The sequence below is a fragment of the Pedobacter psychrodurus genome, assembly GCF_032678585.1.
GTDB classification, from domain to species: Bacteria; Bacteroidota; Bacteroidia; order Sphingobacteriales; family Sphingobacteriaceae; genus Pedobacter; species Pedobacter psychrodurus_A.
Genome location: NZ_JAVTSN010000056.1, coordinates 1 through 42,817 on the forward strand (window position 1 = coordinate 1; position 42,817 = coordinate 42,817).

At 40.4% G+C, this 42,817-nt stretch carries 27 protein-coding genes and 1 tRNA gene; 16 read left to right on the forward strand and 12 right to left on the reverse strand.

The window, feature by feature from the left end; all coding sequences use genetic code 11:
* Positions 1-796 precede the first annotated feature (796 nt).
* Both R2S57_RS26235 and R2S57_RS26240 read left to right on the forward strand, forming a co-directional pair.
* Positions 797-872: transfer RNA gene (locus tag R2S57_RS26235), tRNA-Lys, on the forward strand.
* Between the two features lie 127 nt (positions 873-999).
* Positions 1,000-3,084: an FUSC family protein gene (locus R2S57_RS26240; protein WP_316847883.1), complete on the forward strand. Its 2,085-nt coding sequence runs from the start codon at positions 1,000-1,002 to the stop codon at positions 3,082-3,084.
* A gap of 799 nt (positions 3,085-3,883) precedes the next feature.
* Here R2S57_RS26240 and R2S57_RS26245 read toward each other — a convergent pair.
* Positions 3,884-4,564, reverse strand: a complete 681-nt coding sequence (locus tag R2S57_RS26245) for a LytTR family DNA-binding domain-containing protein (RefSeq protein ID WP_316847884.1) — start codon at positions 4,562-4,564, stop codon at positions 3,884-3,886.
* Complete coding sequence (locus R2S57_RS26250; RefSeq protein WP_316847885.1) at positions 4,561-5,643, reverse strand: sensor histidine kinase; 1,083 nt, start codon at positions 5,641-5,643, stop codon at positions 4,561-4,563. The genes R2S57_RS26245 and R2S57_RS26250 overlap by 4 nt, the downstream gene beginning before the upstream one ends.
* Positions 5,644-6,316: 673 nt before the next feature.
* Here R2S57_RS26250 and R2S57_RS26255 point away from each other — a divergent pair.
* From R2S57_RS26255 to R2S57_RS26300, 10 genes are all read left to right on the forward strand, one after another.
* Positions 6,317-6,976 carry a GDSL-type esterase/lipase family protein gene (locus tag R2S57_RS26255; protein ID WP_316847886.1) on the forward strand — a complete coding sequence of 220 codons (660 nt, stop codon included), beginning with the start codon at positions 6,317-6,319 and terminating at the stop codon, positions 6,974-6,976.
* 660 nt (positions 6,977-7,636) lie between these two features.
* Complete coding sequence (locus tag R2S57_RS26260) at positions 7,637-10,555, forward strand: triple tyrosine motif-containing protein (RefSeq protein ID WP_316847887.1); 2,919 nt, start codon at positions 7,637-7,639, stop codon at positions 10,553-10,555.
* A gap of 260 nt (positions 10,556-10,815) precedes the next feature.
* The gene (locus R2S57_RS26265; protein WP_316847888.1) at positions 10,816-13,980 is read left to right on the forward strand and encodes a TonB-dependent receptor; all 3,165 of its coding nucleotides are present in this window, start codon (positions 10,816-10,818) and stop codon (positions 13,978-13,980) included.
* A 10-nt stretch (positions 13,981-13,990) separates the two neighbouring features.
* Positions 13,991-15,520 carry a RagB/SusD family nutrient uptake outer membrane protein gene (locus R2S57_RS26270; RefSeq protein ID WP_316847889.1) on the forward strand — a complete coding sequence of 510 codons (1,530 nt, stop codon included), beginning with the start codon at positions 13,991-13,993 and terminating at the stop codon, positions 15,518-15,520.
* Positions 15,521-15,615: 95 nt separating this feature from the next.
* Complete coding sequence (locus tag R2S57_RS26275) at positions 15,616-17,022, forward strand: glycoside hydrolase family 30 protein (protein ID WP_316847890.1); 1,407 nt, start codon at positions 15,616-15,618, stop codon at positions 17,020-17,022.
* A gap of 25 nt (positions 17,023-17,047) precedes the next feature.
* On the forward strand, positions 17,048-18,799 hold the full coding sequence (locus R2S57_RS26280) for a cellulase family glycosylhydrolase (protein ID WP_316847891.1): 1,752 nt from the start codon (positions 17,048-17,050) through the stop codon (positions 18,797-18,799).
* 16 nt (positions 18,800-18,815) lie between these two features.
* Positions 18,816-20,015: a multiheme c-type cytochrome gene (locus R2S57_RS26285; protein WP_316847892.1), complete on the forward strand. Its 1,200-nt coding sequence runs from the start codon at positions 18,816-18,818 to the stop codon at positions 20,013-20,015.
* Positions 20,016-20,107: 92 nt separating this feature from the next.
* A complete protein-coding gene (locus R2S57_RS26290; protein WP_316847893.1) occupies positions 20,108-22,432 on the forward strand; it encodes a TonB-dependent receptor in 2,325 nt (774 codons plus the stop codon).
* Positions 22,433-22,436: 4 nt separating this feature from the next.
* Entirely contained in the window at positions 22,437-23,246 is an 810-nt protein-coding gene (locus tag R2S57_RS26295; RefSeq protein ID WP_316847894.1) for a DUF4249 domain-containing protein, read from the forward strand.
* Positions 23,247-23,306: 60 nt separating this feature from the next.
* Entirely contained in the window at positions 23,307-24,266 is a 960-nt protein-coding gene (locus R2S57_RS26300) for a D-glycerate dehydrogenase (protein ID WP_316847895.1), read from the forward strand.
* 84 nt (positions 24,267-24,350) lie between these two features.
* Here the strand turns inward: R2S57_RS26300 and R2S57_RS26305 are convergent, their stop codons facing one another.
* The 6 genes from R2S57_RS26305 to mutL form a co-directional block, all read right to left on the reverse strand.
* The gene (locus R2S57_RS26305) at positions 24,351-27,077 is read right to left on the reverse strand and encodes a carboxypeptidase regulatory-like domain-containing protein (RefSeq protein ID WP_316847896.1); all 2,727 of its coding nucleotides are present in this window, start codon (positions 27,075-27,077) and stop codon (positions 24,351-24,353) included.
* A gap of 404 nt (positions 27,078-27,481) precedes the next feature.
* Positions 27,482-28,114 (reverse strand): nitroreductase family protein, encoded by a 633-nt coding sequence (locus R2S57_RS26310; RefSeq protein ID WP_316847897.1) that lies wholly within the window; start codon positions 28,112-28,114, stop codon positions 27,482-27,484.
* A 542-nt stretch (positions 28,115-28,656) separates the two neighbouring features.
* Positions 28,657-29,769, reverse strand: a complete 1,113-nt coding sequence (locus R2S57_RS26315; protein ID WP_316847898.1) for an endonuclease/exonuclease/phosphatase family protein — start codon at positions 29,767-29,769, stop codon at positions 28,657-28,659.
* Positions 29,769-30,623 carry a rhomboid family intramembrane serine protease gene (locus R2S57_RS26320; RefSeq protein ID WP_316847899.1) on the reverse strand — a complete coding sequence of 285 codons (855 nt, stop codon included), beginning with the start codon at positions 30,621-30,623 and terminating at the stop codon, positions 29,769-29,771. Before R2S57_RS26320 ends, R2S57_RS26315 begins: the two co-directional genes overlap by 1 nt.
* On the reverse strand, positions 30,616-31,317 hold the full coding sequence (locus R2S57_RS26325) for a rhomboid family intramembrane serine protease (RefSeq protein ID WP_316847900.1): 702 nt from the start codon (positions 31,315-31,317) through the stop codon (positions 30,616-30,618). Before R2S57_RS26325 ends, R2S57_RS26320 begins: the two co-directional genes overlap by 8 nt.
* Positions 31,318-31,496: 179 nt before the next feature.
* Positions 31,497-33,335, reverse strand: a complete 1,839-nt coding sequence (gene mutL, locus R2S57_RS26330) for a DNA mismatch repair endonuclease MutL (RefSeq protein ID WP_316847901.1) — start codon at positions 33,333-33,335, stop codon at positions 31,497-31,499.
* Positions 33,336-34,112: 777 nt separating this feature from the next.
* Between mutL and R2S57_RS26335 the strand changes: the two genes are divergently transcribed.
* The 3 genes from R2S57_RS26335 to R2S57_RS26345 all read left to right on the forward strand — a co-directional run bounded on the left by R2S57_RS26335 (position 34,113) and on the right by R2S57_RS26345 (position 38,268).
* Complete coding sequence (locus tag R2S57_RS26335; RefSeq protein WP_316847902.1) at positions 34,113-34,676, forward strand: helix-turn-helix domain-containing protein; 564 nt, start codon at positions 34,113-34,115, stop codon at positions 34,674-34,676.
* Positions 34,677-34,829: 153 nt separating this feature from the next.
* Positions 34,830-36,464, forward strand: a complete 1,635-nt coding sequence (locus tag R2S57_RS26340) for an amidohydrolase (protein WP_316847903.1) — start codon at positions 34,830-34,832, stop codon at positions 36,462-36,464.
* Positions 36,451-38,268 (forward strand): serine hydrolase domain-containing protein, encoded by a 1,818-nt coding sequence (locus R2S57_RS26345; RefSeq protein ID WP_316847904.1) that lies wholly within the window; start codon positions 36,451-36,453, stop codon positions 38,266-38,268. Before R2S57_RS26340 ends, R2S57_RS26345 begins: the two co-directional genes overlap by 14 nt.
* A 76-nt stretch (positions 38,269-38,344) precedes the next feature.
* Here the strand turns inward: R2S57_RS26345 and R2S57_RS26350 are convergent, their stop codons facing one another.
* From R2S57_RS26350 to R2S57_RS26365, 4 genes are all read right to left on the reverse strand, one after another.
* Positions 38,345-39,064, reverse strand: a complete 720-nt coding sequence (locus tag R2S57_RS26350) for a sterol desaturase family protein (protein WP_316847905.1) — start codon at positions 39,062-39,064, stop codon at positions 38,345-38,347.
* A gap of 70 nt (positions 39,065-39,134) precedes the next feature.
* Positions 39,135-39,722 (reverse strand): Crp/Fnr family transcriptional regulator, encoded by a 588-nt coding sequence (locus R2S57_RS26355; RefSeq protein WP_316847906.1) that lies wholly within the window; start codon positions 39,720-39,722, stop codon positions 39,135-39,137.
* A gap of 149 nt (positions 39,723-39,871) precedes the next feature.
* The gene (locus tag R2S57_RS26360; protein ID WP_316847907.1) at positions 39,872-40,714 is read right to left on the reverse strand and encodes a DUF6929 family protein; all 843 of its coding nucleotides are present in this window, start codon (positions 40,712-40,714) and stop codon (positions 39,872-39,874) included.
* 92 nt (positions 40,715-40,806) lie between these two features.
* On the reverse strand, positions 40,807-41,769 hold the full coding sequence (locus R2S57_RS26365) for an isopenicillin N synthase family dioxygenase (protein WP_316847908.1): 963 nt from the start codon (positions 41,767-41,769) through the stop codon (positions 40,807-40,809).
* Positions 41,770-42,130: 361 nt separating this feature from the next.
* Here R2S57_RS26365 and msrA point away from each other — a divergent pair, with 361 nt between their 5' ends.
* Positions 42,131-42,730 carry a peptide-methionine (S)-S-oxide reductase MsrA gene (gene msrA, locus R2S57_RS26370; protein ID WP_316847909.1) on the forward strand — a complete coding sequence of 200 codons (600 nt, stop codon included), beginning with the start codon at positions 42,131-42,133 and terminating at the stop codon, positions 42,728-42,730.
* Positions 42,731-42,817 lie beyond the last annotated feature (87 nt).

Here is a 42,817-nt window from a genome sequence, read left to right on the forward strand (position 1 = left end):
GAGACGGCGTACTTCGGTAAAACCTTTAGATTATTAAGGCTAGTTAGCAAACGCCTAAAAACCCACACCAAACGTGTGTTGACACGATAATTTTACCGCACCCTGGAATAGGCACCCTGCTATCCGGCATCGGAAGTGATGGAAGGAGAAAACGTTAAAGCTTTAGCAATCATTTTCAAACTACCACTATCCCGAGGCAGCACGCCCTCCCCGATTTTTCATAAGCTTGTCCCGAAAACAATCTTCGGGAGGGGCTTGTGCTGGCGACTAAAAAAGCTTTGACGAATTTATCCGACATCGGTTCCAAGCCTTGATGTTATGCCTTTGTGTTTATTTTTTTCAATGGCAGCCATGCTTTTGCTGCGCTCAGGTTGGTTACCTTTTTATCAAGAAACCTGCGAAGCAAGCTTGAAGACCAATGAAAACACAAACACAACTGAAAAAAGGTAAGAGCCCCTTCGGCGGCGGCGCACCTGTACCGATTCTTCATCGGTAGCCGAGGCAAGACGGCGCGAAGGGCAAAACCTCGAAGGTGGTTGAACGAACGCAGTAATCACTTACAAAGAGATCCTTCGCTTACTCAGGATGACAATTACGAAGAATTCCTCTGACCCCTGCAATCTAGCCTAGTAAAAGATGAACGGATACCTTTCGACTGCGCTCCGGGAGACTGATTTAGCGTTCCGTCAGCTCTCTATAGTAAAAAAGCGTCACATTGCTTTGGCGCTTCACTCATATTAATCTGCTAGCAGGTTTAACTAACTCTCCCTTTTTTATCCTATATTTAATCTACCAAGACTTCTTAGCTCAGTTGGTAGAGCAACAGACTCTTAATCTGTGGGTCCAGGGTTCGAACCCCTGAGAGGTCACCATATTAAACCTTCCTTTTTTACCAATCTGCAAGCCATCATTACGGTTTTGCGATTGCGCTGTTTCTATTCAGTTTAATCCTGTACCTTTGCGGCTTTCTAACTGAGGTTTATTCATATTGATTCGTCCATGGGCAAAAACAGCATCGGCTCTACCATTTCGTATTTCTTTTTAGGGGAGTATTTTTCTGATGCACTGCGCACCACCATTACCGTGGTATTGCCCATTATATTGTTCTTTTACATGGGTAATCCCGAAGCGGCAAAAGGAATAGGGGTTGGGGCATTGCTGATCAGTTTAACCGATCTGCCCGATAACCGCCTCAACAAACTAAAAACAGCCTTATCCAGTATCATCGTGTTTTTTGCCACTACGCTGGTGGTGTCGTCGGTTTTAGATCAGGTTTACCTTACCGCTGTAGTGGTTGTTATTGCTGCTTTCAGCTTTTCGATGTTTGCCGTTTACGGGCAGAAACTCTCGCTCATTGGTACCATGGCACTGATTGTGTGCACTTTTGTGATGGGGCTTCACCCGGCGCGACCGCTATATTTTAGCAGTTATATTTTGCTGGGAGGCGTTTGGTATTATGTAATCAGTTTAATCCAGATTTTGCTGCGGCCTTACCGCTCGCTTCACCATGCCATTTTCGAATGCCTGATGAGCAGTGCCCTATTCCTGAACGCCAAGGCGAAAAATTACGATGTGGATATTCCGCTCGATCTGCAACAAAAGGAAGCGATAAAACTGCACATCAAGGTGAATCAGAAACATGAGCTGATCCGCAACCTGTTGCTTACCGATAAGTATGCCATGAACCCCGATAACCCTAAAGGCCGGCTGCTGTTGGAGCGGACGCGGTTATTGATCGATTTATATGAACAGCTGAATGCCGTACATTACGACTATGTTCTGGTGCGCGAGACATTGGCCACCGGACCAAGCTTAAAACTGATCGCCACCTTAATTGAATTGCTGGCCAAAGAGCTCGAACAATTGGGCAGGCACGTGCGCTCGGCCAAAGCTTATAAGGGCGAAGTGGCTACCAATATCGAATATTACCAGAAACGCGTGATGTTATTGCAGGAGATGGAGCTTTTGAACGAAAACCAGCGCAAGATTGTACTAAAAGTGGTTTCGAACATGAACGATATTGTGCGCATTATCGAAATGATCAGGGGCAACGAGCGTACGCCCGGGCAGCACTTGCAAGAGCTGAGCGGGCCGATTTCGTATCCCTTATTTATCACCGGCGACCGTTTTTCGATTAAAGAACACCTCACTTTAAAATCGCCTATCTTCAGGTTTTCGTTGCGTTTGGCCATTTGTTTCCTGTTTGGCTTTTTGTTGATCTGGCAATTGGAACCGAGTAAATACAGCTACTGGCTTTTCCTTACGCTGGTGATTGTGGCGCGGCCAAAGTTCTCGATTACCTGGAAACGGAATCTGCAGCGTTTAAAGGGGAGCCTTGGTGGCGTGGTAATCGGATTGGTGATTGTATATTTTGTGAAAAGCCCGGCGGTGCTACTTTCTTTCTCGGTGATCTTTCTGCTTGGTTTTTATGCCTTTAACCGTTTAAATTATACCATTAGTGTGCTGTTTATTACCCCCGCGGTAATTTTAACACTGGGCAGTTACCAGGGCCATTTCGACCATATTGTGCACGACCGGATTATTTTTACGGTGCTGGGCTGTGTAATCGCCATTTTTGCCACCTATCTTTTCCCGGTATGGGATAGCCGCCAGCTGAAAGCGAAAATAAGCAGAGCCACAACAGATACGCTGCATTATTTGCAGGTGGCGATAGAAAGGAAGGAAAACCTGGGTGAGAACATTTCGCGCATGGCGCGTAAGAACGCCAACCTGAGTTTATCGGCTTTGAGCGAAGCCATCGAATCGGCCAGTCAGGAGCCTATGCGGAAACACATCGATTTTAACGGCTTATACGGCGTACAATCAACCATTTATCAGATCAATGCGATTATTACCTCGATTTACCTTTCTGTTAACCATAAACCCGAGCAGGCCGATTCGCTGTTGGTCGATCGGATTGTAAGTAATTTAAGTGATGGTACGGTGATACAAAATAACGCCGAATTGGATAGTGATGAGGTATATTTGTATCACGATGGCGATCATTCTACCAAACAGAAGCTGGCACATATTGCGGCTTTGTCTTGTCAGTTTAATAGGTTTAGTGCGGGGTTTAGGGGGTAAGATATTGCTTTATTTTAATGTTGGCAGTCTGATCCAATAGCTATCAGAGGGAGTCGCATACCGCCCAGCGCTGTGCCCTTTGTGGTAAAAAAACGGAAGATGTAAAATGGAAGATGGATTTGGATCCGTGCAAATCTGTGTAATCTGTGGCAAACCATTAGGCTATGGGTTTGTTCCCGCAGATAAGATATCCGCCCAACTCTGTGCCCTCTGCGCCTTTTTCTCCGTGCCCTTTGTGGTAAAAAAACGGAAGATGTAAAATGGATGATGGATTTGGATCCGTGCAAATCTGTGGCAAACCATTGGGCTATGGGTTTGTTCCCGCAGATAAGATATCCGCCCACCTCTGTGCCCTCTGCGCCTTTCTCTCTGTGCCCTTTGTGGTAAAAAAACGGAAAATGTAATTGGATCTGCGTAAATTTGCGTAATCAGCGGGAGACTATAGACTACAGGTTTTTTTCCGCAGATTTAGATGATTACCGCAGATAAACTTTTCACCCAGCTGTGCTCTCTGCGCCTTTCTCTCCGCGCCCTTTGTGGTTAAAAACGGAAAATGTAAAACGGATGATGGAATTGGTTCCGCGTAAATCAGCGATATCAGCGGGAGACCGTTAGAATATGGGTTTGTTCCCGCAGATTAAATGAGTTGCTCTTCAGATGTTGTCAGCCTGATCCGATAGCTATCGTATGGAATCGAAGACCCTTCCATACGTAATTTATTGAAGTGTAATCCATCGTAAAACTAGAGTTGTCAACTTCTGTACGTTGTGCCTATTTAAAGTTGACAACTCACTAATCCTTATGCCTTCAACTGCCCCAACAACTCCTTCTTGTACAATTTACCGATAGGAATAAAGGTTTGGTTCGAAATCACCAGCATATCCTGTGCAATGCGGTTGATGTGCTGTTTATTGACCAGGAAAGAGCGGTGCACCTGTACAAATAACCTGGGGTCGAGTTTTTCTAACATGCTTTTTAGGGTATGGTAAATCACATGTTCCTTTTCGGTGGTGGTAATTTTAATATAGTCTTTTAAACCTTCGATGTACAGGATATCCTGCTGTTTTAAGTTAATGAGTCCTTGTTTATCTTTTACCAGGAGGGTATCTCCAGGAGTTTCTGTTTTCGATTTCAGCAAGCCCGTTTTTTCGATGGCTTTTTCAAAGCGGTCGTAAGCAAATGGTTTCAGGAGATAATCTACGGCATGGAGTTCAAAACCTTCAAAAGCATACTGTTTATAAGCAGTGGTAAAAATCGTAACCGGTGGCTCGCTAAGTGCTTTTAAAAAGGTGATGCCGTTTACCAATGGCATTTCGATGTCTAAAAACAGGATATCCACTTTGTTTTTATTGAGGTATTCGAAAGCTTCTACCGCATTGCGGTATTTAGCTACGAGGCTAAGGCCGGCAGTTTGGGCAATATAATGTTCGAGCACCTGATGGGCGAATGGCTCATCATCTAAAATCATACAGGTAATCATAGCGCTATGGTCAGTTTTGCGGTAAAAATATGGTTCTCTTCGCTGAAGGTTATTTCATGTCTGTTGGGGTAGTACAATGCCAAACGTTTTTTAATGTTTACCAGGCCTATGCCCCCAGGCATTTTTTGTTGCTGAAAAGGGTTATCGGTCAGGATTTCGTTACTGATGCTGAAGGAAAGGGAATGTTCATCAACGCTTAAATCGGCCTGTACGAAGCTGTTGTTCTCTAATTTATGTTTGCCATGTTTAAAGCTATTTTCTACAAGTGGTAAAAATAAAAGTGGTGGCAACTGGAGCTGCGCCGGCACCGATGGGGCATTAAACCTTATATTGGCTTCGGGAAATTTCTTTTGTTCGAGCTCGAAGTAACCTGATAGAAAATCAACTTCGCCTTTAAGCGAAACCGTTGGCTGATCGCAATCGTACAGGATGTACTGCATCATTTGCGAGAGCAGCAGAATAAACCTGGGTGTTTCTTTCGATTCCGTTAGGCTCATGCCATACAGGCTATTGAGTGTATTGAACAGGAAATGGGGCTGCAACTGGTTTTTAAGCATCACCAGTTGTAAGTTCAGGTGATCGGTTTCTACGCGGTGCCGCTGCAACTCGTTGGTATAAGAGAAACGCGAAAAAGCAATGCTCAGGAAGGCAATAAAATCGGTCATGATCATATTCCAGTCGATAAAATACCCAGCTGATTCTGTGCGGAAGAAATAATTTACCGGATTGCCTTGCGTAAGCTTCGCGAATACCCAGGCTACAGCGATATTATTGTAAGTGGTTAGAAATACAAAGTAGACAATGGTAAGCAGGCTGAGCCAGAGGTATTTCTTTTTGTAGAGCAGTTTGGGCACCGCCCAACGGTAATAGGGGATAATGTATAATGTTGAAACAATGCTGTAAACACAGATTTCTATATAAGGGAAATTCTGATGCACTTTGGGCAAGCCCGCATGATCGATATGGTATGAGTATTTGTAAAAGGCAACATAGAAAACCCAGATGAGGATTTCGAATATGATGGGGAAACTTAGGGAATTCTTTTTTTGCACGATGCTAAATTCGTTTAAATATTCCATTTGGGCGGTAATCTTTTCGACAAAGTGTTGTTTTTTCGCGACTAAAAAAAATGGATATTGCTTGTTCTTTTAACCGCAAAGAACACAGAGGAAAACACAAAGATCGCGGAGTTGGGTGGATAATCTGCATGATCAGCGGAGCCATTAGGCTGAAGGTTTGTTCCCGCAGATTGAAGAAGATAACCGCATATAAGCTATGCTCCCAACTCTGTGACCTCTGCGCCTTTCTTTGTGATCTCTGTGGTTAAATGATGGAAAATGTAAAACGGATAATGGAATTGGTTCCGCGTAAATCTGTGTAATCTGTGGCAAACCATTGGGCTATGGGTTTTTTCCCGCAGATAAGATATCCGCCCAGCGCTGTGCCCTCTGCGCCTTTTCTCTGCGGTTAAAAAGATGGAGGATGTAAAATGGAAGATGGAATTGGATCCGTGCAAATCTGTGTAATCTGTGGCAAGCCATTAGGCTATGGGTTTGTTCTCGCCTATAAGATATCCGCCCATAGTAGTAGGATTGCTTCATGCCTCGCAATGACGACCTTTTTATTGAACCTGTCAGTCTGAGCAGAGTCGAAGACCAACCCAACTTTGTGTCCTCTGCGGCCTAACTTTGCGCTCTTTGCGGTTAAATTATAGACTAAATTGGTATATTGTGCCTTTACACCCTTATTCCTATGAAAAGATCATTTTTAACCCTGTTTTTGATATCCTTTTTAACGATTACTGCATTCGCTCAAAACAAACCTAATTTTTGGGATGATGTACAAACCATTAAAAAGTACGATCAGATGTACAAAGCACCCGTTCATCCGGTACTGTTTGTAGGAAGCTCCTCGATCCGTAAATGGGATGATTGTACACAGGTTTTTGCCAAATACAAGGCCTTAAACCGTGGCATCGGTGGTGCAGTAATTAATGATATTACCTATTATTTAAACGACATTGTTTTTCCTTACCAACCTAAACAGATTGTATTGTACGTGGGTGAGAACGATTTGGTAAACGATACAGTAACGCCCGATACGGTTTTGAACAGAACCATCCGTTTATATCAAGGCATCAGGACGAAATTACCAAACGTGCCGATTGTTTACATCTCGATTAAACCAAGCCCAAGCCGGGATAAATATAAAGAGAAGGCAGTAGCTTCGAATGTATTAATCAAAAAGTTTTTGGCTGGCGAAGCCAATGTGAAGTTTGTTGATGTGTATCCTTTAATGTTAACAAAAGATGGGAAGTTAAGACCGGAGCTTTTTGTAGGAGATATGTTGCATATGAATGCTGCGGGTTACGCCATCTGGCGAAAAGCGGTTGAACCGTATTTGTTGAAATAGTTGGTTTTTACAAACTAAGAGTATTTCTCTAATTAATTCACCATATAAGACATGTAAGAACATATGAGCTTATGTGGCCTAAAATTTCTTATATGGTTAGAAAACCTTTGAGCTGTAGCGCTAAAAAATAAACACCTTTTTACCACCTTAGTCACCTGAGCACACCTAAGTTTAGGTTATTGCTTTGGTATTTAGTGTACTGTCTGTTGTTCTCTAGCCCCGATCCGATAGCTATCGGATGAACGGAAAGCCCACAGCGCAGCCAGGACTTGCAGTAAAAGCGGGACCGGACCAGGCCTAAGCAATACTGGCATTGCGCTCCAAAAAATAAAAGCGTCTATTTTATTCTCACCACCTCAGGCACCTAAGCACAATTTGTATAACGTTGCCAAACTTTACCATATGAGACATATAAGAACAAATAAGCTGATATGGCCTAAAATTTCTGATATGGTTAGATAACCTTTAGGGTATTACGCTGAAAAATGACAAGCACTTTTTTTCTCACCACCTTAGGCACCTGAGCGCACCTAAGCAATAAGGATTACTATGTTTTATCCATCATAACGATATATTTCCTGATGCGCGGTTGTAAACAAGGTTAATCGGAATTAAAATTATATATTTATTATTGCGTTCAAATCATCCTTTCTAACCCAGATGAATAAACTTCTACTTGCGATCATATTTTGTTTAACAGGCTATCATGTGCATGCCCAGGATCTTTTGGGTATTCCGCAGATCGTAAATTACAATAACGAGCAATATAATGCCGGTATCCAGAACTGGGATGTAGAGCAGGATAAGAACGGTATACTTTATTTTGGCAACAACGAGGGTTTGCTCACCTTTAACGGCCGTTATTGGAACCTTTTTCGATTGCCCAATTATACCTCGGTACGCTCGGTGGGCATCGATTCTAAAAACCGCATTTATGTAGGCGGGCAAGATGAGTTTGGATATTTTTACCCCAATGCACAGGGCGTTTTAAAATACACTTCCTTATTAAACCTGCTGCCAGAGAACATGCGGAAACTGGCCGATATCTGGGGCGTTTCCATCATCAATGATGAGGTGTTTTTTAGATCGATACATGCTATTCTGCATTATAAAGATGGGGTAATTAAAAGTTACAAAACCACTACCACCTGGCTCTTTATGGGCATGGCGAACAATAAGGTTTTTTCGCAGTCATCAGATTCGGGTTTAATGATTTACGAGCACGAAATGTGGAAACCCTTTTGTGCCGATAGCATATTAAACCGCTCGGCCATTACGGCGGTGCTGCCTTACGGTGGCGATACCCTTTTGGTTTCGGTTTTAAAAAAGGGATTCTTTCTGGTGGTTAACCATCAGTTAAAACCTTTAAAAACAAAGCTGGATCAGGTGTTTTTGAACGATAGGATTTACTTTGCCAATCAGATCAGTAATCATCTGTATGGGGTAGCCACTACCTCGGGCGGTGTATATATTATGGATAAGAAGGGCGAACTGGTACAGAAATACAATTACAGGGAAGGCCTACAGAACAACAACGTAAGGGGTATTTTGATCGATCGGGATAAAAACATGTGGCTCGCCCTGGACGATGGAATAGCCTATGTAGCCATTAATAGTGCCGTAAAGAACATTTTTCCCGACCGCAACAAACAGATTACCAGTTATGCCTTCCGGAAATTTAACCAATCGATTTACATTGGCACCTCAAACGGGCTGTACCGGGCAAAAGTAAGTTCAGGTGTACAGGATTTAAGCTATTCGCCTGCCAATTTTGAAGAAGTAAAGAATACAAAAGGTCAGGTTTGGGGCCTGGATGAGATTAACAGTCAGTTATTGATGGCGCATGAGGATGGAACATTACTGGTTGAAGATAATATTGCGAGACCAATTTACAGCCTGATCGGAACGTGGATGTACCAAACCCCGGATAATATTTATCCAAGCAATGAGGTAATTGCCGGCACTTATGCCGGGCTGCAAAAAATAACCTACAGCAACTCCCGTTTTACAAACGCCGGAAAAATCGGGGGAATTGCCGAAACCTTACGTTTTATTGTAGCCGATAACAATAACCCCGATCGCATCTGGGCATCACACCCTTATCATGGCGTATATAAAATAGAATTACGGCCCGATCATAAAAGTGTGCTCCGTACCACCTTGTATACCGATAAAAATGGTCTACCATCAAGCCTTTATAATTATGTTTTCCATATTAAAAACAGGGTAGTTATTGCAACGTCGGATGGGATTTATGAGTATGATGAAGGCAAACAGAAGTTTATCCGTTTTAAATTATTGGCCAGCGTATTAAAAGGTGTTTCAATCCAATACATGAAGGAAGATGGTGATGGGGATATCTGGTTTGTAAGCAATAAAAAAGTAGGAGTAATCGATTTTAAACATCCTTCGGGCGCAAATCCCTTCACTATTTTTTACCTGCCCGAACTGGATGGGAAAGTGGTTGGCGGTTTTGAATCTATATACGCCCTCGATAGCAAGAATGTATTTATTGGGGCCAACAAGGGTGCTTATCATATTAACTATGAAAAGTACATCCAAAACATCATCAAACCAATTGTAACCTTAGGGCAGGTTAAACTGCTTGGAAATAAAGACAGTTTGGTATTTGGGGGCTATTTTGTGAGCAAGGGTGTCATTTCTGCCAGGCAGGATCAACACGAGATACCAGAATACATCAACAGTTTAAACTCTATACACTTCGAATATGCGTCTACACTTTTTGAGCATGATAAGAATATAAAATTCAGCTATCAACTGGTGGGCTTCGATCGGGGATGGTCTGAATGGGGTACAAAGAGTGAAAAAGACTACACCAATTTACCTGCAGGGAAATATACTTTTAACATTAAAGCCAGAACGGATGTAGGCAACGAATCGGCTGCGGTGGCTTATACCTTTGTGGTGTTACCGGCCTGGTACAATACCATTTGGATGAAGATCTTTTATCTGATCTTAGTTGTACTGCTCATCAGGCTGATGATTAAATGGCAAAAGCGGAAGCACATTAAAGAGCAAGACCGCATGAGTTATCTCCATCAGCTCGAACTGGATCGGAATGAAAAGGAGATTGTGAGGTTGCAGAACGAAAAGTTAGAAGCCGATGTAAATTATAAAAACAAAGAACTCTCTACCATGACCATGCATTTGGTGCAGCGGGGTAAAGTATTGGCCAAGATCAAGGAAGTGATCTCGGCGGTAATTAAAAACCACGATATTAATGAAAGTTCACCAAGTTTCAGGCACTTAATCAGGCTGATCAGGGATGTAGAAAAAAAGGACCAGGAGCTGGATCATTTGAGTGTGCATTTTAACCATGTAAATACCGAATTCTTTAACAGGTTAAAAGACCTTTATCCCGATTTAAGTCAGAACGATTTGAAGTTTTGTGCCTATTTATCGATGAACTTATCATCAAAAGAAATGGCGCAACTGATGAATGTTACCATTAAAGCCATCGAAGTGGGCAGATACCGCCTAAGAAAGAAACTTCAGCTAAAACCAGAAACCAATTTATATGAGTTTTTGATCGATATTGCCCGTCAGAAAAGACCTTAAACCGATGTTTTTGTTACAAATGAAACATTTTCTTCTGAAATAAGTTAATTATCTGTTTTTCAGTATTGTTATGTGTTTTGTGTAGGGCTTATGTAGGTCTGTTTTTCTTTTTTTTAAGTGAATTGAGGGCTTCTGTATGGTTCGTGTAGTAGCAACAAATTGTGCTATTGTATTGCACCGCTATAGATTTGATTTATGAAACGGGGGCACCAAACTCCCCGGTCATTAACTAACCAAATTTTAACTTAAAACTAATTTCTATGAGAGGAAGATTTACATTCGTATTCTTCGTTTACTGTATCTTGGCATTTCCCCTGGCCTTATTGGCACAAGACATTCCCGTTACAGGAAAAGTAACAGAACAAAATGGTGATCCTTTACCTGGCGCAACGGTTAAGTTGGACGGGACAACCAAGGCCGCATCTACTGATGCTGCTGGTGTTTTTGTGATACAAGCGCCTGTAGGTGGAAAACTAACCATCAGTTTAATTGGTATGGCCACACAAACGGTAACTGTTCCAGCAGGAGGCCGTATCAATGTGACACTAAAAGCCGATTCGAAAGATTTAACAGAGGTTGTAGTAGTGGGTTACGGTACACAAAAGAAAAGTGTGGTAACTGGTGCAATTTCTAGCGTTAAAGCTTCAGATCTGGAAAATCAACCAGTGGTACGTATCGAACAATCGTTGCAAGGTAGAACTTCAGGTTTAACCATTGCGGCAACATCTGGTCAGCCAGGCTCGAGTTCTACCGTACGTTTAAGGGGTTTTACCTCTTTTGGTAACAGCAAGAACGATCCACTTTGGGTAATCGATGGGGTGGTAATTGATGCAGGTGGTATCGGTTATTTAAACCAGGATGATATCGAATCGATCGAGGTGTTAAAAGATGGTGCTTCTGCTGCAATTTATGGAACACGTGCTGCGGCGGGTGTAATTTTGGTAACCACTAAAAAAGGTAAAGCAGGTAAACTGAGCATTAACTATAGCGGTTATTATGGTACACAGGCACCAGCCAAAAAATTAGATCTGTTAGATGCTACACAATATGCAACGCTACGCAACCAGGCGCTTGTTAGTGCAGGTAAAGCTCCTGCTTTTGCCAACCCAGCTGCTTTAGGTGCAGGTACCGATTGGCAGGATTTAATTTTTAATGATAGTGCGCCAAAACAAAGTCATGAGTTTAGTGTATCTGGAGGAAGTGACAAGGCAACTTATTTTACCTCATTTGGTTATACTGATATTACAGGTATAGTTGCTTCTCCTGTTTCTAAATTTAACCGGGCGAACGTTCGTATCAATACAACTTTTAAGCCAATTAAAGAAATTACTTTTGGCGAGAACTTAGGTTATAGCCATGGCGTAAACAGCAGTATTGGCGAAACCAATCGTGAATTTGGTGGTATACTGAGTTCGGCAATTAATTTAGATCCGATCACGCCATCAGTAATTACAGATCCTGCTTCTCAGGCTACTTTTTTTCCTGCAGTAGGCTCAACACAATATACGGCGGCAACTAGAAATGGTGATGGTCAGCTTTTCGGTATTTCTCCTTATGTAGGACAAGAAATGAAAAACCCTTTAGCCATGATCCAAAACAGGTTGGGCAACTATGGTTACGACCACAATATTGTGGGGAACGTTTTTGCTGATATTGAGCCGATCCCAGGCCTACACGTGCGTTCATCGTTAGGTACAAAAATGGCTTTTTATGGAAGTAACTCATTTACCCCAATTGCCTATTATAATACTTCAACACCGATTAACCAATCCTCGTTGTCGAGAGAAAATACATATGTAATTAACTGGAATTTAGAGAATACAATCTCTTATAACAAGGTTATTGATAAGCATAATTTTACAGTTTTATTGGGTCATGGTGAATATAAAGATGGTAATCAGAGAAGGGCTACAGTGGTGTACAATAATGTACCTGCAAAAACCTTCGATGAAGCATCTTTCAGATACAATGCATTGCCAGCCGATAGAACAAACAGTAGCGGCGGTGATGGTACTGACCACAGAATCAATTCATTGTTTTCTAGGATTCAGTACAATTATGGTGAGAAATATCTGTTTTCTGCTTTGATCAGACGTGATGGATCATCAAGGTTTGGTGGCAATAACAAATTCGGGTATTTCCCTTCTGGCTCTGTGGGTTGGGTGCCTACTTTAGAAAATTTCTTTCCTAAAAATGATGTATTAACTTTCTTGAAAATCCGTGGAAGTTACGGGGTAACCGGAAATGATGGTATTGGTGATTTCCCATACATTCCAATAGTTGGAGCGGGTGCCGACCGTAATTATGTATTTGGCTCAACAACCGAAACCGTGTATGTAGGTTATAGTCCAGGTGCTCCGGCCAATCCCGATCTGAAATGGGAAGAAACCCGTCAGGCAGATATCGGTATTGATGCAACGCTATTTCAAAATTTAACCTTAACAGTTGATATTTACAACAAGAAAACAACCGGTATTTTACAAAACCCACCTATTCCTGGGTATGCAGGTTATGGAAGTTTCGCACAGAACGTTGCCGATATTCAAAACAGGGGTTTAGAGATTGAGCTGGGTTACAGAAAGAAAATCGGGCAGGTAGACTTTGGAGTAAATGGAAATGTTTCCTTTTATAAAAATAAAGTCACGCAACTACTTCCAGGAAACCTTTTCTTAGAGGATAATAGTGCAACCTTCCAAAATTTCGGTAATATTACCAGAACGGGCTTGAACTTGCCTTACCAACAGTATTATGGTTATCAATCGTTGGGTATTTTTCAAAGTCAGGCGGAAATTGATAGTTATTTGGGAGCCGATGGGGTAACCAAACTACAGCCGAATGCAAAACCTGGCGATTTAAAATTTGCCAACCTAACCAACGATAATATTATCAATCCTGATGACCGTACTTATTTGGGCAATCCAAACCCTACGGTAAGTTATGGTATCACCATCAATTTAGGTTATAAAAACTTCGACTTCACCGCTTTTGGAAGTGGTTCGGGTGGCAATCAGATTTTTCAGGGTTTGAGAAGACTGGATATCGGTACCGCGAATTATCAGAGCAAGTATTTAGATGCATGGACACCAAGCAATACTGGTGCTTCGCTACCACGTATTGTTGATGGCGATCCAAATGGCAACTATACCAAGTTTACCAATTTGTATTTAGAAAGCGGTAATTTCTTCAGGTTAAGAACGATGCAACTTGGTTACTCATTGCCTAACAGTATTATCAATAAATGGGGAATGAAAAAATTGAGGGTATATGTATTGGCAGAGAATTTATTTACCATAACCAAATATACCGGTTACGATCCTGAATTGGGTGTAACTGCCGATTCAGGTGGTGGTGCACAATATGGTATCGACCGTGGAGCATATCCACAAGCAAGGGCATTTTTATTTGGGTTAAATGTTGGGTTTTAAGAATTAAATCATGATGAAAAAGAATTTTTTATACGCTACAGCAATGGTACTTACTGTAGTGTTGGGTTCCTGCAAAAAGGATTTGGAAGTAAATCCACAGGACCGTATTACTTTAGATAATTACTATAAAACACAGGCTGATGCCTTTACAGGATTGGTGGCCATTTATGATCGGTTTGCCTTTCAATCAGGCGGCTTATATGATAAATCTGCCGTGATGAGTGTTGCAGGTGATGACCAACTCGCGGGAGGAGGTAGTTCTGGCGATATTAATGATCTACAGGTAATGCAAAACTATACGCTTAATGCAAGCACGGGTCCGCAAAGTTACCTTTGGACAAGAGGCTATAGCGGGATTTACAGAGCGAATGTATTACTGCAGAAGATTGTTGATATCCCTATGGATGCAACATTAAAAGCGAGGTATATTGCTGAAACTAAAGCCATGCGCGCTGCATTCTATTTCGATCTGGTTACGTTTTTTAAAAACGTGCCGATTATAGAAGGAACAGTTGATCCAAAAGATCTATACAATGTTGTGCAGGCTGCACCTGCTGCAGTATATGCTTACGTTGAGAAAGACCTGGCCGATGCGATACCCGGATTGCCAAATACAGTACCAGCGGCTACCGAGGGTGGACGATTAACGAAAGGCGCTGCACAGGCTTTGTTGGGAAAGGTGTTATTGTATGAGAAAAAATGGCAGGCTGCGGCCGATCAGTTTGCGGTGGTAAATGGTACAGCGCCGGGTGTTTCACCTTCGGTTTATGGCTATAAACTCATTCCTAACTTCGGTGATTTATGGAAACCAAGTAATAAATTCAATTCAGAATCAATTATCGAGTTTGTTCACAGCAAAAATTCTAATGGCAATTGGTCGGCTGCTGGTAATAGCGAAGGTAATTTATTATCCATTACCACCGGACCAAGGGGTTACAGCAAAACATTGAGTACCGCACCTGATTATTTTAGTGGTTATAGTTTTTTGGTATTTACAAAAGCTTTTTATGATTTCATTCATTTCGATCCAAGAAACGGTGCTACAGTTGCCAATTTAGACAGTTTGCAAACCAATGGGATTGCTAAATATACTGCTGGGTACAACAATACGGGTTATTTCTTTGCTAAATATATGGGCTTAACCACTCAAGCTGCTGCAAATACACCTGAATTGAATTTCGGAATAGATGAATATGAAATCCGTTTGGCCGATACCTATTTAATGGAGGCCGAAGCATTAATGAATGCAAATGCAGCTGTTGGTGTAGGTAGCAGAGCCTATCAATTGTTAAATGCTGTTAGGGCGAGGGTTGGCCTAAACCCAGTGGCAGTAACACAGGCAAATATTGAAAAAGAAAGAAGGCTAGAGCTTGCTGGAGAAGGACAACGTTTCCCTGATTTGGTACGTTGGGGAAAGGCTGCGGCAACATTGGCTTCAAAAGGTTTTATTGCTGGCCGTCATGAGGTTTTCCCAATTCCTCAGGGTGAATTGAACAACACCAAAATTGAACAGAATAAAGAATGGGGCGGAACAAAATAATTGCTCATCTATTATATACGCTTAAAGTTTAATTGTTAACAGGAAGGAAGCACAGTCTTTCTTCCTGTTTTTTAATCCGATTTTCATTTTTATCTATGCTTTCTACCAAATCGCTTCGCCTTTTTATTGCCTGTATTTTTACCTGCTCTTCTCTTTCCGCCGTTGCCCAAAATCAGGCAGAAGTTTGGCTTACCAAGGCAGATCGATCTGTATTATTTACCAGGCAGGCAGCAGGCTTAAGTTTTGCTACAGCTAAAAATGATCACCCAGCCATTGTGGTAAACGATAAAGAAACGTTTCAAAGTATTGATGGTTTTGGTTATGCCTTAACAGGTGGAAGTGCACAGCACATTGTTAAAATGTCGGCACCCGCCAGAGCGGCATTATTGAAAGAATTGTTTGCCACTGATGGAAATAACATTGGCGTGAGTTATATCCGTCTGAGTATTGGTGCCTCCGATTTAAACGAAAAAGTATTTTCTTATAACGACCTTCCCGAAGGACAAACCGATTTAACACAGGCTAAATTTGATTTAGGCCCGGATAAAGTGGATGTAATTCCGGTAATGAAGGAAATCCTTGCGATAAACCCCAAGTTAAAAATTATGGGCTCGCCATGGTCTCCTCCCTTATGGATGAAAACCACTTACGATGCCCGTGGAGGCATGTTAAAGCCCGAATATTACGACGCTTATGCTAAATATTTTGTCCGTTATGTACAGGAAATGCAAAAAGAAGGGATCCCTATTGATGCCATAACCGTTCAGAATGAACCTTTACATCCAGGGAATAACCCAAGTCTGTTAATGGTTGCGCCTGATCAGGCACTTTTTGTTAAGAAATTTCTCGGTCCCGCATTTGCAAAGGCGAATATTAAAACCAAAATCCTGGTATACGATCATAATGCCGACCGGCCAGATTACCCGATTACGATTTTAGATGATCCTGAAGCCAAAAAGTATATTGATGGCTCTGCCTTTCACCTGTATGGAGGAAAAATCGAAGCCTTAACTGATGTACATAACGCCCATCCTGATAAAAATATTTACTTTTCCGAGCAAATGGTGGTCGAACAGCCAGATGCTACAGATATTAAAATTGTGAACCCGGTTAGGCGTTTAATTATTGGCGCTACCCGTAACTGGAGCAAAAATGTACTGGAATGGAATCTGGCCGCCGATCCTGAAAATAAACCTTATACCGATAGGGGCGGTTGTTCGATGTGCCAGGGTGCGGTAACAATCAATCATGATACTTACAGTAGAAACCTGGCTTATTATTCTATTGCACACGCTTCTAAATTTGTCCGGCCGGGCGCCGTTCGTATTGCCACGAACGATTTAAGCGATTTGCCAAATGTTGCCTTTAAAACACCTGCGGGGAAACACGTTTTAATTGTAGCGAATAGCGGTAAAAATGCCGCTACGTTTAATATTGCTTTTAACGGCAAAAGCCTCGTTGCGGTACTTGATAAAGGATCTGTAGCCACTTATGTCTGGTAATTATCTAAAACCTAACCTTGTTTTTATGTCTTTCACAAAATCGATATTATATATTTTTCTGTTCAGCATTATTTCGTTTACAGGTTTTAGTCAGGCTTTTTTAAAGGCCGAGGGCAAAAAAATAGTCAATGAAAAAGGAGAGAATGTTTTGCTCCGTGGTTTTGGTTTAGGTGGCTGGATGCTGCAAGAGGGGTATATGCTCAAAATCAACAAAGAAGCACAGCAATACCGCATCCGCGAACGGATAGAAGAGCTGATGGGACCAAAACAGACACAGGAGTTTTATGATGCCTGGCTGGCCAACCACATGCGTAAAATCGATGTCGATTCGATGAAGCGTTGGGGTTTTAATTCCATCCGTTTACCCATGCATTACAATTTATACACTTTGCCGGCAGATAAAGAACCTGTTGCAGGCAAGAATACCTGGCTGGAGAAAGGTTTTACCTTAACAGATAGTTTATTGTCCTGGTGTAAGGCCAATAAAATGTACCTGATTTTAGATTTACATGCTGCCCCTGGCGGACAAGGGAATGATTTAAACATTGCCGACCGTGATCCTTCAAAACCTTATTTATGGGATAGTGAAGCCAATCAGGAGAAAACCATTGCCCTCTGGAAAAAACTGGCCAAACGTTATAAAGATGAACCTTATATTGGCGCATATGATATCCTTAATGAACCAAACTATGGTTTCGAAAATCCAACAGAAGATAAAAACGGGACGAAAGAAAAAGTGAATGCACCATTGAGAAAACTAATGGTCGAAATCACCAAAGCCATTCGCGAGGTTGATCAAAAACACATCATTATTATAGAAGGCAATGGCTGGGGCAATAATTACAACGGTATTTTTCCGCTATGGGATAAAAATATGGTGTTGAGTTACCACAAATATTGGAATTATAACGATCAGGCTTCAATAACACATATGCTCAAAGCGAGGGATGAGCAAAATGTTCCGGTTTGGCTGGGCGAAACAGGCGAAAATTCGAATGTCTGGTTTACGGATGCCATCCATCTTTTAGAAAAAAACAATATCGGCTGGTCTTGGTGGCCGTTGAAAAAAATAGGTGGCAATAACCCGATGGAAATTAAATCGAACCCCAATTACGATGCTCTGGTAAAATACCTGAACAATGGGGGCAACAAACCAAAAGACAGTAATGTGTACAGTGGACTAATGGAACTGGCCATTTATTCGAAATTAGAAAATACCATCATCCACCATGATGTGATCGATGCGATGATCCGTCAGCCGTTTAGCAACGAAACCAAAGCTTTTAAAGCCAATTTAATTAAAGATAAAAGTATTGTTTATGCGGTAGATTATGATCTGGGTAAAAACGGTTTTGCTTATTTCGATACCGATACAGCCGATTACCATACTTCAACCGGAAAACGAACAGCTGGAAACCGTGGCCGGATTTACCGTAACGATGGCGTAGATATTGCAAAAGATTCGGTTCAGTACGAAAAGTATTTTGTAAACCATATCGAAAAAGGAGAGTGGTTACAGTATACCGTAAACGTTGCGCAAAAAGGAAACTATACTTTAAAAATAAATACCGCGGCAGATCATGCTGATGGTAAATTAACAATCACCATTGATGGTAAAGTGGTGGCTAAGGCTATTGCCGTTCCCAATACCGGCGATAACAAAAAGTTTGGAACCTTTGAGGTTAAAAATATCCCTTTAAAAGCAGGCAAGCAAAAAATTAAGGTATTGGCAGATGCAGGAGCTTATAATTTTAGTTATATTCAATTTATAAAGTAAAAACAAAACATACATCTTGAAAGGCGCAAAACGGATCCTGCTTATTTTAGGTGCAATTGCTATTGTGAACATTATTCTTTCGAGATGTATGAATGCAGCAGATAAATTGCCAGCCGATATCAGGGGAGAGGCCTATACCGGAGCCGCAACCTGCATAAAATGCCATCAAGATTTATCCCAATCTTACGCCCACAATGCACACGGTTTAACTTCTAAACCTGTGCTGGATGCGGATTTGTTAAAGGTTTTTCAGGCTGACTCTAATCACTTTTTATACGATACCCATCAAAAAGTGATGATCGAGAAAAGGGATAGCGGTATTTTTCAGGTAGCTTACCAGGATAACAAAGTGGTACGTGCCCAGAAGTTTGATATGCAGTTTGGCTCGGGCGAAAAGGCTTATACTTATGCTTATTGGCAAGGGAAAAAGTTATACGAGCTGCCTTTATCTTATTTTTCTGCCATACAAAATTGGGCCATCAGCCCAGGTTTTACAAAAAACACCTTTTATTATGATCGGGCAATAACGAGCCGATGTTTGGAGTGCCATGCTTCTTATGTAGATATTAAAGTGACGCAACAATCTACTTTTTCAAAAGATGAAGAAATGGAAAAGGGTTCTGTTATTTATGGTATCGATTGCGAACGTTGCCATGGTCCAGGTAAACAGCATGTGGTGTTTCATATGGAAAACCCTGAAGAAAAGACCGCAAAATTTATAAGCATTTTCAAAACACTTTCCCGTAAACAGAAAATGGATGTTTGCGCTGTTTGTCATTCGGGCAATACCTTGGTGGCGCAGCGGTCGGTATTCGGTTTCCAGCCTGGCGACGATCTTGATGCTTATTATGCGCAGGATTTTGTAGGTTTTGGCGGTGGCAACATCGATGTACATGGAAACCAAAGCGCCATGTTACAGGGCAGCAACTGTTATCGGAAAAGCGAAACCATGACTTGCCAATCGTGCCACAATACACACGAAAATATTAAAGGCAACCTGGCAATTTATTCGCAGCGATGCATAAACTGCCATAAAACAACTAAGCACAGCCAGGTTACTTTGGCAAAAGGATCTATCGCTACCAATTGTATCGATTGCCACATGCCCAAAGAATCTTCAAAACTGATCACTTTCCAACAGGCGGGCAAAGACCATTTGAGCCCTTATATGCTGCGCTCACACCATATTGCCATTTATCCCGTTATTAGTAAGTAACCCAGGTTGTATGAAGAAATTCGCAGTTATCCGTTAAAAGGGCTTGGAATTCGTACATTTGGTTTCGACCTTAAAAATAGATAGTAGCCAATATGCTCATAAAACACTACTTAGCCTTTTTCTTCCTTTTCTTTACCACCACAGCTACTTTTGCTCAAAATAAATTTACCCTTAGCGGCACCATCCGCGACGCCAGTTCGGGCGAAACGCTGATTGGCGCTACGGTTAGGATTACCGGCGCGTCTACGGCAGCAACTTTAACCAATAACTATGGCTATTTTGCCTTAACCCAACCTGAGGGAACTTATACCGTTTCGGTGAGTTATACGGGTTATGCGGCTGTGGTTAAAACCATCAACCTAACCAAAGATACCAAGCTGAACGAAGAGCTAAAAAGTGCGATCGATCTGGCTGAGGTAACGGTAAACGCAAATAACCGTAAAAATGAAAATGTTAAAAGTGCACAGATGGGACTGGAGCGGATCGATATGAAATCGCTAAATTCCATTCCTGTGCTACTGGGCGAAAAGGATATTTTAAAAACCATCCAGTTATTGCCAGGCGTAAAATCAGGCGGAGAGGGCAATACCGGTTTTTATGTGCGCGGTGGTGCGGCCGATCAGAATTTAATCATTTTAGACGAGGCCGTGGTATACAATTCTTCCCACCTGCTTGGCTTTTTCTCTACTTTTAATGCTGATGCAATTAAAGATGTAAGCTTGTACAAAGGTGGCATGCCGGCACAATACGGTGGTCGTTTATCGTCTGTTTTAGATGTTAAAATGGATGATGGAAACAACAAGGAATTTAAATTTCAGGGTGGGATCGGATTGATTGCCTCGCGTATAAAAGCAGAAGGACCGATTGTAAAAGACAGGGGTTCGTTTATGGTGAGTTTCCGTAGAACTTATATCGACCTGTTTTTAAGGTCTTCGCCCGATTCGACGGTAAATGGCAGTACCTTAAATTTTTACGACATTAATGCAAAGGCGAATTATAAAATCAATGATAAAAACACCATTTACATTTCCGGCTATTTTGGTAAAGATAATATCGGTGTTAAAGACCTGTTCGAAAACAATTGGGGCAACGTAACCACCACCATCCGCTTAAACCATATTTTTAGCGACCGTTTATTTTCGAATACCTCGTTAATTTACAACAATTACAATTATACTGTCCGCTTGTTAAATGATGCCACCAACTTTAAGGCAACCTCATTGGTTCGGGATTTTAACTTTAAGGAAGATTTTCAGTATTTCAGCAATAAACATACTTTAAGGTTTGGGTTAAATGCCACGCAGCACCGTATTTCGCCGATTGATATTGATAGTGATGAAGCCTCACAGGTAAATTCACTTACGCAGGAGAGACGCTACGGGATAGAATCGGCCGCTTACATTTCTGACGAATGGGCCGTAAACGAACATTTAAACTTTTTATATGGGGTACGCCTGGCTGCTTTTTCTTTAATGGGACCTGGTAATTTTAGCACTTATGATGAAGATGGCAATACCCTGTCCACAGAAAACGTAGCCAAAGGAAAGTTTCATAAAAACTATTTTAACCTGGAGCCACGTTTTTCGGTAAGTTATCTGTTTAATGATGAAAATTCGATCAAAGCTTCTTATAACCGGAATACGCAGAATGTGCATATTTTAACCAATGCCACATCCAGTTCACCAACCGATCAGTACGTATTAAGCAGTACCAATATTAAACCCGAAATTGCTGATCAGGTAGCTTTGGGTTATTTCAAAAATATTCAGGACAATAACTATGAACTTTCGGGTGAGATCTATTATAAATGGATGCAAAACCAGATCGATTACAAAAACGCAGCAGAATTATTGGCCAATTCAAATATTGAATCAGAACTTTTATACGGGGTGGGCAGGGCTTATGGCCTGGAACTGTTTGTTAAAAAGAAATTTGGCAAACTGAACGGTTGGATAGGTTATACCTTATCGCGTACCGAACGTAAATTTACTGAACTTAATAATGGTAAATATTTTCCGGCAAGGCAGGATCGCACACATGATATTTCGCTTGTGGGCATTTACAGCATGACCAAACGCTGGACTTTCTCCTCGAGCTTTATTTATAGCACGGGTAATGCGGTAACCTATCCAGCAGGGAAATACAGCATTGGTGGACAAATGGCCTACTATTACACACAAAGAAACGCAGGCCGTATGCCTTATAATATGCGTTGGGATGTGAGTGCCACTTTAGAAGGGAAACCGGGCAAAAAATACCAATCGAGCTGGAATTTTGGGATTTATAACTTACTGGCCAGAAAAAATCCTTATTCTATTGAATTTATCACCGACCCTGATAATCCGGCTAAAACGGCTGCCCAGCAAACCTCCCTGTTTGGTCTTATTCCTTCGATTACCTGGAACTTTAAATTTTAAAACAATGAAAAAACTCATCATATACTTTTCGCTGTTCGCTTTATGTTTAACTTCTTGCAAGAAAATTATCTCTATTGATACCGAAAATGCTGCGCCTCAAATCGTAATAGAAGGGGGGATTAATGACCAATTGATTGACCAGAAGATTAAGATCAGCAAAACCATTGGCTATACCGAAGCAAATGTTTTTCCAAAAATTTCGGGAGCAAGTGTTACCGTAACGGACGACAGGGGAAATACTTATATTTTTAAAGAAGGCGCCACACCGGGTACTTACATTAACAAGATGAAGGGACTGCCGGGAGTTACCTATAATTTGAATGTTAACGCCGAAGGACAGACCTATACGGCCAGTTCAAAAATGCCCAATGTGGTGAAAATGGATTCCATCGGGGTGATCAAAAACTTTTTCTTTGGCCGGGAACGCAAAACCGCTGCAGTATTTTTAAAAGACCCGATTAACGAAACCAATTTTTATCACTTTAACCTGTATGTAAATGATATTTTATCGGAACGTTTTTACGTCAACAACGATCGTTTAACAAATGGAAACGAACTTAGGATCCAGTTGTTTTTTAAGCCGCCCACCAACGACCACGATAGCGACGAGTTGAACTCAAAGGATAAAATCAAGATAGAAATGGAGTGCATTGATACGAACATTTTCGATTATTGGTATGCTTTAAGTCAGCAATCCAACCGTGGGCCAAATCAGGGTACTACGCCAGCTAATCCAACGTCTAACCTTTCTAATGAGGCACTGGGTTATTTTAGCGCCAATACCTATCAGGTGTTATCAGCCACTGTGAAGTAATAAGGCTGGGCTAATTCTTATTATCCAAAACACCCTAAAATTTTTATTGTTAAATAAAACATGAAAGTATTTATAAGTGGCAACATTGCTCCGGTTGGAATAAAGGAACTGGAAGAAAACAATATTTCAATTACCCAATGGAAAGCAAACAGGCAGATTACGGCCGATGAACTGATTGCTGCCTGCCAGGATCAGGATGCCTTGATCAGTGTTGGTCCGAATCAGATTAATGCTGCATTTCTGGAAGCCTGCAGTCACTTAAAGGTTATTGCTTTACATTCTGTCGGTTACGATCAGGTTGATGTAGCCGCGGCCAAGCGTTTAAATATCCCAATAGGAAACACACCCGGGGTTTTGAGCGGAGCAACTGCCGATACAGCTTTTTTGCTGATGCTTGCCGTATCGCGCAAGGCTTTTTATTCGCATAAAAAAATTATTAAAGGCGAATGGAAAAACTATGAGCCAACTCCCGAACTGGGCATTGAGGTAAATGGCAAAACCCTTGGGATTTTTGGTTTAGGGAAAATCGGGTTGGAGATGGCTAAAAAATGCATCGGTGCCTATCACATGCCGGTAATTTACCACAACAGGTCGCGTAACGAAGAAGCTGAAAAAGAAATCGGCGCAAAATATGTCACCTTCGAAGAACTGCTGGCACAGAGCGATGTCCTCTCTATCCATACTGCGCTTACGCCTGAAACCAAAGGTAAGTTTACGCTTGATGTTTTTAAACAGATGAAACCCAATTCCATTTTCATTAACACCGCTCGGGGCGGTATCCACAATGAAAAAGATTTAATCCAGGCCTTAGAAGAAAGGATAATATGGGGAGCAGGTTTGGATGTCACCAATCCGGAGCCAATGGATAAAAATAATCCGTTATTATCGATCGAGAGTGTTGCTGTTTTACCACATATTGGTTCGGCTACCGAAGAAACAAGGGCAGCTATGGCACAGCTTATTGTTAAAAATATTTTAGCTGGTTTAAAGGGCGAGAAATTGCCTTATGAGGTGGTTTGAGATGTAAGGTGTAAAATGTAAGATGGTTGATGGGGAGCCTAAAACTATAATTCCATCATCCATCTTACATTTTCCATCAACTACCTACTTAACAAGATACTTAAATACCGATCTTCCTAAATTTCCGTTTGCATCTATACCTTCAATAATCACTTTGTACTGGCCTTTACCATCTGCATTGTAATATTCGAATGAAGCATTACCTGTAGCATCGGTTATTACTTTAGGGTTCCAATAAATGGTAGTTCTTAAATCGTTGCGGTTCATACTGGATGCGACCTCATATTTTGGAGAATAAAACTGTTTCTCTTTGTTATAACCTTGTGGTGAAAAAGTAAGCTCGTAATATTTTGGAAGCATATCCATTAACTGGGCCTTCGAGATTTTAGTTCCTTTAGGTGCTTTCTTCTGGTTAAATACGATTACCCCGTTTACATTGTTTGCACGGTTAACCAAACCTAAATCATCTCTCAGGAAAATCTCAACCGATTCAATTTGGTTGGCATCTAATGTGTTGATCTGGTTTACATCTACGTTCATTCCGTTAATGAAAATACCCATCGGCACTTTTTTACCCTGGTTGTAATCTCTGCTTACGTAGAAGTTATTGTCAGCAAAAGTTACGCCTGCAAGCATCCCCTGTAAACAGTTGATCAGTAATCCGCAACCTTTTAAACGGTCGCCTGAAATTTCATGATCAGCCATTTGGCTTAATCCGCTTAATGCCGGATAATCCTTATGACTTACCTTAGGAACCACCGCGGCTTTAATGGTTACATCTTTTAGGGTGTGTAAATAAGCATATTGTCTTTTGCTATTGTCTAAATAACTGGTTAAAGCACTATCGATATTCAAAACCTCTTCAGCCGCGCTAAAATTTCTGGTGAGCGTAGGAACAGGCGCACCATTTAAGCTTAAGGTCATGTTTTTATAGTTTACATTGTACTTGGCCGTAATGGTCACTTTAGACGAATCGTTGAACATCAGGTTTTGGAACTTAAAGTTTCCAACAGGATCGGTGGTACTTTCTAAATTAAAACGTTTATCGGGTATGGTTAACAATAAGGCGCCTTTTCTAACAGGGATACCATTGTTTTGACGTAAAATACCGGAGATTTCGATGCCTTGCTCTGGTAAGAAATCGATCTTAGGCAATTTATTGGCAACAATATCAGCGTATTTAAAGCTGCGGTAGCCTTGCGTTAATAAAAGGACATCTAAATCGGCATTTTTCTTTGCATCAGGTGCATTGAAGTAATAGTTTGCTTTTTCGATATAACCCTTAACATCACTGCTTAATAACAGTCCTGTTAATATGGTACTGGTTGCGTCCTCACTCGATGGAACTTTTGTTTCATCCACTACAGCCACCGAAAAACTACCTTCAACAGGAGCGCCATCTTTTTTAGCCGCAACGTTTATCTTCACTTTTTTCTTAATCACATAAGTAGTTGCGGCACTGGTTAAAGTTACCGCCATGGTATTTTTGTGCTGCACAAATACCAACCTTTCGCTTAGAGGTTTGCCAAATTCGTTGAACAAAGTAAACTGGGCAATTCCGTTAGGGAATTTAGATTTCAATACAGATGTATTGTACTCTTTGTTTGATAAGGCTGTTTGGGCACCATAACAAATCACACCTTTGCTTTGTGCGATTAAATAAAGTTTTTTGCCTTGGTTCTGTTGGAAGAAGGCATCATTTGCCGCTATTTTTATAGCAATATTATCGGCGTTGCTATTATCGATATTGATCGCAACACCATCTGCTGCAACTGCAGGTAAGTTGTAATTCTGGGTAGTACCATCAGCATAGTTAACTGCGGCTTTGTAGGTTTTGCCAGCTTCTGCAAGTAAGTTGAAACTGCCCATGCCTAAATGTTGCGCCGTAAAGGTAGCAACTGTTTTACCATCATTATCGGTAACGGTACCTTTTGAGCCAATGCCTAAACCATCGCTTTTAATGGCTTTAAAGGTCACTTTGGTTGTTAAACCTGCAATTAAACTTCCTCCCTCGGGGAAAAACTGGAAATCTTTGCTCACTATCGCATTTTTAAGCTGAAAGGTACTGTTGGCCAAATCTTTATCTGTAGTGTTAATGCTGGTAATCAGTTCGCCTTTTTGCAACTGATACTCTGCCTTTTGCGCGTTGCTCATGGCGATGGTTAAATAACCATTGGCGTCTGTTGTACCCCGACCTTTAGCAATTACCGTAAAACTGGTCACCACCTGCCAGCTTACATTTTTGTTGGCATAAGGTTTATTGTTGGCATCTTTAAATTGTACCCTTGCATCAATTTTTTCAAGTTTATCGGTAGAGGTATTTTTATAGGTGATATGCGTTTTTACTTCCTTATCGATGGCTTCGCCAACATAAAATGTTTTGTTAAAGTAAGCAGGGTCTTCACTGTTCAGCATCCATAAAGTATAAGCCCTGATGTGATAATTGCCTTGTTTGTAGTTCACCTGATCTAATGGGAAACTGCCATATGCGAAACCACCGGCAATAGGTAGTTTTAACGTTTGAATAAGGGAGTCTTTTTGATTAATAACATCCACATAAATGATTTTACTGATGCCCGATAAGAAATTCTGGTTTTCGGTAACATAAGCCTTAAACCAAACGGTATCGGCAACAGCATAATATGGTTTATCAAAATGAAGGTAAATTTTTTCAGCAGGGTAATCACTTAAAATCTTGTTGGTTTTGCTGATAAGTGTGTTTATACCTATGGTATCGGTTTGTGCCGACGAAGAAAAACTGAATGCTGATAAAAGTGACAGGATTATAAACGATAATCTAAAAATCTTCATGAACTGGATATTAAATACTAAGATGGTAAATATATCCAATTATAAATAGAGCACATAAAATGTGGTGATGTTTAACATTTTTTTACAAAACTTTTCTCAGAATATCGTTATCCTGAACTTGTATCAGGATCTTAAAATAACCGTTACAGATGCTGAAACAAGTTCAGCAGGACGGCTTGACGGAAGGCTTTTTCATATCGTCCTTGTTTGTAATGAGGATGAAAAATAGCGGCGATTTTATCGCCAGAAAAGAACTTTTGATTATTGTACCACATTGCAAATGTGATTCTCATTAATCCTCGTTGCAAACGAGGACTATATTGCCGCCAAACAGATTCTCCTTAAAACAAAACAGGCCACTAAAATAGCGGCCTGTTTTAAATTATGATGATGTGTTTGCCAAATTATTTAAACTCGATTAAGAACTCTTCTTTAGGTGAACGCACCTTTTTAAGGTTTACCAACCAGTCGCCGGCTTCGTCTCTGTTTCCTAAAGGCAACAGGGTTACGCTTTTTAAACCTTTTTTATCTAAGCCTAAAAGTTCGTCTAGTGCTGGTCCATTAAAACCTTCCATTGGCGTAGCATCAACTTTTAATAAAGCGGCTTCTGCAATTGCAATACCAAAACCAATATACGCCTGACGGGCAGCATGGTTAAAGTTTTCTTCAGCCGTTCTAGATAAGATCATGCCTTTTAATTGTGCTTTGTAAGCATCAGTTCCACTTTCTGGTAAGCCACGCTCATTGTTCATTCTGCTGAAAACAGCATCAATACCTTCTTCTGTATAGTTTTCGTTGGCGGCGAAAATTAACAAGTGGGATGAATCGATTACTTGTGATTGGTTATAGGCAATGGGTGCAATTTTCTCTTTTAATTCCTGGTTGGTTACTACAATCACTTTAAATGGTTGCAAGCCAGACGATGTTGGCGCCAAATGTGCAGCTGCAATAATTTTATCAACCTTTTCTTGTTCAACCGGCTGACCGTTCATTTTCTTAACGGCATAACGCCAGTTTAGGGCATCTATTAAACTCATATCTTTTAATGGTTTTTTTAAATTTTATACCGCAAATATGGGGATAAGCGATACAGCTATTGTTGATGTATGGTAAGAAAAAAAAATAGCTAGTAAATAGGTCGTCATTTCCATACTTGATCATTTCCATGGTTCGTGTCTCCACAGACCATAAGAATATCTTGTCTTACCTCCCGAAATAAAAGCATATTACTATTTATTGAATTAGGAAATGATCGACCTGTGGTTCTTGGCGGTTTTCAGTCTCGCTTTCGCTTATAGTCCTCGCTGCGCTCCGGGCTATTCCGCTCTATCGCCTGCCTGCTGCAAGCAGGGGTTTAGGAACAATGGTTCTGCACCCTGCAACCGCTCAAATGAAATACTCATGTGGCCATCTAGCCGCCTGCCCGAACAGACGGGCGGTTGAAGTGTTACCCTGCAGCAACGAGGTACGAGGAAGCGAAGCGTATAAGCGTAAAACGGGAGCAGACGTATTGTTTTGTACAGGCCCTGCGCTCCAAATAAAAAATTGACTATAGCCGGAATAAAGTTTTAAAAAAAAATTAAGGGATAAACCTCAAATCGCTGCGTACCGGAAAGTGATCGGACAATTTAGCCTGGGTAATTTTGTAATTTAATACCTCTAAATCTTTCGAAGTGGCAATATAATCGATCTGAAAATTCGGGAACTTGCCATTATAGGTTTTTCCGAAACCGTTGCCTTTTTTAATAAAGCTGTTGTTTAGTCCGGCGGTAATTTGGGTAACCACATAAGAAGCCGGTGTATCGTTAAAATCGCCTGCAATAAGGTATGGTGTTTTGCAGGTAGCCATTTCCTTTTTCATAATATCTACCTGACCGCTGCGTTTCAAAAATGCATTTTTCAACATCCTTAATATCCGTTTAGAGGGCTGCAGTTCGGTGTTCATTTCCTTCACCTTATCGAGGTAATCATAATCCTGCTTTTCGAAAGATATCGACTGAAAATGTACATTGTAGACCCTTAATGTTTTTCCCTTGATATTTAAATCGGCATAAATGCTCATGTTACCCGGGAAACCTTCAACAAAAGGAATTTTACCAGAATCTTTAATCGGGAATTTAGAGAAAATAGCCAGGCCAACAGCCTCATATTCGTTTTTGTTGGTGGGTACAAAGTAATAGTATTTTGTGTTCAATAATGCCTTTAGACTATCAACCGTATCAAATGCACCTTTATAACGCGTAAAAAATTCCTGAAAACATATGATATCTGGGTTTTGATCCTTCACCACCTGCAGCATTTTTTCTTTTACCGATTCGGTATTGTCTTCGCCGTATAGTTTAAAGCTGTGCACATTGTAAGTCATCATTCTGATGCTGTTCTCTGCTTTTTCTGAGAGGCCTTCATCGCCGCCAATGGCAAAGGTTGCTTTTAAAGTTTTTGCACCGAGAACGATAACCAGAACGGTAGCGATGGCGAAAATCCATTTTTTGCTTAAAAGCCACCAAACCAAAAAAATAATATTAATGAATAACACAAAAGGGTAGGCCAGGCCAAAAAAAGCTATAAGGGCATGTTTTCTAGGATCCATATTTCCGGCCAGTACCCCCAATAGCAAAGAAAATGCCAATACAAGGGCAATGGGTAAGAGGACTTTATCCAGGAAACTGTATTTCTTCTTTTTTGTTGCCATTAATCTTTGCTTGCCTTAAATAGTTTTTCTTTTTCTACTGCAGTTAATTTATCGTATCCTGAAGTCGATATTTTATCTAAAATGGCATCTATTTCCTGTTGAGAAACACCACCTTTAAATTCGGGTTTTTTAACGGGTTTTTCATTGCGAACCACTTTTAATTTTGGTTTACGCTCGAATAATTTGCTCCAGTCTCTTCCATTTTGCAGGCTTTTAATAAAAGCAAAGCCCAATAATGCACCACCGATATGGGCTAAACTTCCACCAGCATTTACGGAGCCGATGGCAATAAAATCGAGTACAAAATATATAATGGCGATCCATTTAATTTTGACCTCACCAAAGAAAAGCAACATGATGGTGTAATTGGGTACCAGCGTTGCCGCAGCAAAAATGATAGCCATTACAGCCGCAGAAGCGCCTACAATGGTTACGCCTGCCAAGCCACTGGCATAAAGTGGAAATATATTTAAGACAGCAACAGCAAACAAACCGCCAAACAAACCGCCTGCCAGGTATACAAAATGAAACTGGCGGCTTTTTAAGAAATTCATGAATATATTGCCGAACCAAAATAAACCAAGCATATTAAACAGGATATGCAGAATCCCATCATGAATAAACATGTAGGTAAATAAGGTATAAAAACGCTCAGGTAATTTTGAAATGCTGGCGGGTAAACCTAAATAATCGCTTACAAATAAATCAATAACATCGCCATGGCCACTTAGCTTGCTAAATACGCCAATAACCGCGATCACTAAAAACAGGATTACATTAATCCCAATGTAAAAGAACAGTGGATTGCCTGATTGAAAAACCTTGTATTTTAAATCTTTGAAAGTATTATTCATAGAGGGTATAAAATGTATCGTTTTTATCTTTCCATATTTTAACAAGTATAAAGCCAATTAATGCACCACCCAGGTGGGCGTAATGGGCAATAGAATCTCCCTGTATGGATGCGATGCCTAAAGATAACTCTACTAAAATATAAATTGGAATAATATATTTTGCTTTTACCGGAACTGGAATAAACATAATAAACAACTCTGCATTGGGGTAAAGCATGCCAAAAGCAACCAATAAGCCAAAAATGGCACCCGATGCACCAACCATGCCGCCATAATAAATTCCGCCTAGAGTATCCATTTGAGCCTGACTGGTAATGTGTTTTTGCCAGCCATCAAATAGGGTAATTTGACCAATAATCTGTTGAACTTCAAAAGCTTGTACTGCCCATTGCAAAAATAGAGCACCTAAGCCGGTGATGAAATAAAAGGTTAAAAACTTTTTGGCCCCCCATCTCGATTCGAGAAGGCTGCCAAAAGAATATAGTGCGAACATGTTGAAGAATATATGTGCTATGCCGCCATGCATAAACATATAAGTAATAGGTTGCCAGACTCTAAAATTCGGTGAATTAAAATAGAATACAGCAAGTAAATTATCAAGCTTAAGGTTAGGGAGCAAGCTTGCAGCTGCGAAAAATAAAATGTTAATAATCAGTAGGTTTTTGACTACTGGTGGGATATATATGTTATTCATTTAATTTTTAAAATTGATTAATCGGTTAATTGTTTTTTCATCCCTTTCTCCTTCAAAAGACAGACGTACAGGCCGCTTACACCAGGCTTTCCGACTTTTTCGCCACCTAAGGACATCTAAATTTGCTTTGGCCTTTTGCCATTGGTCTTCAGACTTCCGACATCGGAATTCCCGACTTCCTAACTCTTCTCAAACTTCTTATCCAGCTCTGCCAAAGTAATGGTTTGGATAACCGGTTTACCGCTCACGCTAAAGTTAGGCGTTTTACAGGCAAAAAGTTCATCAATCAGTGTATTCATTTCTTCCTGTCCAAGACTTGTACCCGCTTTAATGGCGCTGTTTTTGGCTAAACTTCTGGCAAGGCTATCGCGTTTACTCAGTTTTAGTTCTTGTTGCGAGTTTTTAAAGCCCTCTATCAACTGTTCAAATAACTGTGTTTCGTTAATATTGCTGCTGCCCAGATCAACAGGCACACCTTCTACTACCAACGTATTTTTTCCAAATTCGCGTACATCGAAGCCCAAACTTTTTATATCGTCCAGTAAACTTTTGGCCAGTTCGAAATCGTTGGCATTAAGTGTAATGGTTTGCGGAAATAAGCTTTGCTGTGATGCACCTTTGCGGTCATCCAGATGTACGAGAAAACGTTCGTAAAGGATCCGCTCATGTGCCATTTGTTGGTCGATCACCATCAAACCCGATTTGATCTGCGAAACAATATAACGGTTGTGCAACTGCATATACTGTTTTTGCTTGGTTTCCAAAACGGTTTCATCAGCATATATTGAGGTTTGCTCAACAACGGGCTGATCGGTTATTTCGTAAAGCGAGCCCCAATTTTTTGCACTTGGTTTAGCTTCGTAATTTCTTGGCGAATTGGCATATCCCGATACAGAAGTGCTATCGCTGGCAAAAGGATTAAAATCCGGATTAAAATTAATGCTCGGCGGTACGATGTCTTCAACCGCTTTATGGGTAATCATGTTACTGAAACCTGTTTCCTGGTCAAAATCTAAAGTAGGCGAAATGTTATAACGGCCAATTGAACGTTTAACCGCCGATTTCATAATCGCATAAATGGATTTTTCATCCAGGTATTTAATCTCCGTTTTGGTAGGATGTACGTTTACATCAATTTTTGAAGGATCGATTTCGATAAACAAGACATACAGCGGATAACTGTCGTCTGGTAATAACTCTTCGAAAGCCGAACTTACCGCATGGTTTAAATAAGGATCTTTAATGAAACGGTTATTCACAAAGAAAAACTGCTCGCCCCTGGTTTTTTTTGCAAAAGCAGGTTTGCCGATATATCCTTTTAGGTTTATTATAGTGGTTTCTTCTTCAACAGGAACCAGCCGTTCGTTATAGTTGTTGCCAAAAAGGTGGACAATGCGTTGTTTTAAATTGCCTTTTGGCAGATTAAATATTTCAACACCATCGTGGTGCAAACTAAAAAATACACCCGGGTGCGCCAGTGCCACGCGTTGAAATTCGTCCAGGATGTGGCGCATTTCTACCGGATTGCTTTTGAGGAAATTCCTGCGGGCCGGCGTATTAAAAAATAAGTTTTTAATCGAAATCTGTGTTCCCGCTGAAGTGGCAACGGGCTCCTGGTTGGTTACCTGTGCGCCTTCGATGGTAATACAGGTGCCAATTTCATCCTCATGTCTGCGGGTTTTCATTTCTACCTGCGAAATCGCTGCAATCGAAGCCATGGCTTCGCCACGAAAACCCATCGTACGGATGGCGAATAAATCTTCTGCTTTTTTTACCTTAGAAGTGGCGTGGCGTTCGAAACACATTCTGGCGTCGGTAACGCTCATTCCACAACCATTATCAATAATCTGAATCAGTGCTTTACCTGCATCTTTTACTACCAGCTGGATTTTATCTGCGCCAGCATCTATTGAATTTTCGAGCAATTCTTTTACCGCAGAGGCAGGTCGTTGAACAACTTCTCCGGCAGCAATTTGATTGGCAACAGCATCAGGCAATAAGTGAATAATATCAGTCATGTATTAAGGCAAAGTGAATTCGCTAAATTATGCAAAATAAGCTTAATGAAACCGATTTGTTTAAAACTCAACATGTAAATGACTGTAAGTAAATAGAATTAATTGCCTGGTAGGTTTTATTTTCTTTAGTTGTCATTCCGAACGCTTGAAGAATCTATGTGGGGAAGAATGAATTGCTTATGTTTCAATTTCTTATTTCTTTTTTTGAAAAGCAGGTTCCTGTGTCAATCGGTTCCGGTAGTCCTGCTGTACGCTATATCTTTTGGCTACCCTTCTGCTGCGTCCAGGGTGACCGCCAAAAGGATGTCGCTTTCATCAGGTTTATTTCACTGGGGCCAGTCGCATCAATGCAGTGATCAATTGGCCTGTTTACCAAGAGTCGTCTTCCTGAACTTGTTTCAGGATCTATAAACAAAAAAAGATTGTTATTTAAGAGAATGCTTGGTGTTCTGTGAGGACACAGACCACGGGTTGAAAAGGATATTCTGGATAGGAAAAAGCATATACTGGACATAAAATAATATACTCAGTAATAGAAAAAGTATATACTGGATATGAAAGAATATGTCTGGAAATAGAAAAAGCATATTCTGGATAGGAAAGAATATACTCAACGATAGAAAAAGGTGTTTCGGAGGTGGAAAAACCCAGGCTTGTTCAATAATCATTGTTAAATAATACCACTAAGCGGCAAGTGGCATTAAAATGGCGCAAACAAGTCGTGGCTAAATGTAGATCTGATACTTTACATTTGTTTTATGCAATTATTAAATAAGTATGAAGTTATCGGATAAGGTAAAGGAACTGAGAAGCCTGTATGGATTTAGTCAGGAAGAATTGGCAAAACAAGCTCAGTTGAGTTTGCGCACCATTCAGCGTATCGAACAGAATGAAACCGAAGCAAGGGGTGATACTTTGATGAGATTGGCGCAGGCTTTTGATTTAAAACCTGTTGATTTAACCAGTGAGGTGCAAAAAGAACAGTATCAGCTGATTCCGCTCTTAAACCTCTCGGCACTGAGTTTTATTATTTATCCGATATTGGGTTTCATCGTGCCCTTAGTTTTGTGGTATTTTAAACGCAACGGAGATACCCGGCTGGATGAAGCAGGCAAAAAGCTCATCAATTTCCAAGCCACCTGGACTTTGGCCATCGTCCTCTTGTATAGCCTGACCATTCTTGCTAAATTAATGCATTTTGGAGGCATCTTTAGGATTTACACCTTTATGATTTTGATTGGTGGCTTTTACGCCTTAAATTTTATACTTATTTTGATAAATACTTTCAGAAGCAAAAAAAATAAAGAAATAATTTACAAGCCGGCAATTCCGTTTTTTTAAAGTTTAAAGGCTAAAACTTAAGTGTTCTGTGAGGACACAGACCACGGATGGAGACTAATTCCGTGTCTCGGTGGCAAATAATTCTTTACGCAAGTCATCTCTGTAAAACCGAATTTACAAAAGCAAATGATTTCATTTTCTATCTTTATCGGTATGAAATCCATTTTATACAACCTCTTTCTGGCTTTACTGTTTACTTCTTGCACCAAAAAAGAAGCAGCGGATGTAATCGTTTATAATGCCCAAGTTTATACAGTAAACAGCAAGTTTGATGTAGTGGAGGCTTTCGCTGTAAAAAATGGTAAAATCCTGGCGCTTGGTAAAAGTGATGATATCAAATCAAAGTATGCAGGCAAAGAAGAAATTAATGCTGAGGGCAAAGCGGTTTATCCAGGTTTTATAGATGCACATGCACACTTTTATGGCTACGGACAAAATTTGCAAACCGCCGATTTACGAGAAACAAAATCCTGGGATGAGGTACTCGCCCGTTTAACCGATTTTGCCAAAACACATCCCGATGGCTGGTTAATCGGTAATGGCTGGGACCAAAACGATTGGGAAAACAAAGCTTTCCCCACAAATGAAAAACTAACCGCTCTTTTTCCCGGTCGCCCGGTATTTTTATACCGTATTGATGGGCATGCTGCAATTGCCAATCAAAAAGCTTTGGATGAAGCAGGCATCAAAGGCGAGCAGAAACTGGTAGGTGGTGATATGCTCATGCAAAACGGTAGGTTAACCGGCGTATTAATCGATAACGCAGTAACTTTAGTAGAACATAAAATTCCTTCACCGGATGCTAAACAGGCCGAAAAAATATTTGTAGATGCACAAAAGAACTGTTTCGCAGCAGGCTTAACCACCATTGATGATTGCGGCTTAAGTTATTTAGCGGTAGAGTTTATCGAAAAACTGCAGAAAGAGAATAAGCTTAAAATGAGGCTTTATGTAATGCTTTCTGATGAGCCTGATAATTATCAATATCTTTTTAGTCGCGGGCCAATTAAAACCGAAAGGCTAAATGTTAGGGCATTTAAAGTGTATGTCGATGGTGCTCTAGGCTCACGTGGTGCGTGTTTGCTTCATGCCTATAGCGATATGCCCGGTAAGACGGGCTTCCTGTTGAGCGATCAGAAACACTTTGAAGAAGTAGCCAAAAAAATTGCCGCCAATCATTTCCAGATGTGTACCCACGCCATTGGCGATTCGGCCAACCGCGTAATCCTGAATATTTACAATAAAATTTTAAAAGGCAAAAACGATCAGCGCTGGCGTATTGAACATGCCCAGGTGGTTAATACAAACGACTTTGATCTTTTTGGAAAAGCAAGTATTGTGCCTTCAGTGCAACCTACACATGCCACTTCCGATATGTATTGGGCTAAGCAGCGTTTGGGTGCCGAAAGGTTAAAAAGTGCTTATGCCTACAAACAATTGCTGAAGCAGAACGGTTGGATTCCTTTGGGTACCGATTTCCCGGTCGAAAACATTAATCCATTATTAACGTTTTATGCAGCAACGGTGAGAGCGGATGCAAAAGGTTATCCGAAGGGCGGTTTCCAGATGGAAAATGCATTAACACCCGAAGAAGCATTACGTGGAATGACCATTTGGGCGGCAAAAGCGAATTTTGAAGAACAAGAAAAAGGAAGTTTGGAGAAAGGAAAACTGGCCGATTTTGTCATGCTCGACCATGATATTTTGAAATCAACACCACAAAACATATTAAAAACCAAAGTATTAAAAACCTATCTGAACGGAGAAAAAGTATATGAAGCGAAATAGATTGTATATCCTGGCTGTAGCAACCTGCTGCAATGTTTTATGTTTAATGGCTTGCGCACAGGAGCATACAGCGAATGAGAAAAAACTCTCCATTGCTAATGCCATTTCTGGTACAACGGTATTGTTGAATAATCAAGATGCGATTGTGCCTTTAAAATCGCTCGAAAAAAAGAATATTGCTTCGGTAAGTCTCAGCTTTGCCTACAGTTCGGTATTCGATAGTTTGGCCAATAAATATGATAAAATCACTTCTTTTTCTGCTGATGCCTATAAGGATAGTCTGAATTTGAATGATTTGGAAGATGATCTTAAATATTTTAGTACCATCTTAATCAGTATCGACGATCAGAATGTAAATAAGCCGAAATACATTAATTTTATTAATAGTATCAGTAAAAACAAAGCGGTTATTATTTCTTTTTTCGGCAACGGACCAGGGTTAAAATCGTTTGACCTGTTGAAATCGCCAATCGTATGGACGGCTCAGAATAATGCAGATGCGGCTGCGATTGTTCCCCAATATATTTTTGGTGGTATTGCCGCATCGAATAAGTTAACCACGGCTTTTTCTGCCCGTTATACCATGGGATCTGGTTTTACTACAAGCGCCATTCGTTTAAAATATACCGTACCTGAAGATGCAGGCTTAAATTCGAATAACTTAAAGGAAATTGATGCCATTGCTTCAGAAGCAATCAGTCAGAAAGCAACCCCCGGATTGGTGGTTTTAGTTGCTAAAGACGGAAAGGTCATCTTTAACAAAGCCTACGGTACGCATACTTACGATACCAATGTACCCGATAAAGTAACCGATATTTTCGATCTTGCCTCGGTAACCAAGGTAACCGCCACTACACCTGCTGTAATGCGTTTGTTCGAAGAAGGAAAGTTAAAGCTCGATACCAATATTGGGGCTTATATCCCAAAGGCGCGTACCACACCGATGAACAACATTCAGGTACGCGAAGTGATGTTGCACCAGGCAGGTTTTATTCCCTATATCCCATTTCACGATTATGTGAAAACTGGCGATTACAGCAGAGATTCGTCTGCAGCTTTTCCAACCAAAGTAGCCGATAACTATTATATTAAAAAGGGCTTTTTTAAGGATTTTATGTGGCCTAAAATGCTCAATTCACCAATTAGAACGCGGGGAAAATATGTGTACAGCGATATCAGCATGTATGTGATGAAGGATATTGTAGAACACATTAGCGAAGAGCCTTTAAATCAATATGCCTACGAAAATTTCTATAAACCTTTAGGTATGCAGACTGCAGGTTTCTTGCCACGCAACCGCTTTAAACCAGAGCAGATTATCCCGACAGAAGACGATAAATATTTCAGAAAGACTTTGCTTGTGGGCTATGTTCACGATCAGGGCGCGGCTTTGGCTGGAGGTGTTTCTGGTCATGCAGGTTTATTTGCCAGCGCTAACGATCTGGCCATTATCTACCAGATGCTGTTAAACCGTGGCACCTATGGTGGCGTAGAGTATTTCAAAAATGCAACGGTAGATATGTTTACTTCAAAACAATCGAATGTAAGCCGTAGGGGCTTGGGTTTCGATCGTTGGGACCCAGACAGTACCAAACATTATCCTTCAGAGTTGGCTTCGCCACAAACCTATGGCCATACCGGTTATACCGGAACCTGTGTTTGGGTAGATCCATCACGTGGTTTGGTATATGTTTTTTTATCTAACCGCGTTAATCCTACAGTTACCGATAAGTTATCCAATCTGAAAATCAGGGGAAGGATCCAGGATGTGGTGAACAAGGCGATAGACGAATCGAAAAAATAAACCTGGTTTAAATTCAGAGTTGTCAACTTTAATAGCCACCTGGCTAGAAAGTTGACAACTCTCTGAATAAAAATGATCAGTGTTTATGTACATCTTTAAACCTGATCATATCGAATAGCCGTTGTTCCTTTTCATTGTCGAAGCCGCACGAACTTTTAAATTCTTTAGGATTCTCGTAGGTGCCGAATAACATGTCCCACCAAACAATATCTCCATAATTATGACTGTGTTTTTCATACTCATGATGAATGCGGTGCATCTCAGGCCGCTGGAAAATGTAACCAATCCATTGCGGGGTTTTCACATTGGTGTGATAGAAAAACTCTCCTAATGCGGTACACAATGTATAAATGGCTCCGGCCTCGGGGCTTAAACCCAATAAGGTGTAAACTAAAAGACTTCCAATAATCGAATTTACAGTCATCTCCAACGGGTGTTTATAAAAGGAAGTAATAACTTCTAACCGTTGCGGGCTATGATGGATTTGATGAAAGCCCAGCCATAAAAAGTCTATGGTATGTCTCCAGCGGTGCCACCAGTAAAAAATAAACGTTGCAATAAAGTAAGCAATAATTCCACCAAGCCAATTAGGGGTATAATTTGAAAGATGGAACAACGAAATGGAAGAAAGCCATTTTTCCCAGGTAAAACCCGCCAGTACAACAATGCTCAGTTGTATGAAATTTACGCCTAAAACCCTGATGGTCCAGGTAGATACTTTTGGTAATTTCCAGCCGGGTTTAATTCTTTCGATCAGAAAACAGCATCCGAATACGATAAAGATGATCACTAACATAGATTTGAGATTTAGTTATCAAATCTAGGGAAGGATAAGTTGGTGACTTTTGATAAAAGTCAAAAAACACTTATTTTCTAATTCTGCTTAATGTTTCTTGCGAGATACCCAGATAAGACGCTATATGCCCTAAGGAAACACGTTGAAAAAGCTGGGGATTCCGCTTAAACAATTGTTCGTAGCGCTCTTTGGCACTCAGCATCCGCAACTCATTGGCTTGTATCTCATTGCGGATGTAATAATACTCCGTCAGTTTTCGGCCAATTAAATTGAACTCCATAAATTGTAGGTACAGTTCATCGAGTTTTTCTTTTTTTACCACAATTAACGTTGAATCCTCCAAAGTTTCAATATACTCGAAGCTGGGTTGCCCTGTAAAGAAACCATAAACAGAAATCAACAATTCATTTTCGAATAAAAACCAGGTATTGGTCTGTTTGCCTTCTTTGTCGAGGTAATATACTCTTGCAGCTCCTGAAACAATAAAATAGATGGTATTGCTACTTTCCCCTGCGCTTAACAGTGTAGTTTTTTTGTTGACCTGAGCAATGTGACTATTCTGAACAATAGCCGATTTTAGTTCCTCAGTAAGAGGATGAATGGCGTTAAAAACAGCAAATAAACTTTGATAATTTTCTAAATAATCCTCTTGTAGCATAATTCTTTTTTAAACGGGACGCTATCATTAAATATGGGATTAATCAAATGTAAGATTTATATGTCGTTTATGTAAGTGTGGATATTTTTTTATTGATCTTACGAGTTGACTTTATTAGCCGGTTGCTGAAAAGTTGACGACGCTTTTAACTAAAAATGGATTTCCAACTTATATATTATCGTTTTAAGTTCTTCTGTATCGCGATCCTCGCACAAAAGAAAGGTTGTACTGTGTTGATTTTGTTGAAGCAGTGTAATGCCTTCAAACTTGTGTTTACCTGTAATTTTATTGCTAAAGGTTAGTTTTGAAGTCTGCAGGTCAATACTGCCGATAAAACTACCCAGGATTTCTCCGTCAGCATATGTTGATTTGGTATCTTCTGCTGTGGCAATAAAAAATATTTCATTTTCTATCAATACCGCATCCGTGAACGAGGATTCCATATGGTCAATATTTGGGAGTTTAAAGCTGTTGAAGCTGGCGCGCGCTGCATTTTCCAAATTTGCTCCTTCAATTTTAAATATGCCATTTTTCGAATCCGCCCCATTGCCACGGTTAAAAAGTAACCATTCGGTACCCGTAAAAATTGCGCCTTCGAGGTTGAAATTCTGGTTGTCTATTTTGGCGATGGATTTAAGTAGGATATACGTTTTAGTGAGGTCTTTTCGAACCACCTTTTTTGTTGTGAGATCGAATTCGATCATCAGGTTTCTTTTAAGCGTAGAGCCAGAGCCTAAAATGTATAATTTATTGTTGTGCTGACAAAGCATTTCGAAATCAGGCTTTAAGGGTTTAGGGATGTTTTCGAGTTGGGAAATTGCCTGATCAAATAAAACCTGAATTTTGTTCAGCTGATGGGTTTTAATATCATACGCATTCAAATAAGCACTGTTATCACCAATAATATACAATAAATCGCCAGCCATGAATAGGCCCGAAGCAGAACCAATGCCCTCAATCTCAGCAAAAACGGTTAAATGTGTGGAATACATAATTTAAAATAACAAAAAAAGCACCGGTTTTGGCCGATGCTTTTAGATTTTTTGTTTGCGATTTGCTAGGACTCCAAACTGAAAACTCCAAACTACTTTTTCAATCCAATTTCTCTTAATCTTTCATCCAAATATTCTCCGGCAGTCATGTCGCTATAGGCTTTAGGATGTTCGGCATCAATAGTTGATGGTAAACTGGTTAAATCCATATCACTGCGTGGGTGTAAGAAAAATGGAACCGAAAAACGTGAAGTCTTCATCAACTCGCGCGGCGGGTTAACCACTCGGTGTGTAGTTGATTTTAATTTATTGTTGGTTAAACGTTGTAACATGTCGCCAACATTTACCACGATATCAGTATGGTGTGCCTTAATAGGTAACCACTCATTGCTTCGGGTTAACACCTCCAGGCCATCGGCACTGGCACCAATTAATAAGGTAATTAAGTTAATGTCTTCATGTGCTCCTGCACGAACGGCATCATCAGGAATGATTTCAGGGTTTTCGATCGGGAAGTAGTGGATGCCTCTTAAAATCGAATTTCCATTATGCACATGTTTGTCGAAATAATTGATCGGCAGTTCCAGATAAGTAGCAATGGCACGTAATAAATGCGTTCCGTTTTCTTCCAGTTTTTTATAGGTATCGCCCGTTACTTGATTAAAGTCAGGTAATTCCGCTAAAACTTCGTTATCAGGATATTCATTTTTAACCGGATCGCCATCTGTTACTTCCTGACCGATTTGCCAGAATTCTTTTAAATCGGGAGTTTTAGCGCCTTTCGCGGTTTCTTTGCCTGCACTGGTATAACCGCGTTGACCGGCCAGTTCTGGTTTCTCGTATTTTCTTTTGGTTTCAACAGGAAGCGAAAAGGCCGCTTTAATGTTTTCGTAAAGTTTATCAATTAATTCCTGGCTTAAACCATGGTTGGTAATGGTAACAAAACCCGAATCGTTAAAAGCCCTGCCCAATTCATCAGAAAACTTTTTGCGGTCTTCGGCTGAACCATTGATGTAAGAGCCTAAATCTAAGCAAGGAATATACGGTGTAGACATAATTTTAAATTTTAATGTTATACGAATTTAAAAAAGAATTGTTAATAAGTGCGTTTGGTCTGTAGATTAGCGGTTTAAAATTTTATGAATCAATGTTTTAAGTTGTTAACATTAACACTGAAATCCACAAATTGTTGCGATTGTCACACAAAATCCATTATAATTTAAACACAAACTACAGCTTAATTTATTTCGTATAATTAGGTAGAAAATAATCCGGTTTTAACTGTAAGGTTGATCGGTTATTTGCGACTAATAAAATAAACACATATACACGAAATGAAACCATCATGATTTTCCATGTCAACAATAGATAAAAATCATGATAGCCTCATTACAATTAAAAACAAATAAACACACAATGAAAAAAATAATTTTAATACTACTAGCGGTGTTGGCCTTAAACCAGGCGAATGCACAGGGAAAAAAGACAGAGAAGGCTACATTCGGAATGGGTTGTTTTTGGTGTACTGAAGCGATATTTCAACGTTTAAAAGGTGTAACTTCTGTTAAATCTGGGTATGAAGGCGGTACTTTAACCAATCCAACTTACGAAGAAGTGTGTACAGGTGCTACGGGGCATGCGGAGGTTTTAGAGATTACCTATAACCCGATGGTGATTTCGTATGACGATTTGTTGGAAGTTTTCTGGAAAAGCCATGATCCAACAACCTTGAACCGCCAGGGTGCGGATAGCGGTACACAATACCGTTCTGTTGTTTTTTACCATACTGCTGAGCAAAAAGCTTTAGCAGAAAAATATAAAGCAGAGTTGAATAAAACCAATGCTTATGGTAAAAAAGTAGTAACAGCCATAGAAGCCGCAAAACCATTTTATATCGCAGAAAATTATCATCAGAACTATTTCAATAAAAATGGAAGCGAGCCCTATTGCAGATTGGTGATCCAGCCTAAAATAGAAAAATTGGAAAAAGTATTTAAAGCTAAACTTAAAGATTAATATATAAGGTTATGGAGCCCTGTAATAAACATTGCAGGGCTTTTTGTTGTTGTGCGCCGGGCATGGCAATCGACTATAGGGTTAAAA

What these genes read in the sequence shown, in the direction of transcription:
- R2S57_RS26350 (WP_316847905.1), bottom strand. Translation starts at nt 39,064, where the DNA reads ATGTTAGTGATCATCTTTATCGTATTCGGATGCTGTTTTCTGATCGAA.
- msrA (WP_316847909.1), top strand. Translation starts at nt 42,131, where the DNA reads ATGAAAAAAATAATTTTAATACTACTAGCGGTGTTGGCCTTAAACCAG.
- R2S57_RS26290 (WP_316847893.1), top strand. Translation starts at nt 20,108, where the DNA reads ATGCTCATAAAACACTACTTAGCCTTTTTCTTCCTTTTCTTTACCACC.
- R2S57_RS26270 (WP_316847889.1), top strand. Translation starts at nt 13,991, where the DNA reads ATGATGAAAAAGAATTTTTTATACGCTACAGCAATGGTACTTACTGTA.
- R2S57_RS26315 (WP_316847898.1), bottom strand. Translation starts at nt 29,769, where the DNA reads ATGGCAACAAAAAAGAAGAAATACAGTTTCCTGGATAAAGTCCTCTTA.
- R2S57_RS26275 (WP_316847890.1), top strand. Translation starts at nt 15,616, where the DNA reads ATGCTTTCTACCAAATCGCTTCGCCTTTTTATTGCCTGTATTTTTACC.
- R2S57_RS26265 (WP_316847888.1), top strand. Translation starts at nt 10,816, where the DNA reads ATGAGAGGAAGATTTACATTCGTATTCTTCGTTTACTGTATCTTGGCA.
- R2S57_RS26360 (WP_316847907.1), bottom strand. Translation starts at nt 40,714, where the DNA reads ATGTATTCCACACATTTAACCGTTTTTGCTGAGATTGAGGGCATTGGT.
- R2S57_RS26295 (WP_316847894.1), top strand. Translation starts at nt 22,437, where the DNA reads ATGAAAAAACTCATCATATACTTTTCGCTGTTCGCTTTATGTTTAACT.
- R2S57_RS26365 (WP_316847908.1), bottom strand. Translation starts at nt 41,769, where the DNA reads ATGTCTACACCGTATATTCCTTGCTTAGATTTAGGCTCTTACATCAAT.
- R2S57_RS26305 (WP_316847896.1), bottom strand. Translation starts at nt 27,077, where the DNA reads ATGAAGATTTTTAGATTATCGTTTATAATCCTGTCACTTTTATCAGCA.
- R2S57_RS26240 (WP_316847883.1), top strand. Translation starts at nt 1,000, where the DNA reads ATGGGCAAAAACAGCATCGGCTCTACCATTTCGTATTTCTTTTTAGGG.
- R2S57_RS26345 (WP_316847904.1), top strand. Translation starts at nt 36,451, where the DNA reads ATGAAGCGAAATAGATTGTATATCCTGGCTGTAGCAACCTGCTGCAAT.
- R2S57_RS26355 (WP_316847906.1), bottom strand. Translation starts at nt 39,722, where the DNA reads ATGCTACAAGAGGATTATTTAGAAAATTATCAAAGTTTATTTGCTGTT.
- R2S57_RS26260 (WP_316847887.1), top strand. Translation starts at nt 7,637, where the DNA reads ATGAATAAACTTCTACTTGCGATCATATTTTGTTTAACAGGCTATCAT.
- R2S57_RS26320 (WP_316847899.1), bottom strand. Translation starts at nt 30,623, where the DNA reads ATGAATAATACTTTCAAAGATTTAAAATACAAGGTTTTTCAATCAGGC.
- R2S57_RS26245 (WP_316847884.1), bottom strand. Translation starts at nt 4,564, where the DNA reads ATGATTACCTGTATGATTTTAGATGATGAGCCATTCGCCCATCAGGTG.
- R2S57_RS26250 (WP_316847885.1), bottom strand. Translation starts at nt 5,643, where the DNA reads ATGGAATATTTAAACGAATTTAGCATCGTGCAAAAAAAGAATTCCCTA.
- R2S57_RS26335 (WP_316847902.1), top strand. Translation starts at nt 34,113, where the DNA reads ATGAAGTTATCGGATAAGGTAAAGGAACTGAGAAGCCTGTATGGATTT.
- R2S57_RS26255 (WP_316847886.1), top strand. Translation starts at nt 6,317, where the DNA reads ATGAAAAGATCATTTTTAACCCTGTTTTTGATATCCTTTTTAACGATT.
- R2S57_RS26300 (WP_316847895.1), top strand. Translation starts at nt 23,307, where the DNA reads ATGAAAGTATTTATAAGTGGCAACATTGCTCCGGTTGGAATAAAGGAA.
- R2S57_RS26280 (WP_316847891.1), top strand. Translation starts at nt 17,048, where the DNA reads ATGTCTTTCACAAAATCGATATTATATATTTTTCTGTTCAGCATTATT.
- R2S57_RS26325 (WP_316847900.1), bottom strand. Translation starts at nt 31,317, where the DNA reads ATGAATAACATATATATCCCACCAGTAGTCAAAAACCTACTGATTATT.
- mutL (WP_316847901.1), bottom strand. Translation starts at nt 33,335, where the DNA reads ATGACTGATATTATTCACTTATTGCCTGATGCTGTTGCCAATCAAATT.
- R2S57_RS26340 (WP_316847903.1), top strand. Translation starts at nt 34,830, where the DNA reads ATGAAATCCATTTTATACAACCTCTTTCTGGCTTTACTGTTTACTTCT.
- R2S57_RS26310 (WP_316847897.1), bottom strand. Translation starts at nt 28,114, where the DNA reads ATGAGTTTAATAGATGCCCTAAACTGGCGTTATGCCGTTAAGAAAATG.